The sequence below is a fragment of the Synechococcus sp. MU1625 genome (assembly GCF_020514205.1).
GTDB lineage: Bacteria > Cyanobacteriota > Cyanobacteriia > PCC-6307 > Cyanobiaceae > Parasynechococcus.
Genome location: NZ_VTLA01000001.1, coordinates 552837 through 607235, shown reverse-complemented (window position 1 = coordinate 607235; position 54399 = coordinate 552837). Strand labels below are relative to the sequence as shown.

Below are 54399 nucleotides of genomic sequence, written 5' to 3'. Positions count from 1 at the left end.
TAACCGCCCCGGAATCAAAAGATTGAGGCTTGATTGATCTTTTCAGCATCATGAAAGTTAAGATCTAGTTTCTTTTTATCTAAATTTTTTGATTGATTAGGTCTTCGCTTTTGCCTGAATGTCAACTATCCATGCTTTTGCCGCTGTGTTCTTGGTGACAGCCGGAATGTCGTGCTTCGACCTTTCAAGCAGCCCCAGGGTGAGCGCCGTTACCTTTCTGACTGATGACGCTGAAATTGCTTGCCGAGCGATTCTTCCCCAGTGCTTCAAGCGATCCGACTGGGCTGCGCTCTGCGCTGGTGATCCCGACTTTGCGGAGGGCCATCCAGAGTCCTGTCGAGCTGCAGGCTTCGAGCAAGAACCACCTCAGGGGCGGTGATGCAATACAGCCCTCTCCAGGTCAGGTCGACTCATGGATGTCACGACAAAAACCTCTTGGGCTGAGCTTCCTTTGCGAGCGACCAGCTTGTACCCCCCATGGATTTGCGTCGACACCCGTAGCTGAAGATCGGGACTTCTCCCACGGACCCTGCAGATCACAGCAGGGGTAATCGTTTGAATATTCGTCTCCTGAGCCAGCGCCTTCAGCCATGGGATCAATCCCTGCACATAGGTGCTGTGGGTGATGACAACCCGGCCCAAAGCTGAATGAAAACCTGAGAACTGGTGAAAGCTAGCCACTTTGGCTATGCCAGAGAGAGCGCTCCGGAGCTGTGATGCTGAAATCAGTTGACGCTCTTCGCCTCGTGATTCGCGGCCCACTGGAAGATGCGTGCGGCCCTCAGGCCCGCATGCTCACCGCAGAGGTGCACGGAACGGAAGTACGGGGCTTGGCCCTCTGCCCTGGCCGTGTGGTTCGTTTTGTGATGGATGAACGGTTACAGCGTCTGCAGATTGATGATCGACTCCGGTTGACCAAGGCCAGCCGCAAACCAGCTGCCTAGATCAACAGCGTTCTATTGGGGCCATGGTGAGTCCCTCGGCCTGCAGCTGCTGGTGGTAGAGCTCGGCTTGCTCTAGGGGGCCACACCAAACCTCAGCTGAACCCTGTCGATCAATCTTGTTCGCAAGGTTCCAGGCATTGTCCTCACTCATGCCAGGAATGATCTTGCGCAGGCAATCCACCACATGCTGAAAGGTGTTGACATCGTCGTTCAACACGATGACGCGAGCTTGGGGATAGCGCTGGGTCGTCTCCTGGCGCTCCATCACTGCAGAGGAACCGGGGCTGGAGCTGGTCATGACAGTTGCCTCCGGCAGTACGAAATCATGCTTGACCCTAGGTAGGATCTCAACAATCAAGCGGTCAAGCGCATGTTGTTCACTCTGGGTTGGGCTTCCTTGGCCGCCATGTTCAGTTTCTCTATCGCCATGGTCGTCTGGGGACGCAACGGTGACGGAACCCTGAACTTCTGATCGAATCTGTGCTTCAAGACGCACCACTTCTTAGCCAGACCCTGGCGGTCACGGCAGCAGTGCTTCTTGGCTTCGTCAGCGTTGCGGTGATCTACCTCTCAACGATCGAATGGAGAGACCGCCGACGCCGCAAGGGTCCAACCAAATCATCATCCTGATTGGTTTCATTCGAAAGCAGCTGGTTGCCTTTCCGTGCACGGCTCTACTGCTGGGGCTGATTCTTGTTGTTCCTAGCCTGCTGCTCAGCGCGTCCAACCTCACGCCCACTCTGAATCGCCGAGGAACAGCAGAGCTGTTCGAGATCACAAGAAGCGCTCGGCTGGTTCAGAGTTTTGAAGCTGATCCAACGTCTCCTGTACCCCTGATCTGGCAGAAGCGGCTTTCTCCTGATGCTGCTCTTGATCGTTGGAAACGCCACGGACGTGCTGTTTGGTGGCTGATCTGGCTGGATGACGGTGAACCCGTTCTTGCTCTCCCGAGCTCATCAGATCCGTCTTCTCTGGATCTTCTTTTTGCTGATGAGCTGCATCGCATCAGCTTTGATCAACTCCCCCCGCTTGAGTCACGTACACCGTCGCCACTGGAGCAGAACTGCCTGAAGCGTCTCACCAGCGCAACGGCTGTTCAGTGGCAACCCTCAGGGTTGGCGTCGATCAGTTGGCCCCTGTTCCCCTCCTTGGCAAGTGTGTCTCATGGCTGCCTGCGTGTTGTGCTTCGGGGAGATCGGCTCATGGCTGAGGGGCCTGTCGCCTCCAGCCCCTTTGTGTCTCTCAAGGATGGACAGGCTCGAGGTCGAACCAAGCGTGTTCGGTTCGATTCCTCCTTGAGTTATCTCCAGCTGAACAGCGTTGCTTTGCAGCCACTGCTCGGATCCTTCCTGAACAACCCTTTGATCGCTGAGCAGCTGACCAGCCGTTATGGACTCCCTCAGGAGCTTCGTGATGTTCTGCTCGCTGCTCCTGTCGTTCTGCGCGTGGATGGCTTGAACGATGGTCGCTTTCGCGCCTCCGTTCAAGCCAGGTTGATGGTTCCTGCTGATCAAATCGGCCAACTCAAGGCCAGCCTTGATGCTGTTTCAACAGCATTGTTGCGGCGGGGATTCCAACGTGAGCAACGCCCACTGCTGATGCCCAAGGGGCCAAGCTCCAACCGTTTTGCAGATGTCTGGCTTGATCCCCAGGGTGATCCCAGCGGTGGATGGTCGGTTGGTTCTGAGATGCAGGGACGGGTTGAGTTGCTGCTTGCCCTGGGAGAAGCACCGACTCTTGATCAGGGCCCTCTGAAACGCCATGGTCAACAACGTCTTCGTCTCCGAGGCCGACCCAATGAATTGGTTCGGCTGGGCTGGCTTGGACCGGGCTGGCCCAGTGTGATTCGCAACGCATCTCAGCTGGAACTTGAGATGACAGCACTGCCTAAAGAGCGACAGCCCGGATGGCTGCGGCTTCAGCTGTCACTGCCTTGAGCCTGTTCCGCTAAACGGCGCTCCTTTTTCCGCTTTTCGGCCGCAATGGTTTCTTGCACCAGGTCAACCGCCTGGTCCATCCGTTCCCTGTTTGAGCCAAACAGCGACAGATCTTTCTCGACTCGATCTGCGGGTAAGCCGAGGATTTCGGCGAGTTCCTTGCACTGTTCGCCCAGGGCCTGACTGTCAGGGCTGCTGCCATCCACTCCGGCAGCCTCAAGCAGGCGCATCAGGCCTACTGCCATCAATCGCGAATAGTGGCCGTCATCGGGGAGACGTTTGGAGGAAAGCCAGGCCTTGATGCTGTCTAGATCTTTGCCTTTGGCCTCATCAATCAGCATTGTGCTGGTCTTCCGCAGGCCTGCAGCGTCAAAGCCATTGCTGCTACAGAGGGCGCTGAACAACCCTTCTGTCTGGGCTTCCGGCCGATATCCCTTCGTAAAAGTGTCGAACACGGTGCAGAGTCCGACGCTGAAGAGCTCATTGGCTTCAAAGCGACTCTGATGGCTCAGCAGGTGTAGCTCCACCAGCAACTCGTCAGCGAGCCGGCGATACAGCGGCGCGATGACGTGGGGAAAGGACTGATGAAACGACCGTTTGCTGTCCGCGATGGTCTGACTTTCGGCCAACGTGCAGTCCATGAATGAATGGCCGGAACCCTAGCGCCGCAGACATCGCCGTTAGGATTGTCCGACCCTGCTCAAGCTCAAATGATCCCGATTGTGATTGAGGAGTCCGGCCGGGGGGAAAGGGCCTTTGACATTTATTCCCGACTTCTGCGGGAGCGGATCATCTTCCTTGGTGAAGCAGTCACGAGTGACTCTGCCAATCGGATCGTTGCTCAGATGTTGTTCCTCGAAGCTGAGGATCCTGAAAAAGATATCTACCTCTATATCAACTCACCTGGAGGCTCTGTTTACGACGGCCTCGGCATCTTCGACACCATGCAGCACATCAAACCGGATGTGCACACCGTTTGTGTAGGCCTTGCCGCCAGCATGGGTGCCTTTCTTCTCTGTGCCGGCACCAAGGGCAAGCGCAGCAGCCTTCAGCATTCCCGAATCATGATTCACCAGCCCTTGGGTGGTGCACAGGGACAGGCGAGTGACATTCGGATCCAAGCTGATGAAATTCTCTTCCTGAAGGATCGACTCAATCAGGAGCTTGCTGATCGCACAGGTCAACCGCTGGACCGTATTCAGCACGACACGGACCGTGATTTCTTTATGTCCCCTACTGAAGCGGTGAACTACGGCTTGATTGATTCGGTGATCGACAAGCGCCCCGTTCAGGCTGTCGCTTGAAGCGGGGTGGATCCAAAAACGGAGGTTTAAAAAACAACCGTCCCAGCAAGATTTGCCCGGTATGCGCCCGACCATTTGAGTGGCGTAAGGCCTGGAGAAATTGTTGGGATGACGTTGTCTACTGTTCCGATCGCTGTCGTCGACGCAAGAACAAATCGAACCCATAAAAAAAGCCCCCGCCTGAGTAAGGCGGGGGCATTTGGTTGTTAGATCTTGGACTCAGTCCAGGGTGACGACGGTGCGGTCTTTTTCAGGAACAGCGGTGAATTCAGCGACAACAGCCTTGAACTCATCACCATTCATGGTTTCCTTCTCAATCAGCAATTCCACCAGGCGATCAATAGCTTCACGATTGGAAGCCACGATCTCCACAGTTTCGTCATAACAGCGCTTAACCATGTCGCGCACCTGGATGTCGATCTGCTGGGAGATCGACTCGGAGATTTCGCTACGAGACATCAAATCCCTGCCTAGAAAGACTTCCTGACCACCACCCTCAAGGGCAACAGGTCCAAGATCACTCATGCCTAGCCGGGTCACCATGTTCCTAGCCATCGAAGCCACCTGCTGGATGTCGCCACCGGCTCCAGTGGTGACTTCTTGGTGACCGAAAACAACGTCTTCGGCTGCCCGACCGCCAAGAGCACCCATGATCCTCGCCTTGAGCTGTGCACGGGTGACAAGGGTTTGCTCCTCATCCGGCGAGAACCAGGTGAGACCTTGGGCTTGACCACGAGGAACCAGGGTGACCTTCTGAACAGGGTCGTGATCCTTAACCAGCGTTCCGATTAGGGCGTGACCAACCTCGTGGTAAGCGATCAGACGCTTGCTGCGACCGTCGGTAAGGGGGCGACCTTCCATGCCGGCGATGATGCGGTCGACTGCGTCGTCGATCTCACTCAGACCGATGGAGTCCTTCCTTCGGCGGGCGGTGAGGATGGCTGCCTCGTTCATCAGATTGGCCAGGTCAGCACCGGTAAAACCTGGAGTGCGTCGGGCAATGCTTTCTAGAGAGAGCTCTGCGTCAAGCTTTTTGTTGCGGCAGTGAACATCGAGGATGGCAAGACGACCTTTGATGTCAGGAGCATCAACGGTGACCTGGCGATCAAAACGACCGGGTCGCATTAACGCTGAATCGAGTACGTCGGGACGGTTGGTCGCCGCAATGATGATGATTCCGCTATTTCCTTCAAAACCATCCATCTCCGTCAGGAGCTGGTTCAGCGTCTGCTCGCGCTCATCGTTGCCTCCACCGATTCCCGCACCGCGCTGACGGCCAACGGCATCGATTTCATCGATAAAGATCAAGCAAGGGCTGTTTTCTTTGGCCTTTTTGAACAAGTCGCGGACACGGCTGGCACCAACACCAACAAACATCTCAACAAACTCAGAGCCCGAAAGAGCAAAGAACGGAACCCCTGCTTCACCTGCAATGGCTTTGGCGAGAAGTGTTTTGCCTGTTCCAGGAGGGCCGACCAGCAGCAGGCCACGCGGGATCTGAGCACCCACGGAAGTAAATCGCTCGGGCTGCTTGAGGAAGGTGACGACCTCTTCGAGTTCCTGCTTGGCTTCTGTGACGCCTGCGACGTCGTCAAACATCACGCCAGTTTCGGCTTCCATCATGAACTTCGCCTTGCTCTTGCCAAATTGCATGGCTTGACCAGGGCCGCCTGGCATGTTGCTGTTGCGGCGAGCCAGAAAAATAAGCGCACCAATCAGCAAAAGTGGGAACAGGAGATTGCCCAGCACGCCAAGGGCAGGTGGTGCCGTGCGAGGGGGATGGATATCGAAGCTGATGCCTTCAGTTTTGAGTGTGTTGATCAGCTCCGGAGCAAGGCCTGGGAGGTCAACGCGAAGTCTCTGAACTCTGTTGTCGAGGTCTGGATCGACGGCTTCCACAACAGCGTTGCGGCCGCCGTCATAGATATCAACGGCTGTCACACGGCCGGCTTCGACGTAGTCGAGGAAGCGGCCATAGCTCATGCGGGCCACCGCTGCATTGCGTGGAGCAACAGTTGTGCCATTGCTGTCTTGGCTGAGGCTATTGATGCCTCCGTTGCTGACCACCTGCCAACCAATCAGCAAAACGACGCCGATCGGCAGAAGCCAGAGGGCAAGAAGGCGCCAGCGCTGATTCATGAGCCAAAAGAAATCATTAACTAGTGTAAAGGAGATGGACTGGATTTCGGGACCTTCTTTAAAGACTTCTCAGGGCAACAATCGGGTCGAGCTTGGCGGCTCTACGGGCGGGAACGACGCCGAAGAACAGTCCGATGGATCCTGAAAGTCCCACCGTGACAACAACTGTTGTCGCGCCGATTGCGGCCGGGAGTGGTGTGAATGCAGCCACAAGGCTCACTGTTCCCAGTCCAACCAAGGTGCCGATGGCACCGCCCAGGCTGGCGAGCACTAGCGACTCCACAAGAAACTGCTGCAGCACATCGCTGCTGCGGGCTCCCAAGGCCTTGCGCAGACCGATCTCCTCGGTGCGCTCGCTCACGGAGACCAGCATGATGTTCATGATCCCGATGCCGCCTACCAGGAGAGAGATCCCGCCGATGGCAGCGAGCATCAGAGTGAGGCCTCCGGTGATGGTGCCGACGATGGTGAGGGCATCCTTCTGGGAACGCACCGCGAAATCGTCATCCCGAAGAATCCGGTGACGCTGTCTCAGCAGATTGGTGATCTGGAACTTGGCTGCGCCCGTGCTTTGTTCATCCCTTGCTTCAACACTGATGAAGGTGAGGCTGACGCCGTAAATGGGATCCCGACCGGTGATCCGGCTCACCATTGTTGAGAGAGGGATATAGGCATTTTCATCCTGGTTGCTCCCGAACACGGCTCCTTTCGGTGCCATCACACCGACAACCTTGAACGCCTGATTGCCAATCCGAACCTGCTGACCGATCGCCGCACCGGTTGGAAACAGTTTGGTCCGCAGATCAGAGCCCAAAACCGCAACAGCTCGAGCGCCTGATTCGTCCTGGGAACTGATGAAACGTCCCTTCGCAACCTCAAAGCTGCGAACCGGTACAAACTCCGGTGTGACGCCGTAGATCGAACTTGTGGCACTGCGCGCCCCGGCCTGAACCACCTGGTTGCTGTTGATTTGGGGCGCCACCCGCTTGACGCTGGGGACTTGTTCCGCGATGGCTTCTGCGTCTTCAAGCACGAGGGTCTTCGGACGCGTTATTCCCTGGCGACGGGTGTTGTTGTTGCCCGGAACCACAAACAAGACGTTGGCGCCGAGATTGGTCAGCTGCTCTTCAGCCAGCCCCTGAGCGCCACGTCCAACGCCCACCAGGGTGATCACCGAGGCGTTTCCGATCACGATGCCCACCATGGTGAGCAGGCTGCGAAGTCGGTTGCTCCGCAGGGTGGACAGGGCCATCCGCACCGTTTCAGTGGCGGGCATGCGCCGGTTCATGGTGTGTTGTCGTTCAGAGCAGTGTCGCCTCAGCTTCGTTGCTCACGATGCTCACTTTGACCAGATCAGTGGATCCAGAGACCCCTGCATGGGTACCTGCGGACTGAATGACGAGATCTCCCTCCTTGAGCAGATTCAGCTCCCTGGCTTTAACCATGGCCGCGTGAAAGGTCTGCGTGGTGCGTTCTCCCTGAGGGATGACAAGGGGGGTGACCCCCCACACCAGCTGAAGGCGACAGGCAACGGTGCGATCAGGTGTGATGGCCAGGATCGGCGCCGCCGGTCGGAACTTGCTGACGTTGCGTGCCGTTGCGCCACTTTTGGTGAGGGGAACAATCGCCGATGCGTTGAGTTGGCTGGCGATAGTGCTGACTGCACCACTCAATGCGTTGGGAATTGTGCTGGGTAAGTGGCTGTCGATGGAGCGCTGGGGATAGTCCTTCTCGATCCGTTGGGCGATGGTGGCCATGGTCTGCACGGCTTCCACGGGGAAATCCCCCACAGCGGTCTCGTTGGACAGCATCACAGCGTCGGTGCCATCAAGGATGGCGTTAGCTACATCGCTAACTTCGGCACGGGTCGGCCGGGGGCTGGAGGCCATTGAATCAAGCATCTGGGTCGCCGTGATGATCGGAATGCCCAGGCTGTTGGCCTTGCGGATGAGTTCCTTCTGCAGCAAAGGAACTTCCTCCGCCGGCATCTCCACCCCCAGGTCACCACGGGCCACCATTACGCCGTCGCAGAGAGGAAGAATGGAATCGATCTGATCGATGGCCTCAAATTTCTCGATCTTTGCCACGACAGGGGTTTCATGACCGTGGTCACGGATCAGCCCGCGGATTTCCTCCATGTCGGAGGGGTTGCGAACGAAGCTGAGGGCAACCCAGTCCACCCCCTGACTGAGACCGAAAGCCAGATCAGTCTTGTCCTTGTCGGTCAGGGCACGGACGGAAAGCTGAACGTCGGGGAAGTTGACGCCCTTGTTGTTCGAAAGAACACCGCCAACGGTGACGGTGCAATGCAGGGTCTGCTCCGCTTTGTCGACGGCATCGACCTTCATCTCGACACGGCCGTCGTCGAGAAGAATCCTGCTCCCGGCGGTGACTTCGTCGGCCAGTTTGTCGTAGGTCACCGTTGCGATGGTTTTGTCGCAACTCACCGGTCGTGAGGTGAGCGTGAACGGATCCCCGTTAGCCAGGGTGATCGGCCCCTCAGCAAATCGCCCCAGCCTGATTTTTGGACCCTGAAGGTCCTGGAGGATGCCGATGGTCTGCCCCAATTCTTCAGACACCTGACGAATGGTGGCGATGCGTGCGGCGTGTTCGCTGTGGTCTCCGTGGGAGAAATTCAGCCTGAACGTCGTCGCGCCAGCCCTCACAAGTTCCTTGATGCGCTCTGGACTCTCAGTGGCTGGTCCGATGGTGGCCACGATCTTGGTCCGTCGGTTCAGGTCGAACTGGCCCATATCGTGGCTGAAAATCCTTGCGGAAACTACCATCCGGGCGTTTCCTAACGGGCCCCATGGAGATGAATTCCTATCAGGACGCTGCTCGAAAGACGGCTGCCTACCCGGATGTGGGCTGTAATCCGATCTATCCGACCCTCGGTTTGACGGGAGAAGCTGGCGAGGTTGCTGACAAGGTCAAGAAGGTGATTCGCGATCGTCAGGGTGTCTTTGATGTTGAGACCCGCGAAGCGATCAAGTTGGAACTGGGCGATGTGCTCTGGTACGTGGCTCAGCTGGCCAGCGAAATGGGTTATGACCTGAATGATGTGGCAGAAGCCAACCTTCAAAAACTGTCGAGCCGAGCTGCCCGTGGCCGCATCGGCGGCAGCGGTGACCAACGTTGATCTGCCCGATGTTTCGTCGTTTTTTTACTCTTTTTTTGAGCCTGCCGCTGCTGCTGGGACTGGCGCTGCCCTGTGATGCCGCTGAACTGCAACTCAGTGGGGTTCGTTTGGATCCCTGCAGTGAACAGGACCCCGGTAATCAGCCCGACTTGAGCCGTCCGGTGGGTGCCAGCTGCTATGTGCTGACGGGTGACGTTGAGAACAGCAGCCGGGACAGCGTTGTCGACACCGACGTTTACGCACGAATCCTGGACGCCAGTGGTGAACCTGTGCTTCCAAACAGAACCCGGGTGGGATCGATCGGCGATGTGAACCCCGGTCAATCCCAGTTTGCGTTGCGGATTTCGGTTCCTTCCGGAACGCCAGGACCGTTCGAGATTAAAAATGTCCGGGCGCGTGGTTTCAAAGCGCCAGTTCGAACCCGCGTCGATGCCGATGACGACGATTTGTTGCCGCTTGAACGGGGTATCAATCTGGATTCTTTACCAGGTTGATCCCGACATGTAAAAAGCACTGATGGACTGCCCCACCAGGCTCTGAAGCAGATTCAAGGCCAGGAACGCCAGGATTGCGGAAAGATCGATTCCTCCCAGGGGCGGAATTAGTCCCCGGAAAGCGTTGAGGTAGGGATCGGTGATCGCACTGACACTGCTCAGCACCGGGTTGCCCCAGTCGAGGTTGGGGAACCAGCTCAGCAGAACCCGAACGATCAAGACCAGGGAGTAAATCTGCAGGGTCTGGGACAGCACCTGCAGCAGGGTGACGGGAAGAGATTCCATGACGAGGGCTGAACTCCTCCGACTTTATGCAGCTTCTGTCAGATCGGTTGCACCGAGATCAGGAAGCACTGAGAAGGTGCGATGAAATTTTTCGGTGAGGGTGATCCAGTAGGAGCGGCCTTCACTTTGACGGCGGCGTTCGATGAACTCCTGTGCCACCAGTTCCTTGATGTGGTCATAGGCACCCGATCCACGCAGATCCACGAGATCGGATTGGAGAATCCGCTTCTTCAGGGCAATGGTGGCGAGGGTTCGCAACGTCGCGGTGGAGAGATTCACCGGCAGCAGGTCTTTCACGAGATCGCCCATGCCCGGCCTCAGCTGCAGGCCGTAGCGACCGCTCTGCTCAACGATCTCCAGTGCACTGTCTCTCTGGGCGTAGGAGGCGGTGAGAGCTACGAGTGCTTCCTCCACGTCGCGACGCTCGGTTCCTGCCAGCTCAGCCAGTTCGCCGACACTGACGGGTCTGCCCTTCAAATAAAGAACGGCCTCGAGCCGTGTGGGCAGGGATGCAGACGTCATCACAACCCCTCAAGAGCACTCAAGTTACCGTCCTGAAACTCAGAGGAACAGTGCATAGGCAGGGTTGTTTGTTTCATCCCAGTGGCGATACCCCAGGGCACTGAGAAAGTCGGTCCACCCTTCCATCTCCTGTTTCGGCACCAGAACTCCCACCACGATTCGCCCTACGTCGGCACCGTGGTTCCTGTAGTGGAAGATGCTGATGCTCCATCCCGGGTGTAGGGCATCAACGAAGCTCATCAGGGCACCCGGTCGTTCGGGGAATTCGAAGCGATACAGCAGCTCTCGGCATTCCCCGGCGCAGGCCGTTCGCGCTGAAGACGGCAGCCGACCTCCCACCATGTGGCGCAAATGGACCTTGGCGAATTCGTTGTCGCTGAGATCAAGAGAGGGAAAGCCACCCTGCTCCAGTTGGTTCAGTAGGGATGACCGATCGTCTTCATCCTTCACCTGCACACCGATGAAGATTTGCGCCGTGGCGCCATCGGTCATGCGGTAGCTGAATTCGGTGAGGCTCCGCTCCCGCAGCAGTTCGCAGAGGCGCCTGAGGCTGCCGGGTGATTCAGGAATCTCCACAGCCAACATCGCTTCCCGCTCTTCACCGAGCTCAGCCCGTTCGGCGATGAAGCGCAGGCGGTCGAAATTCATGTTGGCGCCGCAGGCCACCGCTACGAGATTGCGACCTGCTTGGTTGCGATCGGCCACGTCCTGCTTGAGACCGGCAATCGCCAGTGCGCCCGCAGGTTCCAGGATGGAGCGGGTGTCTTCGAAGACGTCTTTGATGGCGGCACAGATGGCGTCGGTGTCGACCCGGACCATCCGATCGACAAACCGTTGGGCCAACTCAAAGCTGTGTTCACCCACTTTCCTCACGGCGACACCGTCGGCAAACAGGCCCACCTGCTCCAGCTCCACCCTTTGCCCCTGCTCCAAAGAGCGGGTCAGGGCATCGGCATCGATCGGTTCCACACCAATGACCTCGGTTTCAGGCCAGAGTCGTTTGACGTAGGCGGCGATTCCGGCGATAAGGCCACCTCCACCAACTGCCACGTAGATGGCGTTGGGTGGCTGCTCTGCCTGGCGCATGATCTCCATCCCGATCGTCCCCTGACCAGCGATCACCTCGGGATCGTCAAAGGGGTGGATAAAGGTGAGGCCTTCGGCTTTACAGCGCCGCTGTGCTTCTGCGGAACACTCGTCGTAAGTCTCGCCATGGAGCACGACTTCACCGCCCAGGGCGCGCACGGCGCGCACCTTGACCTCCGGCGTCGTGCTTGGCATCACAATCACCGCTCGACAGCCGAGTCGCTTGGCACTCAGCGCCACTCCTTGGGCATGGTTACCGGCACTGGATGCAATGACACCGCGCTTCAGCTCGTCAGCGCTCAGCTGTGCCATGCGGTTGTAAGCGCCGCGCAGTTTGAAGGAAAACACCGGCTGGAGATCCTCACGCTTCAACCAGACCGTGTTGTTCAGTCGGCGGCTCAGATTGGGGGCGTGATCCAGGGGGGTTTCACGCGCCACGTCGTAAACGCGTGCACGCAGGATCCGCTGCAGGTAGTCGGTCATCTCACCATTCTTCCAAGGGTTCGATCCAGACAGCATCCGGGCTGGTTCCCGTAGATTGCTCGTATTGGAACTGGCAGTGCATGCATCTCGGAGATCTCAAGCATCCGAATGAACTGCACGGACTCAGCCCGGCTCAGCTCGAGGATGTGGCACGGCAGATCCGTGAGAGGCATCTGCAGGTTGTGTCGACCAGTGGTGGACACCTTGGTCCTGGTCTGGGTGTTGTGGAGCTCACACTCGCTCTGTACCAGACCCTCGACCTCGATCATGACCGCGTGATCTGGGATGTCGGTCATCAGGCATACCCCCACAAATTGATCACAGGGCGGTTCAACGATTTCGATTCCCTGCGCCAGCAGCGTGGGGTGGCTGGATACCTCAAGCGTTCGGAGAGTGGCTTCGATCACTTCGGAGCCGGTCACGCGAGCACCTCGATATCCGCTGCGCTGGGGATGGCGATGGCGCGGGACAACAAGGGTGAGTCGTACAAATGCGTTGCTGTCATCGGTGATGGTGCCCTGACAGGCGGCATGGCCCTGGAAGCCATCAATCACGCGGGGCACCTTCCCAACACCCCGCTCCTGGTGGTGCTGAACGACAACGACATGTCGATCTCCCCACCGGTGGGAGCCCTATCGAGTGTTCTGAACCGTGCGCGGCTCAGCCCACCGATGCAGTTCATCTCGGGGAGTGTCGAAGAGAGTGTTCGTCACCTGCCGTTCATGGGTGGAGAGCTTCCTGCGGAACTCAATCGCCTGAAGGGAAGCATGCGACGTCTCGCTGTTCCCAAGGTTGGTGCCGTGTTCGAGGAACTCGGTTTCACTTACATGGGTCCGATCGACGGCCACGACATCGGTGAGATGGTGCGCACTTTTCAGGCGGCCCACCGTGAGGGTGGTCCTGTTCTGGTGCATGTCGTCACGACTAAGGGCAAGGGCTATCCCTACGCCGAGGCTGATCAGGTCGGCTACCACGCGCAATCAGCTTTCGATCTCAATACCGGTAAGGCGATCCCCTCATCGAAACCCAAGCCCCCCAGCTACAGCAAGGTGTTTGGTCAAACCCTCGTCAAGCTGTGCGAGCAAAACAGCCGGGTGGTGGGAATCACTGCGGCGATGGCCACCGGTACTGGGCTCGATCTGCTGCAGAAGGCCATCCCCAATCAGTACGTGGACGTCGGCATTGCCGAGCAGCATGCCGTCACCCTTGCAGCGGGGATGGCATGTGAAGGGTTGCGTCCTGTCTGCGCGATCTATAGCACCTTCCTGCAGCGGGCCTACGACCAGTTGATCCACGACGTTGGAATTCAGAAGCTGCCGGTCACCTTCGTGCTGGATCGTGCGGGCATCGTCGGTGCCGATGGGCCGACGCACCAGGGTCAATACGACATCAGCTACATGCGTGCCATTCCCAATTTCACGGTGATGGCTCCGAAGGATGAGGCCGAGCTGCAGCAGATGCTGGTGACCTGCCTCAGTCACGACGGGCCGACAGCCCTGCGCATTCCCCGGGGATCGGGTGAAGGCGTGCCCTTGATGGAAGAGGGTTGGGAATCCCTGCCGATCGGCCGTGGAGAACTGCTGCGGGAAGGTGATGACTTGATGATCGTTGCCTACGGCGCCATGGTGGCGCCGGCTCTTGCCACAGCCACTCTGCTTGAGGAAGCAGGTCTTTCGACCACGGTGATCAATGCCCGATTCCTGCGGCCGCTGGACCAGGCCCTCATTCATCCTCTGGCCCGCCGCATCCCCCGTGTGGTCACCATGGAGGAGGGAGCCCTCCCCGGAGGATTTGGGGCCGCCGTTCTCGAGTCGTTGAGCGATCAGGACATCACTGTCTCAATGCTGCGGATCGGCATTCCCGATCAGCTGGTCGATCACGCCACTCCTCAACAGAGCAAGGAAGCTCTTGGTCTAACCCCTGCACAGATGGCTGAACGCATCCTTGAGCGCTTCAGCAAGGCCGCTGGTGATCTGCCATCCAGCGCTTCGATCAAGGCTCTGCAGGCCTGAAGCGGAAGGATCTGTGTCGGTTCTAGTCGTTGGTGCGGGGCCTTCCGGTGCCCGCCTGGCGATTCAACTGGCGCGCAGCGGTGCTGAGGTCACCCTGGTGGATCGCTTGATGGATCCGGAACGCAATGCCTATTCCAGCGCAGCTCTTCCTATGGAGGCTGTTCGTCGGATTGGCCTGCCGGATGAAACCATTGCCGCAACCTGGCAGGGCTGGCAGTTGCACGATCCTTCCGGTCTTGTGCATCAGTGGTGGTCTGACGACGATCTGGGGGTGGTGCTCGACTTCGGCAGGCTCCGTTCCTTTCTCTGGTCGGAAGCGCGTCGCCATGGTGTGGAGTTGATTCAAGGCTGTCGGGCAGTTCTGAAAAGCCTCAGCGCAGAGAACGCCACCGTGCAGCTGCAGACGCGCGATGGTGTGGAGTCGTTGCGCTCAGTCCGGTGGCTGATTGACGCCACGGGTGCACGTCGCGATCTGCTTCAGCAGGCTGGTGTCAAGCCCAATCCAGCTGATCCGCTGCTGCAGGGGATCGGTGTCGAGTGGCTGCTTCAAGCCGATGATCGCCACGCCGCACCCTGGCGGGATCGGATCAGTTTTTTTCTGGGGACGCCCTGGATCAGCCACGGATACGGCTGGATCTTCCCTATGCAAGGACAACGGCTGAAGGTGGGTGTCTGTCAGCTTCCTCCGCCCCATCGTCAGAACCCCGGCAGCCTGGCGCAGCCCCTGCAGCGGTTGATTCAACGCTGCGGCTTGTCCGACTGTCTCGTTCTGGATCGCCATGGTGGGCCTGTTTCCAGCTCGATCTCCCGATCTGAAGCGCTGGGTGTCGATGCGCTGTTGGCGGTTGGAGATGCGGCAAGTACAGCCAATCTTCTCGGTGGAGAAGGCATCCGCCATGCGATGGACAATGCCGATCAACTGGCCGATCTGTTGATCGCTGATGGGATGCGCGGCGACTCAGCAACCATTCCCCAACGCTACAGACAGGAACTTGACGCCAAGCGGAGCTGGCGATGGTCGGTGTCAGGCCGTCTGGCGCGGCGCACCTGGTGGGGGCTCAACAATTGCCGGGCTGATCAACGACTCGAACGTCTGATCAATGGACTTTCTTCCACAGCACAAGCAACTGCTCTCTCTGAGCTGCTGTTTGAGTACAGATTCGAGCGTTACGGCTTACGCCTGTTGCCCTATCTGCTTTGAGCGATGTTATTTCCGGGGAGGAGCCGTGGCTCCTTCCCGGAAAGGTGTTGCTTCAGAGCACACCGCGGGCTGCCAAGCCCTGGATCGCACCAATGCCGATGATGTGGCCAAGGCTGGTGGTACCGAGCAGGGCTGCATGTCCCATTCCACCGAAGAAGGTGGAGTTGGGAAGTGCAGCGCCTTCGTTGGGGTGCTTAATCGTGGCCTTGCCGACCATGATGGCAACCACATTGCAGAGGATCATCACCAGGGCGACCTTGGGAGACCAGGACACTGTGGCGGGAGCGATCGCGAAAAGGTGGGTCAGCATTCGAGCCAATGAGCGACACCTCATCATCCGGGGGTTCTGCCGTCTTGCCTGAGTCTCTTAAGAGTTGTTCACCCTTTCTTGGGGGTCGGTAGCAGCAGTCCGATCACCAGAACGGTGTTGCCGAGCGTTAGGAAGGCTTCTGCACCACCGTGCAACCAGTCGATCTCCACCAGTTCCGCTGAGCAGCAGCGCAGAGCTGCGATGGCGGCAACAATCGTGACGGCGACGAACAGTAGTGTGAGTTGAAAGCCGCGTTCCGCCATCTGCGGAAGTGCCTTACTCCTCTGGAGCCAGAAGAGAAACAACAAATAAGGGATTAGCGAGACCGCAAACAGGGGTGCGGGATCAAAGTTCATTGACCACCCCGTCAGCCACCCGACGCCGTTGGAGCTGCCATGCCGCAAACGCCAGGGTGCTGTTCCCGATCACGGTGAATAGGGCCTGAAGGGTGACCAGGCCCCGCAGAGCGTCGCTGTTGTCAAACAAGTGCCATGTGCAGGCTGCCATCGCACTCACCAGGGCCGGAAGCATGGCCCATGCCATGCCTGACAGTCCGCGTCGATGCATCAACACGATCGCCACACACCACTCGATCACTGAGGCGACGTGGATCCACCAGGTTCCGAGCGACAACGCGTGCATGGACCGAATCCTAGGAATCCGTTGATAATGCTTGGAGTGAACAGGCTGCTGCCCGTGGTACGCCCCGCTGCACCTGTCCTTCTGCTTTGTGGCTACTACGGAGAACACAATCTCGGGGACGATGCACTGCTTCAGGTGCTGGTGTCAGCGCTTCCCGAGTCGCAGCAGTTGTTGATCACAGTGCGTGATCCAGTTCCGGTCCTTGCCCTGGCACCGTCGGCCGTCACCGTGAATCGCCGCGCATTGGTGAGCTGCCTTCGTGCCGCTCTGCGCGCGGATGTGCTGGTTCTTGGGGGCGGCAGCCTGCTTCAGGACAGCACCAGCTTCAGCAGCCTTGTTTACTACCTGCTTCTGATGGCGGTCGCCCGTATCGGTGGTGCCGAGCTGGTTCTCTGGGGCCAGGGTCTGGGGCCATTGCAGCGTTGGATCAGTCGGATGCTGGTGCGCGCTGTGTTGCCGTTCTGCAAGGTGGCGAGTTGGCGCGATCAGCGCTCCTTTGAATTGGCTCGGCGCTGGGCGCGATCGTTACCCATGGTGCTGGCCGCAGATCCTGTCTGGCAGATGCCGGCGCGTCCATGGATCGGAGGCGACGCCATCGTTCTGAGCTGGCGTCCAACACCACTCCTGGATCACTCGGGCTGGCGTCGGTTGACGGATGCTTTGGATGCTCTCAGTGCCGAGTTGGCAGCCCCGGTGATCTGGTTGGCGTTCCATGAGCATCAGGATGCTCAGTTGCTGCAGCAACTGAGCGATGCGGGGCTGCTTCCAAAGCGTCTGAAGGGGTGCAGCACAACCTTGGTGCCCCAGTCCCTGGAGGTTGTTTCTGATGTAGTCCAACGGGCACGCCTTGTGCTGCCCATGCGCCTGCATGCCTTGATCCTGGCCCGTCTTTCCAACAGTCCGATGGCTGCTCTCAGCTACGACCCGAAGGTTGAGGCCGCCGCTGCCATGGCGTCCGTGCCTTGTACCCCATTGACCTCCTTGCCTTCCGTGGATGCATTGCTGGATCTGTGGCGAGCTGAAGTAGATCGCCCGGCGGATCCCAATCAAACGGAAGACTTGCGATGTCAGGCATCGGCTCACAGCGACCTGCTCAAGCGGATGGCAGTCGACGACCGGAGATCGCATCGAAGCGATGCTCACAATCGCTCGACCAACTGATCCGCGGTTCAGCCGCGATCGTCGTTTCTCCGGAGCAGACCATTCGTAGGTCGCCGCGATCGCAACGGACCAGAAGCATCTGATTGGCACCGAACCATTCACGGCTGAGGATTGTGCACGGCCAGCCATCGGAATCGATCCGCAGGTCGTCCGGTCGGACGCCGATGGTCACGCCGTTCTGAGCTGGCAACAGATTCATCTGCGGGCGGCCGATGAACTGGGCGACGTAGGTGCTGGCCGGCTGCAGATAGAGCTCGCGAGGTGTTCCGATCTGTTCGATGCTTCCATTGCGCATCACCGCGATGCGATCTGCCAACGCCATTGCCTCCTGCTGGTCATGGGTGACGTAGACCACTGGTTGGTCACCACCGATCATCAGACGGCGCAACTGGGGACGCAGGTCCTCACGCAATTGCGCATCCAGATTGCTCATCGGCTCATCCAGCAGATAAACCAGTGGATCCCTCAGCAACGCTCTGGCTAGGGCGACCCGTTGGCGCTGTCCGCCGGAGAGTTGTGATGGCCGTTGCTGGGCATATTCGCTGAGTTGCAGCACCTCCAGAACGCTGCTGATCCGCGCATCGCGGCTGCTGGTGGTGCCACCTCGAATCCTCAAACCCAGTTCGAGGTTCTCCCACACGTTGAGATGCGGGAACAGGGCATAGCTTTGAAAGACCATCCCCACCCGGCGCCGTTCGGCGGGAACGTCAACCATCTCGGCATCATTAATGCGAATGGAGCCTTGATCTGGTTGATCGAGCCCCGCGATTAGACGCAAAGCCGTGCTTTTCCCACAGCCACTGGCACCCAGCAGAGCGACGCATTCCCCATCGGCCACGTTGAGGTCGAGCTGCTTGAGAACCTGGCGTTCGCCGAAGCTCTTGCTGATGGCCCGTAGTTCCAGTGTCATCCCTTAATTGCTCCGTTGGTGAGTCCACTGACGATCTGCCGCTGGAACACCAGCACCAGCACCAGCAGAGGTATGGCACCGAGCACAGTCGCTGCTGCGTAGGTGCCGTAGGGGACCGAATAGGTGGATGATCCCGCAATCCGGGCCATCGCCACCGGCAATGTGAGCAGATCGCTGCGGCTTAGCCAGGTGAGGGCCACTGGATACTCGTTCCAGGCGAACAGGAACACCAGGATCGCTGTGCTGGCGGAGGCTGGTGCAATCAAGGGAAGCAGCACCCAGCGCAGCCGTTGCCAGAGAGACAGACCCTCAAGCTTCGCCGCGTCCTCGAGATCGTTGGGTAGGGCTTCGAAGGCAGCGGTGAGCAGGAGCAGGGCCAGGGGCATCGACAGAGCGCTATAGGGAATGGAAATGGCGATGAGGTTGTTGCCCAGAGAAAACGTGCGGGCCAGTTCGAGCAGTGCCAGAAACAGCAGCACATAGGGAAATAAGGCGGCTCCCACCACGGCGGTCCGGAGGCTTGCCCTCCATCGAATGGGGAGTTTGGCCAGTCCGTAGGCGGCTGGGATCGCCAGCACCAAGGTGAGCAGCGTTGTGAGGGAGGCCACCAGGCTGCTGTTGAACAGGTATCTCCAGAACGGCGGATCGGTGCTCAGCAGATCCCTGTAGTTGTTCAGCGTCCAGCGGTTCCAGAAGCTCAGTTGTTCGTTGACCAGGGCATCGGCCGTGGTGAATGAACTAACCAGTTGCCACAGCATCGGGGCGAGGGACCAGACCAGCAGCAGTGCAATCCAGATGGAACGTCGCGTCATCGATCCAGGGGCCTCAACACACCGAAGGTTTTCAGCACCAGCGTTCCCGCCAGGATCAGGGCTGTGAGCAACAGGAATCCTGCGAGCATCACCGTGGCGCTGTAACCGAAATCAAGGAAGCGCATGCCGTTGAGATAGGCATAAAGGGCGATGCTTTCTGTGCTGCCGGCAGGACCACCACCGGTCAAAACCTGCACCAGATCAAACACCCCGAAGGCCTGGGCCAAGCGGAACAGAAGGCTCAGCAGGATGTAGGGCAGGAGCAGCGGCAAGGTGACGCGGCGCAGGGCCTGCAGAGGGGTTCCGCCTTCCAGACGGAAGGCGCTGTAAAGGTCGTCGGGAATGCTTTGGAGCCCAGCCAAAAGGATCAGCGTGATGAAGGGTGTTGTCTTCCAGACATCGGCGAAAACCGTCACCAACCAGGTGATCGATGGGGTGGACAACAGATCCAGGGAGTCGAGTCCAAGTGTTCGGGCCAGCACCTCGATTGGGCCGTAAGGAGTGTTGAAGATCCAGCGCCAGCCAAGGGCCATCATTGTTGTGGGCAGTGCCCAGGGGAGCAGGGTCAGGGCTCGAACGGCGCCTCTGCCACGCCAGCTCTGATGAAGCAGGAGCGCGATGGCCAGTGCCAATAGCAATTCCATTCCCACGGAGATCAGGGCGAATCGCGCGGTCTGCCCCGCATCCAGCCAGAACCGCTGATCAACTGCCAGCCGTATCCAGTTGGCTCCGCCGTTGGCCACCGGTTCCAGTCCGGTGAGGACGGAATCAGCGTGGAAGCTCAGCCAGGCGTAACGAAGCATCGGCCAGCCGAAGACGACGGCGATCAGCAGTAGGGCTGGAACAGCCAGGAGAACCGTCATGGCGTCGCTCCCGCTGCACGAAGCAGGGTCTGGCTTCGCTGCTGACTGGTCGCCATCGCTTCATCAGCGGATCCAGTTTCGGTGAACAATCCGTTGAGTTCGCGCTGCACCACATCACTGAGTTGGGCGTAGAGGGGTGTTGGTGGACGCACAACCGCGTGGTTTAGCGCTACCTGCAGCTCCGGAAGCACAGGGGAACTCTTCAACATTTCCGGATCGCTGAACAAATTCGCTTGGGTGGGTGAGTAGCCGTTGTTGAGAAAGCGAGTTCGCTGGGAGGCTTCATTGGTGAGGTATCGAATGGCTTCCACCGCCGCCTCCTGATGGGGCGACTGACGCATCAAGCTCAACCCCCAGCTGCCCAGGGTCGCTCCGGGTCGTTCGCCCGGTTGCGCCACCATCAGGCTGATGCCCACGTTGCCTTTCACATTGCTGTCGTCCTTCTGCAGTTCAGCCCAGGCATAGGGCCAGTTCCGCATCAGTGCGGCATCGCCGGATTTGAAAGCTTGAAGCGACTCCGATTCGGCGTAATTGGTGACGGCATAGGGACTGATCCCTTCGTTGATCAGATCGTTCAACCAGGCCGCAGCCCCTCTTGCCTCAGGCGTATCCAGCTGCATGGTGTTGGTGGTGGTGTCCATCCACTCGCCGCCGAAGCCCTGCAGCACTTCTAGGAAGTCGCAGCTCAGCCCCTCGTACTGACGCCCCTGCCAGACGAAACCATTGGCAACGGCGTTGGTCTGGACCAGCTGTCCTGCAACGGACACCAACTCGTCTGGTGTTTTCGGTGGCTCTTTCATGAGATCCGTCCGCCAGTAGAGCAGTCCCACATCGGCCACCAAGGGCCAGCGGTAGAGATGGCCGTCGTAGTCGTTGCCCAGCCGTGCTCCCTCCACCAGCTGTTCCTGGTCGGCCTGATCAAACCAGGGATCCAGGGGTTCCAGCCATCCCGCGGCTGCATATTTCGGTAGCCAGGTGACATCCATCAACAGCGCGTCGAAGGGTGCATCCCCGAGCAGAAGGCTGCTGATTGCAAGATCTGAAATCGATTCCGTGTTCAACGGACCTCGGATCAAATTCAGATGAATCCGGCCGCGATTCTCGCGGTTGAAGGTTTTCACCAGCTCAGCGCTGGCGTCGGTGAAGGAGGAGGGCATGAGGATGCTCACCTCTTCCGCCCGGAAGGACGCTGACCCCACCAGGCAGCCGAGGGCAATGACCAGCGCTAAGGCCCCGCTCGCCAGCCAGCGGCGCAGCTTCACTGGGCGTTTGAGGGCGTCAGACCAGACATTTGTTCATCGGCCCAGTCACGAACGGTGTAGCTCTCCACGGCATCGGTCATGCGACTCATTCGATCGCGTTGCTCGTCTTCGTCCATTTCCAGTGCCGATTCGATTGCATCGTCCATGCGGCGATTCGAATAGGGGTTGGTCAGAACGGCGCCATCGAGGACAACCGAAGCACCGGTGAATTCGGAAAGAACAAGAACACCGCCGCGGTTTCGCCGAGCAGCCGCATATTCCTTGGCTACCAGATTCAGTCCATCGCGCAGCGGTGTGATCCAGCAGACATCTGCTTGGCAGAACCAGGCAATCATTTCGTCGTAGGGGATCCGACGGGTTGAAAACCGGATCGGGACCCAATCAATTTGGCTGAAGCGTCCGTTGATCCGCCCCGCCATTTCTTCAATCGAGCGTTGCGTGTCTTCGTAGATTTTCATCCCACTGGCAGCGGCGACGCAGGCGAGCATCAGTACAACTTGCCCATGCAAATCCTTGCGTCGTTCCAGCAGGCGTTCGAAGGCCAGCAGCAACTCCTCATTGCCCTTCGTGTAATCAACACGACTCGCGGAGAGGATCAGTTTTCGTCCCTTTTTGGTGTCTTGAACGATCAATTCACCATGGCTTTCAACGGATGGGCTCCAGCACAACTCCTGAATTAGATCAGGAGATGTGCCCACCGGTGAGCTGAGTAACTGAATGGTGCGGCCTTTGTGCTCGAGATGACTGGTGACCGTGCCTTCGGAAAGGGCTGTTCCTACTCCAATGAATTTCCGATCCACTGAAACTTTTGGACCGCGCTTGGCTCCTACTAGGGTGCTGGCGGCACGGGCAAAGTTTTCGGTGTAGCGCGGAATATGGAAACCAACGACATCGCAACAGAGCAAACTTTCAAGAATTTGCTCACGCCAAGGCAGGATGGCGAAAACATCATTCCCTGGGAAAGGGGTGTGATGGAAAAAGGCAATCTTTAGGTCGGGACGTTCAGCTCGGATGTAACCGGGAACCAGCCAGAGGTTGTAATCGTGAACCCATACCGTTGCACCCTCGGCAGCCTCGGCACATGCCGCAGAGGCGAATCGTTTGTTGACCTCTTCAAAGATCTTCCAGTTCGCATTATTAACGTTGAAGTATGTGGGAAATGTGTGCAGGATCGGCCAAAAGCATTCTTTTGACGTGATGTGATAAAAACTGGAGATCTGCTCGTCTTCTAGAGGGATTCGGCAGAGCGTGAAAGGAGACGGATTGTCCATTTCAATCCGTTCTGTGCCTTCATTCGACTGATCGTCGACGCGTCTCCAGGCAATCCATGTACCTTTGTCGCAGCTCCGAAAGAGATTGCGAAGGGTAGGAATTATTCCGTTAGGGCTTTTCTGGTCGACCCAAATTCTTGATCCGTTGTTGTCTTTTGATTCATCAAACGGGGTGCGGTGGTAGAGGATTATGAACGAACTTTGACCCGCACCCATCTATTCGAACAACACTTCGTTCGTTCCACCATTCAGCAAAAGCTGTTTTTTGTCAAATGGTGGTTTTGTTCTGAAGTGTCGTCAAGGAATCCAGCACTTCCCTGGCGTGACCGTTTGGTCGAACTGCCACCCAGCGCTCACGTAGAACGCCATCGGGGTCGATCAGGAAGGAGTGGCGCAACGAATAGGGCGCCATCCAGGAGCCGTAGGCCTTGCTCACGGTTCCGTCAGGATCAGAGAGCAGGGGAAAACTCAGCCCTTCGCTTTCACAGAAGGATTCGTGCTCGTCGACACTGTCGGCGCTGATGCCGATGACCTCGGCACCGGCCTGAAGAAACTCCGCGTGCAGGCTTTCGAAGCCCCTGGCTTCGATGGTGCACCCACCGGTGAAGTCTCTTGGGTAGAAATAAACCGCCAACCAACGACCGCGCAGATCTCCGCTGCTCCAACGGTTACGGTCGGGTTCGGATTGGCTGGATCCGGGCAGATCGAAGTCGGGAACTGTGCTGCCCGTTTCCAAAACAACACCCCCGAGAGCCGAAGCCCGCGAGGGTGAAAGCGTTAGAGCTGCAAGGAAAAGGCCGGACTTGACTAGTAATTCCCGCCGATTCACCCGTTCAAGATCTCAGATCTTGGCCAGGTTAATGCCCAGAGACTTGGCGTAGGCGCCGAGGCCTTTCTTCTGGATGGTTTTGAGGGCGCGGGTTGTCACGCGCAGCTTCACCCAGCGGTTGCCTTCAGCCCACCAGAGGCGACGCTGCTGCAGGTTGGCCTGCTGCAGCTTCTTGGTGCGGATGTGGGAATGGCTCACGGCCATGCCGTTGTTGGCGCGAGTACCGGTGAGCTGACACACCCGTGACATGACGATGTCCTTCTACTGAGAGGTTGTTTGGAGCTGAATTAACAGTTCCAAACGACCAAGTTAGCAAAAGGTCTTCACCTCAAAGGCCTCTCTGCATGAGAGCACCCATCAATTCAGCACTGCGGGTCTGGAATCCGCCAAGTTCATTGGGCTCCAGACCGCCCACGCCCAGCCGAGCCATGTCGTAGAGATGGCGGGCCACATCCCCGGCCAGGCTGGCTGTGGGTGAGGCTTCTGACGCTCCCACCAGCACGCCACCGGCCCGCAGCTTGAGCATCCCTTCCACCAGGGGATGGCGCCGGTTGACCAGAAGTACGTGATGCTCAGGAAGGCCTGGCAGGCGCTGTTCCATTAAGGCGCCCATGTCGTTCAGCCTGCGCATCTGTTCAGGCAGAAGAATCATCGCCGGAGGTGCCCCTTCCGCTTTCAGGGCCTGTACCTGAACGGTCACCTTCTCATTGGCCAGGGATTCCTTGATCAGATCACGCAGTCGGTCTGATTCCGTTGTTCCATCTTGATCGGTGAGTTCCGCATCGTTGTCTTTCAGGCTCTCGTCCAGTTCCGAGTCGACGCGTTGGAAGGTGAGTTCCTCGTGGCGATGTTCGAGCCAGGGGATGAACTGAGTGTCGATCACCGTTTCCAGCTTCAGCACTTCCGCGCCTTGGGATGTCCAGAGATTGAGCGCACCAGCCTGGGAAACGTCATCGGTGCTGTAGAGCACGCGCTTGTTCTGATCTGCGGCCAGTCGGCTGAGGTATCCCTCCAGAGTGGTGAAAGCACGTCCATCGCAGGCGATCGGGTCAGCGTCGTCGCCTTCCCCGGCGGCAGCGGTGGTGGCAAACAGGATCAATTCGGCGACCTGCTCGGCGAACTTCTCGTCTTCCATGGCGCCGATCTTCACGAAGGGTGCCAGGGCATCCCACGCCTCGGCATAGGCCTTGGGGTCCTCCTTTTTCAATCCCCGCAGGCGATCTGACACCTTCTTGGCGACAAAATTTCCGATCGAGCGAACGCGTCGGTCGGTCTGCAGAGCACTGCGGCTCACATTGAGAGGAATGTCGGGTGAATCGATCACTCCCCGCAAGGGCAGCAGGTAGCGCGGCACAACTTCCTTGATCGAATCGCTGACGAACACCTGGTTGCAGTAGAGCTTGATTTCGCCCTTCTCCCAGTCGGCACGACCGGTCTGCTTGGGGAAAAAGAGAATTCCCTGAAGGTTGTAGGGGTAGTCGGTATTGAGGTGAACCCAGAGCAGGGGATCGCCTTGAAAGGGATAGAGATAGTGGTAGAGGTCGATGTAATCCTGATCACTGAGATCTCTGGCGCTCTTGCGCCAGGGGGCGTCCATCTTGTTGATGGTTTCACCCTCGAGCTGCACCGGCACTGCCATGAAGTCGCAGTAGGTGTTGATCAGAGTTCGGATCCGTGCCGGTTCCAGATATTCGAGCTCGTCCTCCATTAGATGAAGGATCACGTCTGTGCCCGGCTGCTCTTTCTCGGCGGCGTTGAGGCTGAAGTTCGGGGAACCATCACAGCTCCAGCGCACAGCTTCAGCGTCGGGCCGAGCTGAACGGGTCAGCAGTTCAACCTTCTCGGCCACCATGAAGCTGGAATAGAAACCAAGGCCGAAGTGGCCGATGATGGCGTCGTTTTCCTGCTTGTACTTCTCCAGGAAATCCTCGGCACTGGAGAAGGCCACCTGGTTGATGTAGCGCTTCACCTCATCGGCCGTCATGCCGATGCCGTTGTCACTGATGGTGACGGTCTTGGCCTCCTGATCCACCGTGATGCGAATGGCACCGTCATCCCCTTCGCTGCAATCGCCCGCCATGGCAGCCATGCGGCGCTTGCTGATGGCATCAACGCCATTGCTGACAAGTTCCCGGAGAAACACCTCGTGGCCGGAGTACACGGCCTTCTTGATGATCGGGAAAATGTTTTCGGTGTGGATCTGAATCTGACCCTGTTCCTCCAGCACCGCCATTCCTGTGTCCCGAAAAACCAGACACTAGAGACCGGTTTCACTCCTGCTCAACGGCCTGTTCAGGGGGTTCTCCGTACCTTCATGTGCCCCGCATGCCTGCTCAAGGCGTCTTCTGAAGGTCAGGACGCTCTTCCGCAACGATGGCGCCCTCAACCGGACAGACCTGCAGGCAGATGCCGCAATCGATGCAGGTGTCGAAATTGATCCAGTAAAAGTCTGTCCCTTTCTTGTTTTTTCCATTGCCTTGGTCAATGCAGGCCACAGGGCAGGCATCGACGCAGTCAGCGATGCCCTCGCAAACGTCGGTGACGATGGAATGAGCCATGGAGGACCTGCTGATCTGCCGGATCCTAAGGATCGACCCAATCGAGCTGTAGACCTCCCTGTGCCTTCGCCAGCTGTTCAGCCTTCTCCTTGGAATCCAACGGTTCCAAGGCCAACACAGCGGTGCGACCTTGCTGATGCCAGCCCCGCTGATGCTCCATGGCCGCCTCCAGGCTTGTGGCTGGTGAAAAGGCCACGAGTACATCGGTCTGTTGCTGGTCTGCTGTATCGAATTCCGAGATCAGTTCCCGGATCGGGTCGATCGCCAGGCTGAACCCAGCGCCATAGGCCTGGTGATCGGTCGCGCCGCAACGCTGCACCAGGTCGTCGTAACGGCCGCCACGGGCAATCACCACAGGAGAGCTGCGGCCATCACAGACCAGCTGGAACACCAAGCCGGTGTACAGCTCGAAATGGGGCTGGAATGTCGGGTCGAGCTGAATCGTTACCGACTGATCCTGAGCTGCTTTTGAGAGATGGGCGCAGAGACGGCGAAGCTTGTCGAACACCGGCTGATCCCCGCCCATGCTGGCGAGCTGGGTCAGGACCTGGTCGGGGGTTCCGCGGCAGTCAAGGAGGGAAAGAAGCCTGGCCTTGGCGTCCTTGGTCAGCTCGAAACCCTCAATGGCCAGACGGTCGAAATCGATCAAGGCTGTGCGGATCTGATCGCGCATCTCACCGTTGAATGGGCTGAGAATCAGATCCATCAGAGCGGTGTGGCCCAGCAACAGCCTTGGTTTCTGGCTGGGCTGCAGCTCCAGGGTCTGAATTGCTGCCATCAACAGGCTGAGCAGTTCCATCTCCGCTTCGCTGCCGCTAACCCCGAACAGTTCAACGCCGCTCTGCAGGTTCTCTTCGATCGATTGCCCCCCTTCATCGGCGGAACGGGTGCGGAACACCGTTCCGGAGGCCCAGAGACGCAACGGCCGTTGGCGATCGGCGAATCGTGTGCAAGCCGCTCTGGCGATGGATGCCGTCATCTCTGGCCGTAGCCCGAGAGGGTCATCCGCAACGAGACGAACGATGTCTGAACTGTCGATGGCACCCCCGGCCATCAACGTTGCCAGACGCTCAACCCGCGGTGGCGACACCTCCTCATAGCCCCACAGACGGAAAACCGATGCAAGACGTTCCGTCAGCTGTCGATTGGTCTCCACCTGACGTGGATTCAGATCCTTTGCGCCAGCTGCAGGTTGCAGCGCCATCTCACGTCCTCGCGGCCACGACTCAGGATCCCATGGCCGTGACCTCCGGGGCACCGAAGGCGGCTCCAGGAAGTGGTTTCACTTGGGACAACTCATCCGTGATTGCGTCATGCAAGCCAGGACCAGCCGCTACGACTCGGCCGCTGGTGAGATCGAAGGGTTGATTCCCATATCCCGTGACGGTTCCCCCCGCTAGATCCACCAAGGCCACGCCCGCAGCCAGGTCCCAGGGAGACAGGCCCCGTTCCCAGTAGCCGTCCTGGCGGCCAGCGGCCACGAACGCCAGATCAACCGCTGCAGCGCCGCCGCGACGAACGCCATGGGTGCGGTGGGTGAACCAGCAGAACTCGGCGTAGTTGTTGTCGAGACGTGTGTGGCGGTCATAGGCAAACCCGGTAACGAGGAGAGCATCCTCGAGCCGATCACAGCTGCTCACTTGAAGTGCTGTGTCGTTGCAGAACGCCCCGATTCCCGGCGCTCCCCAGTAGGTCTCCTTGAGGAAGGGCACGGCGATGGCACCAAGGATGGGTTGTTGCCCCAGGGTGAGCCCGATCGAGGTAGCAAAGAAGGGATAACCGTGGGCGAAGTTGGTGGTCCCATCCAGGGGGTCAACACACCACCTCAGACCGTCCTGCTGTCCTGTTGCCCCGCTTTCTTCCGCCAGCACGGCGATCTCAGGGGTCTGGTCCGCCAGCATCTCCAAGACGATGCGTTCAGCTGCAACGTCGGCATTCGTCACCAGGTCGCCGATGCGCCCTTTACTTTCGATCGATGACAAGCGTCCGTAATGGCGCATGAGCTCCTGGCCACCGGCATCGGCCGCCGAGCGGGCCACGGCCAGATAACGCTCCAGATCGCTTGGGCTAAGTCCGCCATCGCGGGCGGCACGGCTGCAGATCGACTCCTGCATGGTCACTCCTCTTCGATGGGGATCCTGGTGGTGACGCGTCCTTTCCCAAAGTGGCGCCCGAATTGCAGCTCGTATACCTCGTCTTCGTCTTGGGTTTCTGCTTCAAGAGGGGCAACTGCCCGGGCCACACAGAGCAGGCCGTAACCCTGGGACCTCAGCTCCTGAGAAAGACCCATGGCCTCGCGCTGGTCGAGGGTTCCGCTTTGCACCCGAACGGCACAGCTGGTGCAGCATCCATTTCTGCAGGAGAAGGGAAGTGGGTCTCCTTGCTCTTCAAAGCTCTGCAGGATGTACTCACCCTCTGGGACGTCGTGGGTGATGGTGCGACCCTCCTGGCGCCAGTGAATGGTGATCCTGTGGCTGGGACGCATAAAGCTCTGCTGGCAGTGCCCTGCTACATTCTCACCTGCCCCATTTAGCCGGTGGAGAGCTGGCCGAGTGGTCGAAGGCGCAGCACTGGAAATGCTGTATAGGGGCAACTCTATCGAGGGTTCGAATCCCTCGCTCTCCGCTTCTCCGGTCCGCAAGGTCCGGATTTTTTTTGTCCATCTGAGGCGGCGCGTCAGACCCACGCACGGCCGTCAAACCTTGGCGAGGCTGGGGCTTGAGTGTTCCTGACAGCTGCGTCGTTGCTGAGGGGTCGGGATCAGCCGAACCGACCGGAGACGTAGTCCTGGGTGGCTTGCTGTTGGGGCGCGTTGAAGATCTTGTCTGTGTCGTTGAATTCCACGAGGTAGCCCACTTTTCCGGTTCCGCCCTCGACGGCTTCGGCGTTGAAGAAAGCCGTCATGTCGCTGACACGGACGGCCTGTTGCATGTTGTGGGTCACGATCACGATGGTGAAGCTCTTCTTGAGCTCATGCATCGTCTCTTCGATCTTCAACGTCGAGATTGGATCCAGGGCTGAACATGGCTCATCCATCAAGATGACTTCTGGCTGGATGGCGATGGTTCGGGCGATACAAAGACGTTGTTGCTGTCCGCCAGAGAGTGAATAGCCGCTCTCATTCAATTTGTCTTTGCATTCATCCCAAACTGCTGCCTGCCGTAGAGATTGTTCAACGAGTTCATCCATATTTCCCGTATATCCATTGATGCGCGCGCCAAAGGCAATGTTTTCGTAGATGCTTTTCGGGAATGGGTTGGGTTGCTGGAACACCATCCCGATACGACGTCGCACCTCTACAGGATCGACACTGGAACCGTACAAGTCGACCCCACCAAACAAAATGCTTCCCTTGAGGGAGCATGAATCGATCAGGTCATTCATGCGGTTCAAGGCTCGAAGAACCGTTGATTTTCCACAGCCGGATGGACCGATGAAAGCCGTGACCTTGCCGCGAGGAATGTCGCAAAAAACATTTTTTACGGCTTCAAAGTTGCCGTAGCTGATCGTGACATTCTGCAGCGAAAGTGCAGTGTCTGCGCTCTTCGTGCCGGAGTCTTCGACTGGGGTGATGGTGGTCATTGATTTAAGTAAAAAGCGGTTTATTTGGCTGCAAATCGCGCCAGCCATCGAGATAAAAGATTGAGCGTCAAAATCATCATTACTAGTACGAACGATGCGGCCCAGGCCAATTCGTTGTGAAACTCATAGGGCATGATCGCAAAGTTGTAGATCATCACGGAGAGGGTTGCGATGGGAGCGAAGATGCCCTCGGGTGTGAGCAGATCTGACCAGAACGGTGAGAAGAGTGCCGTGAAGATCAAAGGAGCCGTTTCCCCTGCGGCTCTTGCGATTCCAAGAACCACCCCTGTCGCGATCGGGGTTAAGGCTGCAGGGAGTGTGATTCGCACAACAGTGACAAATCTGGATGCCCCCACTCCCAAAGCACCACGACGCAGGTCATCAGGAACCAGCTTCAGACCTTCGTCGGTCGTTTTAATAACCGTGGGGAGCATCAACACAGCCAGGGCCATGCCCCCCGCAACGGCGCTGTAGGCGTTCCCGAAGAGAATTCGGCTGGTGACGATGGTTCCGTAGATGAACACGCCAGCAATGATCGATGGCACACCAGCCAACACATTGGTGCCGAATCGAATGAACTGAGCGAACCATCCTGAACGGGAGTATTCGGCAAGGAAGATCCCACCTCCGACGCCCACTGGAATGGCAATCAATCCAGCGATGCCTGTTACGACGAGGGTTCCAATAATCGCGTTAGCGATACCGCCTTCCTCCAGTCCCGGAGGTGGTGGAAGTTCCGTCAGCAGGGCCAGACTGATCTTGCTGCCCCCTTGTACAAGCACGTAGCCCAAAACCAGGACAAGGGGCAGAACAGCGATAACTGCAAATAATCCCGCCAAGAAGGAGAGAAGGCCGCTGCGGATATTTCTGCGCAGAAACGGCTTGTAGCTCAGATCAGGAGCTGAGTCGGATCGGGTGTGGGTGAGCGTTTGTGTCATGTCAGTACTTCAGGCTCAAGCGCTTCACAATCCACTGGGCAAAAATATTCACGCACAACGTCAGGATGATCAGCACAAATGCTGCATACATCAGCGATGACACTTGGGAACCATCCGCTTCACCAAACTGGTTAGCAAGCATCGCTGCGATGGTGTTGCCCGGTGCCAAGAGCGAAAGGCTGAAATTGTTGGAATTGCCGATGATCATCGTGACGGCCATGGTCTCGCCCATGGCTCGGCCCAGTGCCAGCATCACGCCACCAATGATTCCGGAAATCGCTGCCGGAAGAATCACATTGATGATCGCTCCCCAACGTGTTGTCCCCACGCCATAGGCCGCTTGTCGGAGTTGTGTCGGTACCTGATTCAGACAATCACGGGAAATAGCCGTGATGATCGGAAGGATCATCACCACCAGGATCAACACTGCTGGGATGGTGCCTGGACCCATCGGCGGTGTGCTGAAGAGGGGGAACCAATTGAAGAGCTCATAGAGAAGCTCAAGCCCCGGACGGATGAATGGTTCCAACACAAAGATGGCCCACAGGCCGAGTACCACGGATGGGATTGCGGCGAGAAGTTCAACCATCAAGCCGATCAGACTGCGAATCCGGCTGGGGATGATGTTTTCGGTGATGAAGATGGCTGTTCCAACCCCCAAGGGCACAGCGATCATCAAGGCCAGCAGTGATGTAATCAGGGTGCCGTAGATGGCTGCACCGGCGCCGTACTCGTCATCCACAGGGTTCCAATCCGAGGTGATCAGAAATTGCCAGCCGTAGCGGGCCATGGATTCCAAGCTTCCTTGGAAGACGACGATCAGGATGGAGAACAGAACGATCGCCACCACCGAGGCCATGGCAATGGCCAGATTCTTGAAACCGACGTCCACCAATTTTTCGAACGGTGGACGTCTTCGGAACAGGTATCGCTTGTCCGGGTCGGACATTTACCCAAAGGCGCGCCAGTACAACGTATGTCCCGATCCTCTTGACATGATTAAGAACGCCTTAAGCGATGGGCTCTGTTCTGCCATTTATCGCGACTGGGGCTGGAGCAGGTTGGAAGCTGCCGTTAGCGTGGAGATCAAGCTTTAAGGGATATGGGGCGGATCGTCGGCATCGATCTGGGGACCACCAATTCGGTTGTCGCTGTGCTGGAGGCGGGTCGTCCCCATGTGATTGCCAATGCCGAGGGCGGACGAACCACCCCATCCGTAGTGGGCTACACCAAGGATCAGGAGCTGCTGGTGGGGCAGCTGGCCCGACGCCAACTCGTGCTCAGCCCCCGAAACACCTTCTCCAATTTGAAGCGGTTTGTTGGTCGTGACTGGGACGAGTTGGAGGACAGCAGCCTGTCCGTGCCCTACACAGTTCGTGCCAATGACCAGGGTCAGGTTCGCGTCCCCTGCCCGGTGACGGAAAGGGAGTATGCGCCCGAAGAGATTGTCGCCAGCATCATCCGCAAACTGGTCGACGATGCATCGACTTACCTAGGCGAGCCGGTTGAAGCGGCTGTTGTGACTGTTCCGGCCTATTTCAATGATGCTCAGCGTCAGGCCACCCGTGATGCCGGACGGTTGGCGGGCATTTCAGTGGAACGCATTCTTAATGAGCCCACCGCCGCTGCTCTCGCTTACGGCTTTGATCGCAGTGCGGTCAAACGGGTGCTCGTGTTTGACCTGGGTGGAGGCACATTTGACGTGTCGCTGCTGCGCATCGCCAATGGCGTCTTTGACGTCAAGGCGACGAATGGAGACACCCAGCTCGGCGGCAACGATTTTGATCAACGCATCGTCAACTGGCTGGCCGATGCGTTCGCTGAGGAGCATGGCGTTGATCTGCGGCGGGATCGTCAGGCCCTTCAGCGATTGACGGAGGCTGCTGAAAAAGCGAAGCAGGAACTCTCCGGTGTGCTGAGCACCCCGATTTCGCTGCCGTTCATTGCTACCGGCAGTGATGGTCCGCTGCACATTGAAACTCGTCTGGACCGTGCCACGTTCGAGGGTCTCTGCCCGGATCTTCTCGACCGTTTGCTGAGTCCGGTCCAAGCGGCACTGCGCGACTCGGGTTGGTCTGCAAACGACATTGATGACGTTGTGCTGGTGGGGGGCGCCACCCGGATGCCCATGGTGCAGCAATTGGTTCGCACCCTTGTGCCCATTGATCCCTGCCAATCGGTGAATCCCGATGAGGTGGTGGCGATCGGTGCTGCCGTTCAGGCGGGGATCCTCACAGGGGAACTCAGGGACCTGTTGCTGAATGACGTCACACCTCTCTCCCTCGGACTGGAGACGATTGGCGGACTGATGAAGGTGCTGATCCCTCGCAACACTCCGATCCCGGTGCGCCAGTCCGATGTGTTCAGCACTTCGGAAGCCAATCAGTCGTCCGTTGAAATCCATGTCTGGCAAGGGGAGCGCCAGATGGCATCGGACAACAAATCACTTGGTCGTTTCCGCCTTTCTGGCATTCCACCGGCTCCGAGGGGTGTGCCTCAGGTGCAAGTGGCGTTCGATATTGATGCCAATGGCCTGCTTCAGGTCAGCGCCACCGACCGCACCACGGGGCGCAAGCAGTCGGTTTCGATTCAGGGCGGTTCGAATCTCAACGAGGAGGATGTGACCGCTCTGTTGGCGGAAGCGGAGGCACGGGCCGATGAGGATCGGCGCAAACGCAATCAAATCGAGCGTCGCAACCGTGCCCAAACGTTGCTTGCTCAGGCGGAACGGCGTCTGCGGGACGCTTCGCTGGAGCTGGGGCCCTACGGCGCTGAACGGCAGCAACGGGCTGTTGAAATGGCCATGCGCGATGTGCAGGACTGCCTCGCCAACGACGACCTCCAGGAGCTGGATCTGTGTGTAAGCGGTCTTGAGGAGGCTCTCTTCGGTCTGAACCGTCGTCTATCGGCGGAACGTCAGGGCGATGGCAGTCCGCTTCAGGGGATTCGCAACACCCTCGGTTCCCTCAAGGATGAGCTGTTTGCCGATGATTGGGATGACGACCCCTGGGGTCCCCCCAGTCGTCCGGGTGAACGCGGTCGAGGCCTGAGCCGTCGTGACTCTGCACCTTGGGACGATGACATCTACCGCTGATCCTGATTATTGGTCTCTGCTGGGGGTTGATCCCGACTGCACGGATCAGCAGCTGAAACGTGCCTTTCGCCGTGAGGCGCGCCGTTGGCATCCGGATCTGAACAGCAATGATCCCGTTGCTGAGGATCGCTTCAAGCTGGTCAACGAGGCCTATGCGGTGCTCAGTGATCCCCGCCGCCGCGATGCTTGGCAACGGGGCGGTGGTACAGGTGCGGGTGTTGCCGATCCCTTCGCGCACGGGTTCCCCGATTTCGAGGACTATCTCGACGTGATTTTTGGCGGGGGGGCATGGCGATCAACGGCTGAGTCCGACATGGAGCTGGATCCACCCTTCCGGGGTGATGACGTCAGAAGTGAAACCAGAAGAACTGAACCTCCGGTGTCGGCACCGCCGCCGCCGCCGCCCGTGCGTGCTGTGGAGGATCTCGAATCGGTCGTTCATCTCACCGCTGATCAGGCTCTGCAGGGCACCCAGGTGGAACTCACGCTCGACGACGGCACGGTGATCGAGTTGAACACTCCTCCCTTCGCTGGTGATGGCTGGCGACTTCGGCTTGAGGGCGTCGCCCCGGGTGGTCGTGATCATTTCCTGCAGCTCCGGGTTGTGACCGATGAAGGACTTCGGATCGATGGTCTTCGCGTGCTCTACAAGCTGCTGTTGTTTCCGCCAGATGCTGCTCTTGGCTGCGCTGTGGATGTGCCCACGCTGGATGGACCCGTGACGCTGCAAGTTCCTCCCGGTTCATCGAGCGGACGCTTGCTGCGACTTCGTGGTCGTGGGCTGCAGCTGGAGAACGAACGGGGGGACCAACTGGTGGAGATTGTTGTGGTGATTCCTTCAGATCTGGGCGATGCGGAACGGGCTCTTTATCGCCGCCTTCAGGAACTGGCGAGCGAATCCGAGCAGGTTGGATGACGATGGGTGAGACTCCGGTCCGATTGATCTGACGTTTTCTCGATGCGCGTCCACGTCCTGCTCTTTGATGCCGGTACGGATAGTGAAGGCATCCATTCGCTTGAAATTGCCGGACGCACTGTGGTTCTTCTGTTTGAGAACCCCGACGATGCCGAGCGTTATGCCGGTCTTCTGGAGGCGCAGGACTTTCCGGTTCCGACGGTGGAGGCCCTTGACCGTGAAGACGTGGATTTGTTTTGTCGTGAGGCCGGCTATGAGGCCCGCGTGATCGAGTCGGGTTTTGTGCCGAGCAATGACGAGGAGCGCCTGTTCATGGCGCCGCCGCAGAGCAACCGCGATGTGAGCAACTGGAAGGACGACACCAACCCTGATAACCCAATCCCTGACAACGCCAACCCTGAACAACACGCCGCTGAACCTGCGCGCCAGGGACTGGAGACCGAGCCCGAGTCAAATCCTGAACTCGATGAACTGCGTCGGCGGCTGGAGGGGCTGCTCTGAACCATGGCTCTGTTTGACCCTGATCTCCAGCCCTCCAGCGACCGCGGCCATCTGCTGACCGAGCAGAGCAATCAGCGCAGTTCACGCTTGGATCAACTCGAGACCCTCGAGCTCGTCGCCCTTTTTGCGGACGAGGATCGGCGTCCCCAAGAGGCTGTCGCCGCGGCCGCTCCTGACCTTGCTCAGGCCGTTGATGCCGTTTCTGAGCGACTTCGTGCCGGCGGTCGTCTCTTCTATCTCGGTGCTGGCACCTCAGGCCGGCTGGGGGTCTTGGATGCCGCGGAGTGCCCACCCACTTTTTGCAGTGATCCCGAGCAGGTGCAGGGGGTTCTCGCTGGTGGTTCAGCAGCGCTGTTGCGCAGTTCCGAAGGGCTCGAGGATGTTGAGGCTGCCGGTCGGGCTGACCTGGAGGAGCGGGGGTTCTGCTCCAAGGATTGTCTTGTGGGGATCGCCGCAGGTGGTACCACGCCATACGTTCGCGGCGGCCTGGCGTTTGCGACAAGCATTGGTGCTCTGGCGATTGCCATGGCCTGTGTTCCGACGGAGCAGGCTCCCCTTCCCTGCGATATCGACATTCGTCTGCTCACCGGCCCTGAGCTGCTGACTGGATCCACGCGGATGAAGGCCGGCACGGCCACAAAACTTGCCTTAAACACGCTGTCGACCGCGGTGATGGTGAAGCTCGGCAAGGTCTATGGGAATCGGATGGTGGATGTAGCCGCAAGCAACAGCAAGTTGGTGGACCGATCGCTGCGGATCCTGAGGGATCTGGCCGGTGTCGAGCGGGAGTGTGGGCTGACGCTGCTGGAGGACGCCGGCGGATCGGTCAAACTCGCTTTGTTGATGGCGTCTGCTGACTTGCCTGTCGACAAGGCATGTGCGCTGCTTCAGCAGCATGACCAGCAGCTTCGCTCGGCACTGGCCTCCTGCGGAGCTCAGCTGACGGACCTCAGCTAATGGAGGCCTGATCGAACGAGCCCCAGTAAGGGGAGGTAAACAGATCGAGCTTTGATCGGGTCTCGGCAGGCACCTGCTCCTTGGGCGTGATCAAGGCATTGGCGAGGGCTGTGTGGGCCGTCGAAGCAGGAGGCTTTTGCTTCAGCTGCTGCATCAAACCGCTCAGGATCGGTTCGGTGGCCGAGGCATTGGCCTGCAGGTTGCTAATCACCATCTCCACAGAGACCGCGTCATGTTCTTCATGCCAGCAGTCAAAGTCGGTGACCATGCTCAGGGAGGCATAGGCCAATTCGGCTTCCCGGGCCAGGCGGGCTTCGGTGTGATTGGTCATCCCGATGACTGAACAACCCCAGGAGCGGTAGAGCTTGCTTTCGGCCTGGGTGGAAAAGGCTGGGCCCTCCATGCAGAGATACGTTCCTCCGCGATGCAGCTTTTGACCTTTCGGCAAGCCCTTCTCGGCGGCATCGGCCAGTAGGGCACTTAACTGCGGGCAGAAAGGTTCGGCAAGGCTGACGTGAGCCACACAGCCGTTCCCGAAAAAACTGGATGGCCTTTGACGCGTGCGGTCAATGAACTGATCCGGTACGACCATGTCCCGCGGATGCAAATGGCCCTGGAGTGATCCAACCGCGGAGAGGGAGATCAACCAGCGCACCCCCAGCGAACGCATCGCCCAGATGTTGGCTCGGTAGGGAACTTCACTGGGCAGCAGCTGGTGATGCCGGCCATGGCGGGCCAGGAAGACGGTCTCGACCCCCTCAAGTTCTCCCAATCGCAGTTGATCGGATGGCGCCCCGAACGGTGTTGGTATCGCACGTTCTTCCACCTGGCTTAAGCCGGGAATCGAATACAGGCCGCTACCGCCGATGACGCCAACCCGAGCTCCCTCGAGATCTGCCATGCCACTACTCTCACTACACTCCAGTTTTGCTTGCGCGATCATGACCAAGGCCTTGATGGACACCGAAGCAGGCCTGATCGAGCTCGAGCTGTTTGATGCCGATGCCCCGAACACTGTCGCCAACTTCGTGAAGCTGGTGAAGGACGGCTTTTACGACGGCCTGGCCTTTCATCGTGTGATCCCGGGTTTTATGGCCCAGGGAGGATGCCCCAACAGCCGTGAGGGCGCCCGCGGTATGGCTGGAACCGGAGGTCCCGGTTACCAAATCGATTGCGAGATCAACTCGCAGAAGCACCAGGCCGGAACTCTCGCCATGGCCCATGCCGGCCGCAACACCGGTGGTTCGCAGTTCTACATCTGCCATGAGGCCCAGTCCCACCTCGACGGTGTCCATACGGTGTTTGGCCACACCGGCAACATGGATGTGGTGTTGAAGCTCTCCAACGGCTCCAAGATCAACAAAGTTACGATCCAGGAGGGCTGATCAGCGCCGCGTCCAGTGCAGGAGTGATGGGCCGTTTTCGATCAGTCCGTCACTGCTCATGTCGGTCAGCTCATTGAGCTGATGCTCCACCCGCTCAAGATTCTGGGGCGGGTGGAGTGCCATCCGCTCGGTCGGAACCCGCATAAGTCCCACCCGTTCGGTAGCTGCCAGGGCCGCCAGGCTTTGCAGCAGAGGGCTGGCTTCTCCACCATCTGGGGACAGTTTCCAGACGAATTGCGGACGGTCCCAGAGCGCCAACAGACGGGGCTCATGCAGGGCCTCGAGGCTGAAGCCATGGCGATGCGCGATTCCTTCCACTTCCAAGCGAATGGTGGGCCAGCTTTCCGGGCCAACGTTCACCGCCAGCGCCAGAACCACACAAGGACTCTCAGATTCGAAGAGATGTCCGAGCTTCTCCCGCTTGGCCGCTAGGTAGTCGGCGTTATGAATGCCTGGGTCCATCACCAGCGGCACCCGTTCTTCCACCTGAAGGCCATAGCCACCAAGTCCGGCAATCTTGCGCGGGTTGTTTGTGAGCAGGCGCAGCCGATGGATGCCCAGGTCAGAGAGAATCTGGGCGCCGACGCCGTAGTTGCGGAGATCCGCTGGGAAGCCGAGGCGTTCATTGGCTTCAACGGTGTCTAAACCTGCTTCCTGAAGGCTGTAGGCCTTCAGTTTGTTGATCAGGCCGATGCCACGACCTTCCTGTCGCAGGTAGACGACTACACCCTCCCCCTCCGCTTCGATCTGGCGCAATGCCGCCTCCAGCTGGGGCCGGCAGTCACAACGCAGCGAGCCAAAGGCATCACCGGTGAGGCATTCGGAATGCATGCGCACCAGTACGGGCTCACGCAGGGCATTCGGCTCGCCCTTGATCAGAGCAACATGTTCGGAACCATCCAGTTCGTTGCGATAACCCACCGCCTGGAAGGTCCCGAAACGGCTCGGCATCTGTGCCTGGGCCAGTCGGCGGACAAACCGCTCGTTCTCCAGCCGGTAACGGATCAGATCCGCAATGCTGATCAGCTTCAGCCCCCACCGATCGGCGTAGCTGCGCAGCTCCGGCAGCCGGGCCATCGAGCCATCGCTGTTTTGGATTTCGCAGATCACCCCCGCAGGGCTGAGGCCTGCCAGCTGTGACAGATCGACGGCGGCTTCAGTGTGGCCAGCGCGCTTCAGCACGCCACCAGGGCGGGCGCGTAAGGGAAAGATGTGCCCGGGTCTGCGCAGTTCAGCCGGCCGCGTGGCCGGATTGAGCGCCACCTGAATTGTGGCGGCGCGGTCTTCGGCGGAGATTCCAGTGGTCACCCCATGCTCAATTCCGGCATCGATGCTCACCGTGAAGGCCGTTTCGTTGGCGTCGGTGTTGCGATCCACCATCAGCGGCAGATCGAGTTCATCCAGCCGTTGTCCCTCCATGGCGAGACAGATCAGGCCCCGCGCCTCGGTGGCCATGAAGTTGATCGCTTCTGGAGTTGCGAACTGGGCTGCGCAGATCAAATCACCTTCGTTCTCCCGCTGTTCGTCGTCCACCACGACAATGCACTCACCATTTCGGATCGCCGCGAGGGCCTCGCTGATGGCATCAAACGCGATGGGATCGTTCGCGGGGTCAAGGGAACTGGGGTTCAGGAGCCTGGTCGCCGGTTGATGACCTCATTATTGATCTCTGTACGATCAGCCGTTGGTTGGTTGATTCAATGGCAGGCAACAAAGCGTCGGCGGTTGAAGCGATGGCAACGTTGAAGGGCGGACGGGTTGCTGTCATTGGCGCCTCCGGCTATGGCGGCCTTCAGACCATCCGCCTGCTGCAGGGACACCCGGGTCTTTCCGTCAGTTTTCTCGGCGGTGAACGCAGTGCCGGCCAACGCTGGAGTTCTGTTTGTGCCTTCCTGCCCCTGCCGGATGACCCGATGGTGGAATCGGCAGACCCCGACCGGATTGCGGCCTGCTCCGACTTCGCCGTTCTGAGTCTTCCCAACGGCCTGGCATGCCAATTGGCGCCACAACTGTTGGAGCGTGGTGTGCGGGTTGTGGATCTTTCCGCCGACTTCCGCTACCGCTCCCTCGACCAGTGGCTTCAGGTGTATGCCAAGGAGGCCGGGTCTCTCAATCGAAAGGATGCCGAGCTCTGCAGCAATGCTGTCTATGGCCTGCCTGAATGGAACGGCCCTGCGATCGCCGAGGCGAAGTTGGTGGCGGCTCCCGGATGTTTCCCCACCGCGAGTTTGCTGCCCCTGCTCCCTTTTCTCAAGCAAGGTCTGATTGAGACGAACGGCATCGTGATTGATGCCAAGACCGGCACCTCCGGTGGTGGACGGGTGCCAAAGGAAGCGATGTTGCTGGCGGAAGCCTCGGAATCCATTGCGCCCTACGGCGTGATCGGTCATCGCCACACCTCAGAGATCGAACAGATGGCGACGGAGGTGGCTGGGCAGGAGGTGCGTCTTCAGTTCACGCCGCACCTCGTGCCGATGGTTCGAGGTCTGCTTTCAACGGTGTATGCCCGACTGCGCGACCCCGGCCTCACCGCTGAGGATTGCACCACCGTTCTGGACGCCATCTACAGGCACCATCCCTGCGTTGAGGTGCTCCCAGTGGGCACCTACCCCGCTACCAAATGGGCGCGGCACACGAATCGCGCCCTGCTGTCAGTTCAGGTGGACACCCGCACGGGCCAGCTGGTGTTGATGAGTGCGATCGACAACCTGATCAAGGGCCAGGCGGGGCAGGGCGTGCAATGCCTGAACCTCATGGCCGGCCTCGCGCCTGAGACGGGTCTGCCTCTGCAGTCGTTCTATCCCTGACGCCAGGTTGGCTTCAGGCCAGCAAGGGCAGCCGGCAAGAGCAGGTGTTCCTGTTCTTGGATCCGTTTGGCAAGCGTGGCGTGGTCATCACCATCGAGAACGGGGACGGCGGCCTGGGCCAAGATCGGGCCGGCATCCAGCTCCTCGGTGACGATGTGAACCGTGCAGCCGGTGAGCTTCACTCCGGCTTCTAAGGCCTGACCCACCGCGTCCATGCCGCGGAAGCTGGGCAGCAGCGATGGGTGGATGTTGATCAAGCGCTCTGAAAATCCGCTGATTAAGACATCGGTGACGATCCGCATCCAACCCGCCATCACCACCAGCTCCACCTGGTCGGCGCGGAACAGGTGCACCAGTTCGGCGTCCAGCTCGCGTCGGTTCTTGAGCAGACGATGGTCGAGCACCGACACAGGAATCCCGAGACGTTCGGCGCGTTGCTGAGCTCCACAGCCTGGATTGTTAACCACGAGCCGTTGAATTCGTGCATTGAGTTTCCCCGCCTGGATTGCTTGGGCCAAGGCTTCGAAGTTGCTGCCGTTGCCGGATGCCATCACCCCCAGCTGCAAGGGGGCCTGGTCAGCTCGAATGTTGTGGCTAGGGTCAGTCAAAGCGGGGTCCGGTCCATGTCCCATCTCTCCATCCTGCCGACTGTCTTTACCGATCTCGAGCGACTTGTGCGGGCCCTGCGTGATGAGGGCTTCAGTGTTGAGCGAACGACCGAATTGCAGGGTTTTGCTGACGATTCCCACACCGTTGATGTGCTTGCTGTTCATGGCGATGCCATGCCCCTCGGCTGGACCCAGCGGGAGGACGGCACGATCGTGATGCATGGCGACATTCAACGGATCAGCCGCCAGCCGGGGCTTGAACAGCGGTTGCAGCGGGTGACGCGTCGCTATGCCCTGCTTCATGCCATGGACCAGGTGCGTTTCGGTGCGATGGGATCGGCCGACCTGATCGTGCAGTCCCTCTGACGTGCCAGATCCGGTTCAGATCAGGCTCGATCTGAGCCATCCCGAAACGCAGACCATCGGTGTGTCCATCCAATGGACACCCCAGACGAGGCGCCAGACCTTTCAGCTGCCGGTGTGGACCCCGGGGTCCTACACGGTGCGCGATCACGCTCAGCACCTCCACAGCCTGGAGCTGCTCGCCAACAGCGAAGAGCTCGCGGTGCGTCGTTTGGCGCCCCACCAGTGGCTCTGTGATCTTCCTGATCTGAGCCCGCTCACGCTCAACTATCAGCTTGAAGCAAGGGATCTGACCGTCCGTACTGGGTTGCTGGACCCTGATTTTGCCTCGCTCTGCCTCGCCGCTGTGGCGATGGATATCGATGGCTTCCGCTGGTCGCCCCACCGCGTTGCGGTGAAGGCTCCGGAGCACTGGAGTGTGCATCTGCCGCTTGAAACCAGTCCTGAGGGGTGGATCGCTGCGGATTTCGATGCCCTCGTCGACAGCCCGCTCCATGCCGGTCCCTTTCAGGCGGAACCCTTCACGGTGCAGGCCTGCAGCCATGAGTTGCTGTTGATCGGCACTCCGCCCAAGGGTTGGCCGCCGAACTTCCTCAGCGACATCGAGCGCGTTTGCAGCGCAACCTGTCGATTGATGGGAACTCCTCCTCCGGCTGGGGATCGCTATCAGTTGGTTCTGCAACTGCTCGACCAGGGCTATGGCGGCCTCGAGCACGATCACAGTGCCGTGTTGCAGTTCAGTTGGTCAGCCTTGGCCAAGCCCAAGGGCTACCGGCAGCTGTTGCAGTTGATCGGCCACGAATACCTGCACCAATGGAACGTGCGCCGGCTGCGGCCTGTTGAGCTGCGTCCCTACGACTACGGACAGTCGGTGATCACTGAGGGCCTTTGGTTTGCCGAGGGGATCACCAGCTACTACGACCTGAGCCTGCCCCTGCTGGCGGGGCTTTCGGATCGACCGACCCTGCTCAAGGATCTGGGGGAGGAGCTCTCCAGCGTGTTGATGTCACCTGGTTGCTCCGTTCAATCGCTGGCAGCCAGTGCTCGTGAGGCTTGGATCAAGCTGTACAAGGCCACGCCAGCGTCGCGGGATACCCAGATCAGCTACTACCGATTGGGTGCCGCGGTGGCCTTCTGCCTGGATGTGCGCCTACGGCAGCGTGGTCAATCCATGGCGGCCATCCTGCGGGAACTGTGGTTGAGGCTTGGCCGTCAGGCTCGCGGTTACAGCCGCCACGACATCAAAGCCGCCTTGGCCCAATGGGATGCCGACCTGGCGGCCGATCTGGATCAATGGCTGGATCAACCTGAGGCTCTTCCCTTGATCGATTGCGTGGAGGCTCTTGGGCTGCGGATGGATCCTGTTCCGCTCAAGCATCCCGACCATGGACTCACGCTCAAGGATGGAGATGGTGCCGCCTTAATTCAGCGGGTGCGGCGCCAGAGTCCCGGCCAACGGGCTGGGCTTGTGGTGGGCGATGAGTTGCTTGCGATCAATGGCTATCGGGTGCGTCGCGGCAGCGATCTCCCGTCTCTGTTGGAGCAGCAGGACTGCGTGAGCGTCACCTACGCGCGACGCAGTCTCTTGAAGGAGACCCAGTTGTTTCCTGACAAAGGTGTGGACCATTGGTCGTTGGATTGGGATCCTGGGTGCACAACGGAACAACGGCAATTGCGGGATCGATGGTTCGAGATCGTTTAAGTCGTTATTGGAGCGGTCTTCGGAGTCGCGTTCAGGAGCATCGGGGTCTCTCGATTACTGCAGCAGCAGCAGGGTCGTTGGCGCTGGGCCTGGTGGGCTGGGTGTTGGTGGATCAAGGTGGGCTGTCCCATGCAGGGGTTCGCCCGTCCCTGATGGAGCTGCTCGACCAGGTGGGGAGGGAACGCGGTCGCCAATTGGAAGAGAACCCCTCCTCCTCGGTGCCTTTACCGCCGAAGTCGCGCTCGTGGCGCTCTCCATTGGCTCGCCAATGCTCTGATGTCGATACCGCGCTGCGGTCCCGTCTGAACCAGCTCGATGCCCGGTCAAGCTCCTGGCGTGCATTCGTGAAGATCGATCCCACCAATTTCGGTGAGCGCTACGACCAAGACGCGTTCGGTCGTCGGATTGATGCCACTCCCAGGGTGGTGGTGCTGCACGAGACGGTGTATTCACTCGGTTCCGCCTTGAACACCTTCATGACTCCCCACCCGCGGGATGAAGATCAGGTGAGCTACCACACGCTTGTGGGGCAGGACGGGCGTGTTCTGGATCTGGTGGACCCGTTAAGTCGCGCCTATGGCGCCGGTTTTTCAGCTTTTCTGGGTGAGTGGGCGATCACCAATAAGAAGCTCAAGGGCTCTGTGAACAACTTCGCGTTGCACCTAAGCCTGGAAACACCGCCGTCGGGGGCGAACGCCAATGGCACCCATGCCGGCTATACGACCCAGCAATACGACGCGTTGGCTTTGGTGTTGTCGGGTTGGATCCGTTCTTTCAATCTCCCTCCAGCGGCGATCACGACCCATCGCCATGTGGATCTGGGCGGAGAACGGGGTGATCCACGCAGCTTCGATTGGTCGAAACTTCAGGTGCGGCTGGCGGCTCTTGGCGACCTCTGCGTGACCTGAAGCGTCGTTAGCGTCTTGCTTGCTGTTAGCGCCTCGTTGACAACACTCCCCAGTGACGATCTGGATCGGATCATTGAAATGGCCTGGGAAGACCGCACCCCCTTCGAGGCAATTGAATTTCAGTTCGGGCTCTCCGAGCAGCATGTGATTGCTGTGATGCGGCAGCACTTGAAATCGTCGTCGTTCAAGCTCTGGCGCAAGCGGGTGAGCGGCCGCAAAACCAAGCATGCCGCCACCAGCCGCTCAGAGCGTTTTCGGGCGAGTTGTCACAAGTAATCAGCACTGCCTCATTTCACCGCAAGACGCCTCGCAGGATCCCCTCAACAAGGTCAGCCGGAATGACGCCTGGCGAGAAGTTTGAACCTGAGTTACGGAGGTTCGGGCCTGAGAACAGCGCTGTAGCCACCGGCTGCATCACTCCCGTAAGAGGGACCCGGTCAGCTCTGGATTGGGGAGGAGTTGTAAAGGCCCTCACGCAGCCATAGAAATCCCTGGCTTCTTTGCACTGGTCAGCTACCTCGGGGGCTACCTGAGCGATTGCTGCTGTTGGGAGAAGCAAGCCAAAAGCAAGTGGTAAGAACAGTTTTTTCATCGATCTGCCGTACTGGATCGATGAAAAAACAGAAACGGGGCTTTCACATCCCCCAAATGGGTGATGGTTGTCGCATCGTTTTCTCCCCTTACTTAGGGATTGGCGGACTCAGGGATTGGATTGGGGCTCATCTACAGCCCAGTTCTTCCCGTGAATGGCCTCTAAACCGTGATGTCGGGGTTGGGTTGGCGGCCGCCGTAAATCAACCCGTGCAGCTCAGGATCTTGCATGTAGCCCAGCACCCGAGCGGGGTAATCCAGCTTTCCGTTGTGGAGATAGGTGAGGGTGGCGATCGCCTTGGCATCCAGATACGAGCGACTTGCTTGCAGCATCAAGCTCTCCGGCAGGCCAAGGGCCAGCTTCAGCCGTTGGAACTTCGCCGCCAAGAAAGTGATGTTCATCTCGGGATCCAGCAGCTGTTTGCGGGCCCAGGTGATTTCCTCCTGCGTCGGGTTCGCAGGCAATCGCTTTTGATGAATGAGTTCCGACACGCTGATCTGGGCCGGTCCATGGGTCTTCACCAGACCGGAATGGGCGATGAAGGGGAGGCTCTCACCCGGTTTGGAATGTTGGATCTCGTCGAACAGCACAGCTGTGATCAGCATCGGGTTGATCCGATGCGCTGCCGATTCGCGCAGGATCACTGGCTTCAGCTCGCGCAGGCGATCCAGGGTTTGTGACCGCAGCGGTTTGAGCTGATCGACGCTGTTTGTGAACAGCTGGGCAAGCTGTGTCTGGGGGCCATGCACACCGAAGCGCCGTTGCAGCAGCTTCAGTTCTTCCGGTGAAAAGTCTGTTGGCTCGAGTCTGTCCTCGACAACCACAGGCACCTGATTCTCGCGATCAGTGACAGGTTGTGCCCACTGTCCGATCAAGCAAAAGCTTGCTGCTGTCGCCAGAAGCGCAGTCGTTAATCGCAGTGGCTCAGCCATGGGGGCTGGAAAACCGGTCAGTGGAAGGTGACATGAAACTAACTGGGGTGTCCTTTTGCGTGGGCATCCCGTCAGATCCTGGATACGTTCAGCAAGACTGCATCGCCCGCCCGGCATGAGCTTCCCGGATTTCAGCGCTTCCGACGCTCAGATTCAATGGCAGCGTTTCTGTGATCTCAACTGGTACCACGATGATCTTGGGGTCTGGTTGGACATCAGCCGGATGCACGTCAACGCCGCAGACCTGCAGCAGTTGCAGCCGCGGATGGACAAGGCCTTCACCGCGATGCAGGAGTTGGAAGCCGGAGCGATCGCCAATCCGGATGAACAGCGTCAGGTGGGTCACTACTGGCTGCGCACTCCCGAACTTGCTCCAAGCTCAGAGCTGCAGCAGCACATCTCCAGGGAAATCGAGTTGATCGCCGCCTTCGGGCGCGATGTGATCAACGGAACAATCAAGGCGCCCAACGGTGAAGCCTTCACCGATGTGCTCTGGATCGGCATTGGCGGCAGCGGTCTGGGTCCGGCATTGATGATTCGGGCTCTGCAGAACCCGGGTCAGGGACTTCCCTTCCATTTCTTCGACAACGTTGACCCCAATGGGATGAGCAACGTCCTGGCGGGTCTTGACGGTCGCTTGGATCGCACGCTGGTGGTGTCTGTGAGTAAGTCGGGAGGGACCCCCGAACCGCATATCGGCTTGGAACAGGCCCGCCATCGGCTTGAAGCGGCTGGAGGCCAGTGGGCTGGTCAGGCTGTCGCTGTGACGATGCTGAACAGCAAGTTGGATCAGCAAGCTCAGTCCGAGGCTTGGCTCAAACGATTCGACATGTTCGATTGGGTCGGTGGCCGCACCAGCATCACCAGTGCCGTTGGCCTGCTGCCTGGGGCCCTGATCGGTTGCGACATCCGCGACTTTCTCGCTGGAGCCTCTCAGATGGATGCCGCCACCCGCGAGGCGGATCTGCGTCGGAATCCGGCTGCCTTGATGGCGGCCTCCTGGTTTGTCGCAGGCGGCGGTCGGGGTCAGCGCGACATGGTCGTTCTGCCTTATCGCGATCGACTGGAGGTGTTCAGCCGTTACCTCCAGCAGTTGGTGATGGAATCCTTGGGCAAGCGCCTTGATCGCAACGGTGAGGTGGTGCACCAAGGCATTGCTGTTTACGGCAACAAGGGCTCCACCGATCAGCACGCCTACGTGCAACAACTTCGTGATGGTGTCGACAACTTCTTCGCCACCTTCATCGAGGTTCTGGAGGATGTCAGCGACATCCCCGTGATTGGTGGCGAATGCCCCGGCGACTTCCTTGACGGATTCCTACAGGGCACCCGCTCAGCCCTCACTGAGGGTGGGCGCCAGAGCATGACGATCAGCATGCGCTGTTTTGATGCCCGGCGCCTTGGTTCCTTAATTGCCTTGTTCGAGCGTGCCGTTGGCCTGTACGGCGAACTCGTCAACATCAATGCTTACCACCAACCTGGCGTTGAGGCAGGCAAAAAAGCAGCGGCGGCGATTCTCGACCTGCAAGGCCGTGTGGAAGCGATCTTGGCCGACGGTGTGGCCCGTTCCGCCGACGAGATCCGCCTGGTCCTCGGGGATGGCACCGATGAATCCATTTTCTGGATCCTGCGTCATCTCACCAGCAACAAGCGGGGTTTCAATGCTCAGGGGGACTGGGGCAAACCAGCTTCCATGCGGTTCAGCAAGAGCTGATTGCGCCTGGTATCAGGGCACCAGGTTCACCAGTTTCCCGGGAACCACAATCACCCGCCGGGGTGCGGCGCCCTCCAACCATTTTTCGGCAACTTCACTGGCTAGGGCGAGCCGTTCTAACTCTTGCTTGTCGGCAGAAGCGGGAACCTGAATCTTGCCCCGCACCTTGCCCTTCACCTGGATCACGAGTTCAACACTGTCTTGAATAAGAGCCGACGGATCGAGGTCTGGCCAGGTTTGGCGATGAACACTTCCGATTCCACCGAGGCGGCTCCAGAACTCTTCTGCTAGGTGCGGTGCAAAGGGGGCTAAGAGGCGAACCAGGCCGGAGAGGGCCTCCTGCAACACAGGATCACTCAGGGCGTCGACGCCTGTTGCGCTGATGGCATTGGAGAGCTTCATCAGCTCGGAGATCGCTGTATTCAGCTGAATCTCATCGCTGAGATCTTCGCTGACGGCTTCGATGGCGAGATGCAGGGCACGACGCACGGCGCTGTCGGCTTCATGAAGCGAATCCGGCCGTTGCATCGGCTCCATGGAATCGATGCGTGCGGCACCCGCCTCAACAAGCCTCCACAGCCGTTGCAGGAAACGGAACTGACCTTCCACATCGGCGTCATCCCACTCCAGATCTTTCTCCGGAGGAGCCTTGAACAGGATGAACATGCGGGCCGTATCAGCGCCGTAGCGGTCAATCACCGCAGCTGGGTCGACGCCGTTGTACTTCGACTTCGACATTTTCTCGAACAACACCTCCAGCTTGTCGTTGGTGTTGGGATCACGGGGATCCTCTGGATCCGCCACATCCGCCGGAGCGATGTATTTGCCGGTTGTCGCATTTCTGTAGGTGATGCCCTGCACCATGCCCTGGGTGAGGAGGCGTTCAAAGGGCTCATTGATGTCAATCAGGCCGCGATCCTTGAGCGCCTTGGTGAAGAAGCGTGCATAGAGCAGATGCAGGATGGCGTGCTCGATACCGCCCACGTACTGCTTCACCGGCAACCAGCGGTTCACCGCCTCCTTGGTGAAGGGTTTTTCGGTGTTGTGGGGATCCGCAAAACGGAGGAAATACCAGGAGGAACACATGAACGTGTCCATGGTGTCGGTCTCGCGCTTGGCGGGCTTGCCACAGTTGGGGCAGGGCACGTTGACCCAATCGCTCTGCTGACTCAGGGGCGAGCCACCCTTCCCAGAAAGATCAATGCCCCGGGGCAGTTCCACCGGCAGGTCTTCTTTGGGGACAGCTACAGCGCCGCAGTCATCGCAGTGAATAACAGGAATCGGGCAGCCCCAGTAGCGCTGACGGGAGATCAGCCAGTCGCGTAATCGATAGGTGACCTTGCTGCTGGCCCATCCCTGCGTGGCGCCATGGCTGGTGATGGAGGTCTTGGCCTCGGTTGAGGTGATGCCATCGAACTCCCCGGAATGGATCAGTGTTCCGGCATCAGTCCAAGCCTGCCCAGCGGCGATCGCCTCCGCAGCCCCCTCGGCATCGATCACTTGCTGAATCGGCAGATCATTCGATTGGGCAAAGGCGATGTCACGTTGGTCGTGGGCCGGCACGCCCATGACGGCCCCGGTGCCGTATTCGGCGAGCACGTAGTCGGCGATCCAGACCGGAATAACAGCTCCCGTCAGGGGGTTGACGACGTGACTGCCGATGGGCACACCCCGCTTGGGTCGCTCATCGCTGGTGCGTTCGATCGTGCTGAGCCGCGCCACCTCCTTTTTGAAGGCTTCGACCGTCGCCTTCTGCTCAGCGCTTGTCAGGTCGTCGACTTGCTCGTTTTCCGGAGCCAGCACCACGTAGCTCGCCCCGGCGAGGGTGTCGGGCCGGGTGGTGAACACGGTGATCGTCTGGTCCTGGGCCCCTTCAACGCAGAAGGTGATTTCCGCGCCTTCGGAGCGGCCAATCCAGTTGGCCTGCATGGTGCGTACCCGTTCCGGCCAGCCCTGGAGCGCGTCAAGGTCGTTCAGAAGCGATTCGGCGTAGTCGGTGATGCGTAGGAACCATTGGTTCAGCTGGCGTTGTTCCACCAGGGCCCCGGAGCGCCAGGAGCGGCCGTCGCCATCCACCTGCTCATTGGCCAGAACGGTCTGATCGACGGGGTCCCAGTTGACGGTCGCATTTTTGCGATAGGCCAGGCCCCCTTCGAGCAGCTCAAGAAACAGCCATTGGGTCCAGCGGTAGTAGTCGCTGTGGCAGGTCGCCTGTTCGCGGCTCCAGTCAATCGATAAGCCAAGACGATCCAGTTGCGCCCGCATCTGATCAATGTTGCGGTCGGTCCAGTCCCCAGGATCGACATTCCTCTCGATCGCGGCATTTTCCGCGGGGAGTCCGAAGGCATCCCAGCCCATGGGATGCAGTACAGAGTGTCCGCGCATGCGCTGAACACGGGCGATCACATCGGTGATGACGTAATTGCGCACATGGCCCATGTGCAAGCTTCCCGATGGGTAGGGGAACATCGACAGGGCAAAGAAGCCAGGTTTGTCACTGTTCTCGTCGGTGGCATCCACCCCATCGGTTTTCCAGCTGTCCTGCCAGCGCTGTTCCAGCGCTACGGGGTCGTAACGATCGTTCTGCGGACTGGCGTCGACGGCAGGGTTGGCAGCGTTCACGGAACCAGCGCTCGGCAAGGTTGCGATCGTGCCACATGCCTGGTGTTCAGCCGAGGGAGCGGATCACAGTGATCTGGCGTCGATTGATCAGCACGGGCCGGCTGGCTGCCATGCGTTCAATGGCCAGAAATTCAGGGTCCTGCCAGATCAGACGCCCCTCGATGGGCTCCTGACCAACCAGCCCGATGCTGAGTGGCAGCTGTTCACGAATCCAGCTTTGCAGCAGCCGAACCCCCGGAAGACTTGGATCAAGTGGAGCTGTCTCCATAGGATTCAGGGGCGATACCGGCCACGCATGCTGCAGTTCAGCAAATATCAGGGACTTGGCAACGACTTCCTGATTGTGGAGGGCCGGCAGGGACAACTGCCCGATGCCATCAGTGATCCCGATCCCGCCTGGGTGCGCCATATCTGCGATCGGCGTTTCGGTGTTGGCGCGGATGGCTTGATCCTGGCGCTTCCACCTCAGGCCGAGGGTGAACTGCGCATGCGGATCATCAATGCCGATGGAAGTGAGGCCGAGATGTGCGGCAACGGCATTCGTTGCCTGGCGCGTTATCTGGCCGATACCGATGGAGATGCGCCAGGACGAAGTTGGGACATCGAAACCCTCGCGGGAATGATTCGCCCTGAACTCATGGCGGACCGCCAGTTGCGGGTGGATATGGGGCCTCCGTTCCTTATGCCGGAAGGCATCCCCACAACACTGATGCCGGAGGACGGTCTGCCCCAGGGGGTGCTGATGTTGGAGGACGATCAACTGAGAGTGGCTGCTGTTGGTATGGGCAACCCTCACGTGGTGGTTCCCGTTGAGGATCTCGCCAGCATTCCCTTTGACGCCTGGGGAGCTGCGCTGGAGGTGCATCCAGCGTTCCCGGCCAAAACCAATGTTCATTTCCTTCAGGTTCACAGCCGTGAGCGTCTGGAGATCCGGGTATGGGAGCGGGGTGCAGGTCCGACCCTTGCCTGCGGCACTGGAGCCTGCGCCACCCTCGTGGCGGCGGTGTTGTTGGGCCTCGCCGATGACTGTGCCGAGGTTTTACTTCCCGGCGGTCCGCTGATGATCGAATGGCGCGATCGAAGCGGTTCGGTGCTGATGACTGGACCGGCGGAGGCAGTGTTTGATGGTGTACTGACGCCAGAGTTGGTCCCTGGTCCGTCTGCCGTGGCTCCCCAGGTCAGTCCCGTTAACCAGGTCAGCACCAATCCCTCACCCGCCAACGAGGTGACGCCTGCAGCGAGTCCAGAGGACGAAGCGGCCGCCCTGGAGCAGGTGCAGAACTTTCTGAACTCCACCTCTCTCGATTCGATGCTCAATCTCGCCAGTGAGTCACTGGAGCAACGCACCAAGGCGCGGTTCGAGCGTGACACGCCCTGAGCTGTATCTCGATGCTGCCGCCACGACACCGCCGCTGCCGGAGGTGATCGCAGTCATGCAGCAGCTCCAGCAAACGGCCTGGGCGAACCCCAGCAGTCTTCATGGAGCAGGGCTGGCAGCTGCCGAGGCCCTCGAACGGGCCCGCTGGCGTATGGCTGAGCGTTTTGGTGTCGGCGCGGATCAGTTGATCGTCACCTCGGGGGCGACTGAATCCGTCCATCTCGCCCTTCTCGGCATTGCCGCGGGTCTTGATCCAGGCCGTGTGGTGATCTCTGCAGTAGAGCATCCAGCGGTGATCGCTGCGGCTTACCAACTCGAGGCCCAGGGGTGGAGCGTTGCTGAATGGCCTGTCGATGGGCATGGGGTGGTGCGACTGGACCAACTCGATCAGCTGTTGTCTGCTCCGACGCGGTTGGTGTCCCTGACCGCTGCCCAGGGTGAGGTGGGTGCGCTTCAACCTCTGATCAATGTTGCCCAGGCCTGCCGCGAGCGCGGCATCTTGATCCACAGCGATGCCACCCAACTCGTACCGCAGGGCTGTTTCCCGTTCGAGCGGCTCGGGGTCGACTTGCTGACCCTCTCCGCCCACAAGTTCCGTGGTCCCCGCGGCGTGGGCCTGCTGATTCGCGCCCCAGGTGTTGCCCTCTCACCGCTCCAGGGCGGTGGTGGACAGGAGCATGGCCTGCGCTCCGGTACTGAACCCGTCGCTCTTGTCAGCGGTATGGCAGAAGCTCTGAAGGCGCTTCCAAGCTTTGACCCCGTTACGCATCCCGTTCCCCCTGGCAGCGCAGTGAAGATCCGCCGCCAACGCGATCAACTGCTTGAGCGCCTACTGGAGCTTCCCCAGCTCCGGCTTTGCGGCCCCCCGCTGTCAGGCCGTCTGCCCCACCACATCGCGCTGCTGGTGAAGTCGACCGATGGCATGCCTCTGCCGGGTCGCGACCTCGTGCGGCGGCTTGCAACGGCGGGAGTGGCCTGCAGCAGTGGCAGCGCCTGCAGCAGTGGAAGCAGCTCAGACAGTGCCGTTCTCACGGCCATGGGGATACCCGAGCCTGAACGGCAGTCAGGGCTGCGCCTGACCCTTGGCCCATGGCTCTCTGATCAGGACCTCGACGCCGTTCCAGGCTGTTTTGAATCCGTATTGAGGGCTTTTCCCTGACATGCTTTGGCGATGACTCAATCCGACGCCCCCTGTCTCGACCTCCCCGCGGATCTGCTCGCAGCCGAGGCGGCCATGTTGCAAGCCGCTCTGGCAGCGGTGGGTTCTGGCGACGGCCAACGCTGGGCAGCAAGCCTCCGGTTTGAGGGGTTGCGACTGCTGCCGGTGGCGGTGCGTCTGGCCCGTGCACTCATCGCTACCGGTCAGCAGCTGGTGATGGTCTGGCCCGACGCCGGCGCTGCAGCCCTGGCGCGGCGTGATGCGGAGGATCTCAAAGACGTGATTCTCGACTTCAATCAGCTGAAACGCTCGGACAGCACAACTCCCGATACGCGCCTGCTCCTCGCGGTGAATCCTTCGCCCGCTGATTACGAGGAGTTCCAGGCCTTGTGCGAAAACCATGCCGGAGTGATCCTGATGCTGAATGGACGTCTTGAAGACGCCGCTGTCGGGATCGGCAGCGTGGCCCGGGAGCGCCGCAAGGGTTTCGTGGCCAGTTGGCAACAGGCCTATTGGCTCCAGCCGTTGGATGGAGGAGCGTTGATGCGCTGCTTCCCCGATGACTGGCGTCTCTATCGTCAGGATCCCGATGGGTACCGGCAATTGGAGGTGCTTCCCGAACGCCCGGACCCTGACACCACCGCAGCTCTGCTGGCTGGGGAAGATCCTGACAGCATCAAGCAACAGCTCTCCGGCGTTGATCGCTTCCTTGATGGTCTTCGCAATTGAGATGCGGTTGGCTTGATCCAGGATCAGACACTCTTTAAGGTTCGTGCCCAAGCTCCCCTTCGATGGTGCTCAACAGGCTGCGATCTTTTTCTCCCATCGATGCAGTGGCAGCTGTTGTCGCCCTGGCAGCTCTGGGTGGAGTGATCTGGTCCCCCAAGCTCTCCAATGCAGTCGCGAAAGCGACTGGTGCCGTGAAGCCTGTGCAGGTCAGCGTGGATGTGCGTCATCTGTACAGCGCCAATCCTGAGCAACTGCTGAATTCAGCCCGGGAGGAAGCGGCGCTCAACATCGTGATACGGAACCAACCAGCCGGCCGTGTGACTTTGGTTTCGGTGGATGACCTCACCAATTCCCTGACGGCAGTTCAGCCCGATGGTTCGGTGGTTGTTGCTGATGCCCCCAGCACCGCCCTCCCCCGACACGCTCGTTTTGTGATGGAGGCCAATGCGGAGATCAAACCTTCAGGTGTTGTGATCGGCGGGACCAAGCTCAAGGTGGGTGTCCCCGTTGAGCTTGAAGGACGTCTCTACCGCTTAAACGGTGTCGTCAGTGGAGTGACGCCTCTGTGATGCGCTCTGCTCTATTCACGTTGCTTTTGCTGGCGCCCCAGTTGCCTCTGAGGGCAGCAACTCCGTTGCTGGCACCACCACCGGTGGTTCAACGCCAAGGCCAGGCGCTGCTCTCCGGTGGAGCGCTTTGTCCCGCATTGCAGTCGGCCCTGGAAACCGCTGTAGGTCCAGAAAAGCGGGTGTGGAGCGTCAGCGTTGTGGATCAACGCGGCCAGTTGCTGGCTGATCTGAACGGGGGGGTTCCCCGTGTTCCAGCCTCCAATCAAAAACTGGTCAGCACGGCCTTTGCTCTGGATCGCCTCGGTCCCGACTTCAGGCTGAAAACGCAGTTGTTGCGTCATGCCGATGGGACGCTTGAAATTGTTGGGGAAGGGGATCCCGACCTCAGCATTGCGGAGATCCAGAAGTTCGCCATGGTGGCGCTCGGCCAGGGCGGCTCTCGCATCCCGACCAGCCTTTCAACAGTGCCTGTGCAGTTGATGGTGCGAGAGGAACCGCGGCAGCGCTGGTGGCCCGCCGACTGGGACCCGGCGGATCGCTCCTATGCCTATGGCGCTCCGATCACCCGCCTCGCTCTCACCAGCAATGCACTGCATATGGCGGTGATGGATCCAGCGGCACGGTTGCAGCGGATTCTGAATTCCACCATCCGTCAGCAGGGGGGGCAGATCCGTCTTCAGATGGTTGACCAGCAGACCCGAGAAGCGGTAACTGCGCGGAGTGATGAAGCGAGTGTGGTGCTGCACAGCGAGGATTCAGCGCCGATGCATGCTCTGCTC

61 protein-coding genes and 1 tRNA gene (2 of these 62 running past the window's edge) are annotated in these 54399 nt (G+C 59.3%); 29 read left to right on the top strand and 33 right to left on the bottom strand.

Annotated features, from left to right (window positions below; all coding sequences use genetic code 11):
• Together FZX13_RS03445 and FZX13_RS03440 are read left to right on the top strand one after the other, a co-directional pair.
• On the top strand, window positions 1-26 hold the end of the coding sequence (locus FZX13_RS03445; protein ID WP_226407284.1) for a hypothetical protein. The gene continues 127 nt to the left of window position 1, outside the view; the window shows 26 of its 153 coding nt (coding positions 128-153); the start codon falls outside the window, past its left edge; the stop codon is at window positions 24-26.
• A gap of 173 nt (window positions 27-199) precedes the next feature.
• The gene (locus tag FZX13_RS03440; protein WP_115021988.1) at window positions 200-379 is read left to right on the top strand and encodes a hypothetical protein; all 180 of its coding nucleotides are present in this window, start codon (window positions 200-202) and stop codon (window positions 377-379) included.
• Here the strand turns inward: FZX13_RS03440 and FZX13_RS03435 are convergent.
• Entirely contained in the window at window positions 367-642 is a 276-nt protein-coding gene (locus FZX13_RS03435; protein WP_115094020.1) for a DUF2103 domain-containing protein, read from the bottom strand. The two genes, FZX13_RS03440 and FZX13_RS03435, sit on opposite strands and share 13 nt — an antisense overlap.
• A gap of 74 nt (window positions 643-716) precedes the next feature.
• Here FZX13_RS03435 and FZX13_RS03430 point away from each other — a divergent pair, with 74 nt between their 5' ends.
• A complete protein-coding gene (locus tag FZX13_RS03430; RefSeq protein WP_115021992.1) occupies window positions 717-944 on the top strand; it encodes a hypothetical protein in 228 nt (75 codons plus the stop codon).
• A 1-nt stretch (window position 945) separates the two neighbouring features.
• Here FZX13_RS03430 and clpS read toward each other — a convergent pair whose 3' ends face one another.
• Window positions 946-1242, bottom strand: coding sequence for an ATP-dependent Clp protease adapter ClpS (gene clpS, locus FZX13_RS03425; RefSeq protein WP_115094018.1), 297 nt, complete (start codon window positions 1240-1242; stop codon window positions 946-948).
• Window positions 1243-1314: 72 nt separating this feature from the next.
• Here clpS and petN point away from each other — a divergent pair, with 72 nt between their 5' ends.
• Both petN and FZX13_RS03415 read left to right on the top strand, forming a co-directional pair.
• Window positions 1315-1416: a cytochrome b6-f complex subunit PetN gene (gene petN, locus FZX13_RS03420; RefSeq protein WP_011364412.1), complete on the top strand. Its 102-nt coding sequence runs from the start codon at window positions 1315-1317 to the stop codon at window positions 1414-1416.
• A gap of 109 nt (window positions 1417-1525) precedes the next feature.
• Window positions 1526-2881, top strand: a complete 1356-nt coding sequence (locus FZX13_RS03415; RefSeq protein WP_226407282.1) for a hypothetical protein — start codon at window positions 1526-1528, stop codon at window positions 2879-2881.
• Here the strand turns inward: FZX13_RS03415 and psb29 are convergent.
• Window positions 2863-3510, bottom strand: a complete 648-nt coding sequence (gene psb29, locus FZX13_RS03410; protein WP_226407280.1) for a photosystem II biogenesis protein Psp29 — start codon at window positions 3508-3510, stop codon at window positions 2863-2865. The genes FZX13_RS03415 and psb29 overlap by 19 nt on opposite strands.
• Before the next feature lie 18 nt (window positions 3511-3528).
• Here psb29 and clpP point away from each other — a divergent pair, with 18 nt between their 5' ends.
• Window positions 3529-4185 carry an ATP-dependent Clp endopeptidase proteolytic subunit ClpP gene (clpP, locus tag FZX13_RS03405; RefSeq protein WP_255617924.1) on the top strand — a complete coding sequence of 219 codons (657 nt, stop codon included), beginning with the start codon at window positions 3529-3531 and terminating at the stop codon, window positions 4183-4185.
• Window positions 4182-4352, top strand: coding sequence for a DUF2256 domain-containing protein (locus tag FZX13_RS03400; RefSeq protein WP_115022000.1), 171 nt, complete (start codon window positions 4182-4184; stop codon window positions 4350-4352). The genes clpP and FZX13_RS03400 overlap by 4 nt, the downstream gene beginning before the upstream one ends.
• A 52-nt stretch (window positions 4353-4404) precedes the next feature.
• On the opposite strand, the gene ftsH is transcribed toward FZX13_RS03400, so the two are convergent.
• Genes ftsH through pyk form a run of 3 tightly spaced genes read right to left on the bottom strand, consistent with a single transcriptional unit; the run spans window position 4405 to window position 9077 of the window.
• Window positions 4405-6324 carry an ATP-dependent zinc metalloprotease FtsH gene (gene ftsH / locus FZX13_RS03395; RefSeq protein ID WP_115094014.1) on the bottom strand — a complete coding sequence of 640 codons (1920 nt, stop codon included), beginning with the start codon at window positions 6322-6324 and terminating at the stop codon, window positions 4405-4407.
• Window positions 6325-6382: 58 nt separating this feature from the next.
• Window positions 6383-7612, bottom strand: a complete 1230-nt coding sequence (locus FZX13_RS03390; protein WP_226407269.1) for an ABC transporter permease — start codon at window positions 7610-7612, stop codon at window positions 6383-6385.
• Window positions 7613-7625: 13 nt separating this feature from the next.
• A complete protein-coding gene (gene pyk / locus FZX13_RS03385; protein WP_115022007.1) occupies window positions 7626-9077 on the bottom strand; it encodes a pyruvate kinase in 1452 nt (483 codons plus the stop codon).
• A 56-nt stretch (window positions 9078-9133) separates the two neighbouring features.
• Here pyk and FZX13_RS03380 point away from each other — a divergent pair, with 56 nt between their 5' ends.
• Window positions 9134-9463, top strand: coding sequence for a nucleoside triphosphate pyrophosphohydrolase family protein (locus FZX13_RS03380; RefSeq protein WP_115022009.1), 330 nt, complete (start codon window positions 9134-9136; stop codon window positions 9461-9463).
• An 8-nt stretch (window positions 9464-9471) separates the two neighbouring features.
• A complete protein-coding gene (locus FZX13_RS03375; protein ID WP_226407267.1) occupies window positions 9472-9957 on the top strand; it encodes a hypothetical protein in 486 nt (161 codons plus the stop codon).
• On the opposite strand, the gene FZX13_RS03370 is transcribed toward FZX13_RS03375, so the two are convergent.
• Genes FZX13_RS03370 through ilvA form a run of 3 tightly spaced genes read right to left on the bottom strand, consistent with a single transcriptional unit; the run spans window position 9946 to window position 12333 of the window.
• Complete coding sequence (locus FZX13_RS03370) at window positions 9946-10242, bottom strand: YggT family protein (protein ID WP_115022017.1); 297 nt, start codon at window positions 10240-10242, stop codon at window positions 9946-9948. The genes FZX13_RS03375 and FZX13_RS03370 overlap by 12 nt on opposite strands.
• Before the next feature lie 24 nt (window positions 10243-10266).
• The gene (gene scpB / locus FZX13_RS03365) at window positions 10267-10764 is read right to left on the bottom strand and encodes an SMC-Scp complex subunit ScpB (protein ID WP_115022019.1); all 498 of its coding nucleotides are present in this window, start codon (window positions 10762-10764) and stop codon (window positions 10267-10269) included.
• A 39-nt stretch (window positions 10765-10803) separates the two neighbouring features.
• The gene (ilvA, locus tag FZX13_RS03360; protein WP_226407265.1) at window positions 10804-12333 is read right to left on the bottom strand and encodes a threonine ammonia-lyase, biosynthetic; all 1530 of its coding nucleotides are present in this window, start codon (window positions 12331-12333) and stop codon (window positions 10804-10806) included.
• Between the two features lie 80 nt (window positions 12334-12413).
• On the opposite strand from ilvA, the gene dxs reads away from it, so the two are divergent.
• Together dxs and FZX13_RS03350 are read left to right on the top strand one after the other, a co-directional pair.
• The gene (dxs, locus tag FZX13_RS03355; protein WP_226407263.1) at window positions 12414-14345 is read left to right on the top strand and encodes a 1-deoxy-D-xylulose-5-phosphate synthase; all 1932 of its coding nucleotides are present in this window, start codon (window positions 12414-12416) and stop codon (window positions 14343-14345) included.
• Window positions 14346-14358: 13 nt separating this feature from the next.
• Window positions 14359-15546 carry an NAD(P)/FAD-dependent oxidoreductase gene (locus tag FZX13_RS03350; protein WP_226407262.1) on the top strand — a complete coding sequence of 396 codons (1188 nt, stop codon included), beginning with the start codon at window positions 14359-14361 and terminating at the stop codon, window positions 15544-15546.
• A 52-nt stretch (window positions 15547-15598) separates the two neighbouring features.
• On the opposite strand, the gene psaK is transcribed toward FZX13_RS03350, so the two are convergent.
• From psaK to FZX13_RS03335, 3 genes are all read right to left on the bottom strand, one after another.
• Window positions 15599-15856 (bottom strand): photosystem I reaction center subunit PsaK, encoded by a 258-nt coding sequence (gene psaK, locus FZX13_RS03345; RefSeq protein WP_226407260.1) that lies wholly within the window; start codon window positions 15854-15856, stop codon window positions 15599-15601.
• A 68-nt stretch (window positions 15857-15924) separates the two neighbouring features.
• A complete protein-coding gene (locus FZX13_RS03340; RefSeq protein ID WP_226407259.1) occupies window positions 15925-16212 on the bottom strand; it encodes a DUF3593 domain-containing protein in 288 nt (95 codons plus the stop codon).
• The gene (locus FZX13_RS03335; protein WP_115022031.1) at window positions 16202-16498 is read right to left on the bottom strand and encodes a DUF2499 domain-containing protein; all 297 of its coding nucleotides are present in this window, start codon (window positions 16496-16498) and stop codon (window positions 16202-16204) included. The genes FZX13_RS03340 and FZX13_RS03335 overlap by 11 nt, the downstream gene beginning before the upstream one ends.
• A gap of 27 nt (window positions 16499-16525) precedes the next feature.
• Here FZX13_RS03335 and csaB point away from each other — a divergent pair, with 27 nt between their 5' ends.
• On the top strand, window positions 16526-17659 hold the full coding sequence (gene csaB / locus FZX13_RS03330) for a polysaccharide pyruvyl transferase CsaB (RefSeq protein ID WP_370630772.1): 1134 nt from the start codon (window positions 16526-16528) through the stop codon (window positions 17657-17659).
• Here the strand turns inward: csaB and FZX13_RS03325 are convergent.
• The 12 genes from FZX13_RS03325 to FZX13_RS03270 all read right to left on the bottom strand — a co-directional run bounded on the left by FZX13_RS03325 (window position 17592) and on the right by FZX13_RS03270 (window position 28649).
• Window positions 17592-18569: an ABC transporter ATP-binding protein gene (locus tag FZX13_RS03325; RefSeq protein WP_226407257.1), complete on the bottom strand. Its 978-nt coding sequence runs from the start codon at window positions 18567-18569 to the stop codon at window positions 17592-17594. The two genes, csaB and FZX13_RS03325, sit on opposite strands and share 68 nt — an antisense overlap.
• The gene (locus FZX13_RS03320; RefSeq protein ID WP_226407255.1) at window positions 18566-19381 is read right to left on the bottom strand and encodes a carbohydrate ABC transporter permease; all 816 of its coding nucleotides are present in this window, start codon (window positions 19379-19381) and stop codon (window positions 18566-18568) included. Before FZX13_RS03320 ends, FZX13_RS03325 begins: the two co-directional genes overlap by 4 nt.
• Complete coding sequence (locus tag FZX13_RS03315; protein WP_226397595.1) at window positions 19378-20244, bottom strand: carbohydrate ABC transporter permease; 867 nt, start codon at window positions 20242-20244, stop codon at window positions 19378-19380. The genes FZX13_RS03320 and FZX13_RS03315 overlap by 4 nt, the downstream gene beginning before the upstream one ends.
• On the bottom strand, window positions 20241-21506 hold the full coding sequence (locus FZX13_RS03310; protein WP_226407253.1) for an ABC transporter substrate-binding protein: 1266 nt from the start codon (window positions 21504-21506) through the stop codon (window positions 20241-20243). The genes FZX13_RS03315 and FZX13_RS03310 overlap by 4 nt, the downstream gene beginning before the upstream one ends.
• The gene (gene ggpS / locus FZX13_RS03305; RefSeq protein WP_226407251.1) at window positions 21503-22993 is read right to left on the bottom strand and encodes a glucosylglycerol-phosphate synthase; all 1491 of its coding nucleotides are present in this window, start codon (window positions 22991-22993) and stop codon (window positions 21503-21505) included. Before ggpS ends, FZX13_RS03310 begins: the two co-directional genes overlap by 4 nt.
• 52 nt (window positions 22994-23045) lie before the next feature.
• Window positions 23046-23606: a peroxiredoxin gene (locus FZX13_RS03300; protein WP_226397598.1), complete on the bottom strand. Its 561-nt coding sequence runs from the start codon at window positions 23604-23606 to the stop codon at window positions 23046-23048.
• 12 nt (window positions 23607-23618) lie between these two features.
• Window positions 23619-23855, bottom strand: coding sequence for a 50S ribosomal protein L28 (gene rpmB, locus FZX13_RS03295; protein WP_006850205.1), 237 nt, complete (start codon window positions 23853-23855; stop codon window positions 23619-23621).
• Between the two features lie 79 nt (window positions 23856-23934).
• Window positions 23935-25839, bottom strand: a complete 1905-nt coding sequence (gene htpG, locus FZX13_RS03290; protein ID WP_226407249.1) for a molecular chaperone HtpG — start codon at window positions 25837-25839, stop codon at window positions 23935-23937.
• A 100-nt stretch (window positions 25840-25939) separates the two neighbouring features.
• Window positions 25940-26164 carry a ferredoxin family protein gene (locus FZX13_RS03285; protein ID WP_115022046.1) on the bottom strand — a complete coding sequence of 75 codons (225 nt, stop codon included), beginning with the start codon at window positions 26162-26164 and terminating at the stop codon, window positions 25940-25942.
• Between the two features lie 25 nt (window positions 26165-26189).
• Window positions 26190-27368, bottom strand: a complete 1179-nt coding sequence (locus FZX13_RS03280) for an ATP phosphoribosyltransferase regulatory subunit (RefSeq protein ID WP_226407247.1) — start codon at window positions 27366-27368, stop codon at window positions 26190-26192.
• A gap of 22 nt (window positions 27369-27390) precedes the next feature.
• Window positions 27391-28278, bottom strand: a complete 888-nt coding sequence (locus tag FZX13_RS03275) for an inositol monophosphatase family protein (RefSeq protein ID WP_226407245.1) — start codon at window positions 28276-28278, stop codon at window positions 27391-27393.
• A gap of 2 nt (window positions 28279-28280) precedes the next feature.
• A complete protein-coding gene (locus tag FZX13_RS03270; RefSeq protein WP_115022051.1) occupies window positions 28281-28649 on the bottom strand; it encodes a 2Fe-2S iron-sulfur cluster-binding protein in 369 nt (122 codons plus the stop codon).
• Between the two features lie 53 nt (window positions 28650-28702).
• Between FZX13_RS03270 and FZX13_RS03265 the strand changes: the two genes are divergently transcribed.
• A tRNA-Ser gene (locus tag FZX13_RS03265) sits at window positions 28703-28789 on the top strand.
• 135 nt (window positions 28790-28924) lie between these two features.
• Here FZX13_RS03265 and pstB read toward each other — a convergent pair.
• Genes pstB through pstC form a run of 3 tightly spaced genes read right to left on the bottom strand, consistent with a single transcriptional unit; the run spans window position 28925 to window position 31633 of the window.
• Entirely contained in the window at window positions 28925-29746 is an 822-nt protein-coding gene (gene pstB / locus FZX13_RS03260; RefSeq protein ID WP_226397764.1) for a phosphate ABC transporter ATP-binding protein PstB, read from the bottom strand.
• 20 nt (window positions 29747-29766) lie between these two features.
• Window positions 29767-30684 (bottom strand): phosphate ABC transporter permease PstA, encoded by a 918-nt coding sequence (pstA, locus tag FZX13_RS03255; RefSeq protein WP_115022054.1) that lies wholly within the window; start codon window positions 30682-30684, stop codon window positions 29767-29769.
• Between the two features lies 1 nt (window position 30685).
• Entirely contained in the window at window positions 30686-31633 is a 948-nt protein-coding gene (pstC, locus tag FZX13_RS03250) for a phosphate ABC transporter permease subunit PstC (RefSeq protein WP_115022056.1), read from the bottom strand.
• 153 nt (window positions 31634-31786) lie between these two features.
• Here pstC and dnaK point away from each other — a divergent pair, with 153 nt between their 5' ends.
• The 4 genes from dnaK to murQ are packed head-to-tail and all read left to right on the top strand — an operon-like array spanning window position 31787 to window position 36152.
• Window positions 31787-33778, top strand: coding sequence for a molecular chaperone DnaK (gene dnaK, locus FZX13_RS03245; RefSeq protein ID WP_115022057.1), 1992 nt, complete (start codon window positions 31787-31789; stop codon window positions 33776-33778).
• Window positions 33762-34694: a DnaJ domain-containing protein gene (locus tag FZX13_RS03240; RefSeq protein WP_226407243.1), complete on the top strand. Its 933-nt coding sequence runs from the start codon at window positions 33762-33764 to the stop codon at window positions 34692-34694. Before dnaK ends, FZX13_RS03240 begins: the two co-directional genes overlap by 17 nt.
• Window positions 34695-34736: 42 nt before the next feature.
• The gene (locus FZX13_RS03235; protein WP_115022061.1) at window positions 34737-35195 is read left to right on the top strand and encodes a DUF3110 domain-containing protein; all 459 of its coding nucleotides are present in this window, start codon (window positions 34737-34739) and stop codon (window positions 35193-35195) included.
• A 3-nt stretch (window positions 35196-35198) separates the two neighbouring features.
• Window positions 35199-36152 carry an N-acetylmuramic acid 6-phosphate etherase gene (gene murQ, locus FZX13_RS03230; RefSeq protein ID WP_226407241.1) on the top strand — a complete coding sequence of 318 codons (954 nt, stop codon included), beginning with the start codon at window positions 35199-35201 and terminating at the stop codon, window positions 36150-36152.
• Here murQ and mtnP read toward each other — a convergent pair.
• A complete protein-coding gene (mtnP, locus tag FZX13_RS03225; RefSeq protein ID WP_226407239.1) occupies window positions 36145-37053 on the bottom strand; it encodes an S-methyl-5'-thioadenosine phosphorylase in 909 nt (302 codons plus the stop codon). The genes murQ and mtnP overlap by 8 nt on opposite strands.
• A 40-nt stretch (window positions 37054-37093) precedes the next feature.
• Between mtnP and FZX13_RS03220 the strand changes: the two genes are divergently transcribed.
• Window positions 37094-37537, top strand: coding sequence for a peptidylprolyl isomerase (locus FZX13_RS03220; RefSeq protein WP_226407237.1), 444 nt, complete (start codon window positions 37094-37096; stop codon window positions 37535-37537).
• On the opposite strand, the gene ribBA is transcribed toward FZX13_RS03220, so the two are convergent.
• Entirely contained in the window at window positions 37538-39133 is a 1596-nt protein-coding gene (gene ribBA / locus FZX13_RS03215; protein WP_226408234.1) for a bifunctional 3,4-dihydroxy-2-butanone-4-phosphate synthase/GTP cyclohydrolase II, read from the bottom strand.
• Window positions 39134-39270: 137 nt separating this feature from the next.
• Between ribBA and argC the strand changes: the two genes are divergently transcribed.
• A complete protein-coding gene (gene argC, locus FZX13_RS03210; protein WP_226397766.1) occupies window positions 39271-40344 on the top strand; it encodes an N-acetyl-gamma-glutamyl-phosphate reductase in 1074 nt (357 codons plus the stop codon).
• Here argC and purN read toward each other — a convergent pair.
• Complete coding sequence (purN, locus tag FZX13_RS03205) at window positions 40335-40895, bottom strand: phosphoribosylglycinamide formyltransferase (RefSeq protein ID WP_370629797.1); 561 nt, start codon at window positions 40893-40895, stop codon at window positions 40335-40337. The genes argC and purN overlap by 10 nt on opposite strands.
• A 72-nt stretch (window positions 40896-40967) precedes the next feature.
• Here purN and FZX13_RS03200 point away from each other — a divergent pair, with 72 nt between their 5' ends.
• From FZX13_RS03200 to FZX13_RS03185, 4 genes are read left to right on the top strand one after another with little or no spacing between them, the layout of a single operon-like run.
• Complete coding sequence (locus FZX13_RS03200) at window positions 40968-41318, top strand: DUF1257 domain-containing protein (protein WP_226407235.1); 351 nt, start codon at window positions 40968-40970, stop codon at window positions 41316-41318.
• A 1-nt stretch (window position 41319) separates the two neighbouring features.
• Window positions 41320-43017 carry a PDZ domain-containing protein gene (locus tag FZX13_RS03195; RefSeq protein WP_226407233.1) on the top strand — a complete coding sequence of 566 codons (1698 nt, stop codon included), beginning with the start codon at window positions 41320-41322 and terminating at the stop codon, window positions 43015-43017.
• On the top strand, window positions 42999-43925 hold the full coding sequence (locus FZX13_RS03190) for an N-acetylmuramoyl-L-alanine amidase (protein ID WP_115022073.1): 927 nt from the start codon (window positions 42999-43001) through the stop codon (window positions 43923-43925). Before FZX13_RS03195 ends, FZX13_RS03190 begins: the two co-directional genes overlap by 19 nt.
• 36 nt (window positions 43926-43961) lie before the next feature.
• Window positions 43962-44201, top strand: a complete 240-nt coding sequence (locus FZX13_RS03185; protein WP_226407231.1) for a TIGR03643 family protein — start codon at window positions 43962-43964, stop codon at window positions 44199-44201.
• Window positions 44202-44678: 477 nt separating this feature from the next.
• On the opposite strand, the gene FZX13_RS03180 is transcribed toward FZX13_RS03185, so the two are convergent.
• A complete protein-coding gene (locus FZX13_RS03180; RefSeq protein WP_226407230.1) occupies window positions 44679-45449 on the bottom strand; it encodes a helicase DnaB in 771 nt (256 codons plus the stop codon).
• Window positions 45450-45564: 115 nt separating this feature from the next.
• Here FZX13_RS03180 and FZX13_RS03175 point away from each other — a divergent pair, with 115 nt between their 5' ends.
• Window positions 45565-47163: a glucose-6-phosphate isomerase gene (locus FZX13_RS03175; protein WP_226407228.1), complete on the top strand. Its 1599-nt coding sequence runs from the start codon at window positions 45565-45567 to the stop codon at window positions 47161-47163.
• Window positions 47164-47175: 12 nt separating this feature from the next.
• Here the strand turns inward: FZX13_RS03175 and leuS are convergent, their stop codons facing one another.
• Window positions 47176-49785 carry a leucine--tRNA ligase gene (leuS, locus tag FZX13_RS03170; protein WP_226407226.1) on the bottom strand — a complete coding sequence of 870 codons (2610 nt, stop codon included), beginning with the start codon at window positions 49783-49785 and terminating at the stop codon, window positions 47176-47178.
• Window positions 49786-49831: 46 nt separating this feature from the next.
• Window positions 49832-50053: a hypothetical protein gene (locus tag FZX13_RS03165; RefSeq protein ID WP_115022083.1), complete on the bottom strand. Its 222-nt coding sequence runs from the start codon at window positions 50051-50053 to the stop codon at window positions 49832-49834.
• Window positions 50054-50080: 27 nt separating this feature from the next.
• On the opposite strand from FZX13_RS03165, the gene dapF reads away from it, so the two are divergent.
• The 5 genes from dapF to dacB form a co-directional block, all read left to right on the top strand.
• Window positions 50081-51163 (top strand): diaminopimelate epimerase, encoded by a 1083-nt coding sequence (dapF, locus tag FZX13_RS03160; protein ID WP_226407204.1) that lies wholly within the window; start codon window positions 50081-50083, stop codon window positions 51161-51163.
• Window positions 51150-52322, top strand: coding sequence for an aminotransferase class V-fold PLP-dependent enzyme (locus tag FZX13_RS03155; protein ID WP_226407202.1), 1173 nt, complete (start codon window positions 51150-51152; stop codon window positions 52320-52322). Before dapF ends, FZX13_RS03155 begins: the two co-directional genes overlap by 14 nt.
• Window positions 52323-52334: 12 nt before the next feature.
• Window positions 52335-53051: a DUF1995 family protein gene (locus FZX13_RS03150; RefSeq protein ID WP_226407200.1), complete on the top strand. Its 717-nt coding sequence runs from the start codon at window positions 52335-52337 to the stop codon at window positions 53049-53051.
• Between the two features lie 62 nt (window positions 53052-53113).
• Window positions 53114-53620, top strand: a complete 507-nt coding sequence (locus FZX13_RS03145) for a DUF4330 domain-containing protein (protein WP_115023048.1) — start codon at window positions 53114-53116, stop codon at window positions 53618-53620.
• Window positions 53620-54399, top strand: the 5' portion of a protein-coding gene (dacB, locus tag FZX13_RS03140) for a D-alanyl-D-alanine carboxypeptidase/D-alanyl-D-alanine-endopeptidase (RefSeq protein ID WP_226407198.1). The gene runs 525 nt beyond the window's last position; 780 of the gene's 1305 nt are visible here — the first part of the coding sequence; it begins with the start codon at window positions 53620-53622; its stop codon lies beyond the right edge, outside the window. The genes FZX13_RS03145 and dacB overlap by 1 nt, the downstream gene beginning before the upstream one ends.

Coding starts and splice junctions, on each gene's coding strand:
- FZX13_RS03430 (WP_115021992.1), top strand. CDS start 717: ATGCTGAAATCAGTTGACGCTCTTCGCCTCGTGATTCGCGGCCCACTG.
- murQ (WP_226407241.1), top strand. CDS start 35,199: ATGGCTCTGTTTGACCCTGATCTCCAGCCCTCCAGCGACCGCGGCCAT.
- FZX13_RS03200 (WP_226407235.1), top strand. CDS start 40,968: ATGTCCCATCTCTCCATCCTGCCGACTGTCTTTACCGATCTCGAGCGA.
- FZX13_RS03275 (WP_226407245.1), bottom strand. CDS start 28,278: ATGCAGGAGTCGATCTGCAGCCGTGCCGCCCGCGATGGCGGACTTAGC.
- mtnP (WP_226407239.1), bottom strand. CDS start 37,053: ATGGCAGATCTCGAGGGAGCTCGGGTTGGCGTCATCGGCGGTAGCGGC.
- psaK (WP_226407260.1), bottom strand. CDS start 15,856: ATGCTGACCCACCTTTTCGCGATCGCTCCCGCCACAGTGTCCTGGTCT.
- ilvA (WP_226407265.1), bottom strand. CDS start 12,333: ATGACCGACTACCTGCAGCGGATCCTGCGTGCACGCGTTTACGACGTG.
- FZX13_RS03220 (WP_226407237.1), top strand. CDS start 37,094: ATGACCAAGGCCTTGATGGACACCGAAGCAGGCCTGATCGAGCTCGAG.
- htpG (WP_226407249.1), bottom strand. CDS start 25,839: ATGGCGGTGCTGGAGGAACAGGGTCAGATTCAGATCCACACCGAAAAC.
- FZX13_RS03415 (WP_226407282.1), top strand. CDS start 1,526: ATGGAGAGACCGCCGACGCCGCAAGGGTCCAACCAAATCATCATCCTG.
- dnaK (WP_115022057.1), top strand. CDS start 31,787: ATGGGGCGGATCGTCGGCATCGATCTGGGGACCACCAATTCGGTTGTC.
- FZX13_RS03175 (WP_226407228.1), top strand. CDS start 45,565: ATGAGCTTCCCGGATTTCAGCGCTTCCGACGCTCAGATTCAATGGCAG.
- FZX13_RS03235 (WP_115022061.1), top strand. CDS start 34,737: ATGCGCGTCCACGTCCTGCTCTTTGATGCCGGTACGGATAGTGAAGGC.
- clpP (WP_255617924.1), top strand. CDS start 3,529: ATGGCCGGAACCCTAGCGCCGCAGACATCGCCGTTAGGATTGTCCGAC.
- FZX13_RS03150 (WP_226407200.1), top strand. CDS start 52,335: ATGACTCAATCCGACGCCCCCTGTCTCGACCTCCCCGCGGATCTGCTC.
- FZX13_RS03165 (WP_115022083.1), bottom strand. CDS start 50,053: ATGGAGACAGCTCCACTTGATCCAAGTCTTCCGGGGGTTCGGCTGCTG.
- pyk (WP_115022007.1), bottom strand. CDS start 9,077: ATGGGCCAGTTCGACCTGAACCGACGGACCAAGATCGTGGCCACCATC.
- FZX13_RS03375 (WP_226407267.1), top strand. CDS start 9,472: ATGTTTCGTCGTTTTTTTACTCTTTTTTTGAGCCTGCCGCTGCTGCTG.
- ggpS (WP_226407251.1), bottom strand. CDS start 22,993: ATGGGTGCGGGTCAAAGTTCGTTCATAATCCTCTACCACCGCACCCCG.
- pstB (WP_226397764.1), bottom strand. CDS start 29,746: ATGACCACCATCACCCCAGTCGAAGACTCCGGCACGAAGAGCGCAGAC.
- FZX13_RS03325 (WP_226407257.1), bottom strand. CDS start 18,569: ATGACACTGGAACTACGGGCCATCAGCAAGAGCTTCGGCGAACGCCAG.
- purN (WP_370629797.1), bottom strand. CDS start 40,895: ATGGCATCCGGCAACGGCAGCAACTTCGAAGCCTTGGCCCAAGCAATC.
- FZX13_RS03280 (WP_226407247.1), bottom strand. CDS start 27,368: ATGGCGCTGCAACCTGCAGCTGGCGCAAAGGATCTGAATCCACGTCAG.
- dxs (WP_226407263.1), top strand. CDS start 12,414: ATGCATCTCGGAGATCTCAAGCATCCGAATGAACTGCACGGACTCAGC.
- FZX13_RS03240 (WP_226407243.1), top strand. CDS start 33,762: ATGACATCTACCGCTGATCCTGATTATTGGTCTCTGCTGGGGGTTGAT.
- FZX13_RS03370 (WP_115022017.1), bottom strand. CDS start 10,242: ATGGAATCTCTTCCCGTCACCCTGCTGCAGGTGCTGTCCCAGACCCTG.
- FZX13_RS03320 (WP_226407255.1), bottom strand. CDS start 19,381: ATGACGCGACGTTCCATCTGGATTGCACTGCTGCTGGTCTGGTCCCTC.
- argC (WP_226397766.1), top strand. CDS start 39,271: ATGGCAACGTTGAAGGGCGGACGGGTTGCTGTCATTGGCGCCTCCGGC.
- FZX13_RS03145 (WP_115023048.1), top strand. CDS start 53,114: ATGGTGCTCAACAGGCTGCGATCTTTTTCTCCCATCGATGCAGTGGCA.
- rpmB (WP_006850205.1), bottom strand. CDS start 23,855: ATGTCACGGGTGTGTCAGCTCACCGGTACTCGCGCCAACAACGGCATG.
- dapF (WP_226407204.1), top strand. CDS start 50,081: ATGCTGCAGTTCAGCAAATATCAGGGACTTGGCAACGACTTCCTGATT.
- pstA (WP_115022054.1), bottom strand. CDS start 30,684: ATGACACAAACGCTCACCCACACCCGATCCGACTCAGCTCCTGATCTG.
- scpB (WP_115022019.1), bottom strand. CDS start 10,764: ATGACGTCTGCATCCCTGCCCACACGGCTCGAGGCCGTTCTTTATTTG.
- FZX13_RS03180 (WP_226407230.1), bottom strand. CDS start 45,449: ATGGCTGAGCCACTGCGATTAACGACTGCGCTTCTGGCGACAGCAGCA.
- csaB (WP_370630772.1), top strand. CDS start 16,526: ATGCTTGGAGTGAACAGGCTGCTGCCCGTGGTACGCCCCGCTGCACCT.
- FZX13_RS03340 (WP_226407259.1), bottom strand. CDS start 16,212: ATGAACTTTGATCCCGCACCCCTGTTTGCGGTCTCGCTAATCCCTTAT.
- FZX13_RS03335 (WP_115022031.1), bottom strand. CDS start 16,498: ATGCACGCGTTGTCGCTCGGAACCTGGTGGATCCACGTCGCCTCAGTG.
- clpS (WP_115094018.1), bottom strand. CDS start 1,242: ATGACCAGCTCCAGCCCCGGTTCCTCTGCAGTGATGGAGCGCCAGGAG.
- FZX13_RS03380 (WP_115022009.1), top strand. CDS start 9,134: ATGGAGATGAATTCCTATCAGGACGCTGCTCGAAAGACGGCTGCCTAC.
- FZX13_RS03390 (WP_226407269.1), bottom strand. CDS start 7,612: ATGAACCGGCGCATGCCCGCCACTGAAACGGTGCGGATGGCCCTGTCC.
- FZX13_RS03270 (WP_115022051.1), bottom strand. CDS start 28,649: ATGCGTCCCAGCCACAGGATCACCATTCACTGGCGCCAGGAGGGTCGC.
- pstC (WP_115022056.1), bottom strand. CDS start 31,633: ATGTCCGACCCGGACAAGCGATACCTGTTCCGAAGACGTCCACCGTTC.
- petN (WP_011364412.1), top strand. CDS start 1,315: ATGTTGTTCACTCTGGGTTGGGCTTCCTTGGCCGCCATGTTCAGTTTC.
- FZX13_RS03190 (WP_115022073.1), top strand. CDS start 42,999: ATGGTTCGAGATCGTTTAAGTCGTTATTGGAGCGGTCTTCGGAGTCGC.
- FZX13_RS03315 (WP_226397595.1), bottom strand. CDS start 20,244: ATGACGGTTCTCCTGGCTGTTCCAGCCCTACTGCTGATCGCCGTCGTC.
- FZX13_RS03285 (WP_115022046.1), bottom strand. CDS start 26,164: ATGGCTCATTCCATCGTCACCGACGTTTGCGAGGGCATCGCTGACTGC.
- ftsH (WP_115094014.1), bottom strand. CDS start 6,324: ATGAATCAGCGCTGGCGCCTTCTTGCCCTCTGGCTTCTGCCGATCGGC.